Source organism: Clostridioides sp. LIBA-6622, assembly GCF_056716095.1.
This window is the reverse complement of record NZ_CP196998.1, coordinates 17,501-75,171: the sequence shown is the minus strand read 5'-3', so window position 1 is coordinate 75,171 and position 57,671 is coordinate 17,501. Positions and strand designations below refer to the sequence as shown.

The 57,671-nt window shown below is 33.6% G+C and carries 36 protein-coding genes, 46 tRNA genes, 6 rRNA genes, 1 other RNA gene and 1 other annotated feature (2 of these 90 running past the window's edge); of the genes, 3 read left to right on the top strand and 86 right to left on the bottom strand.

Annotated features, from left to right (window positions below; genetic code table 11):
- From ACTG47_RS00525 to ACTG47_RS00460, 14 genes are all read right to left on the bottom strand, one after another.
- Window positions 1-147, bottom strand: the start of a protein-coding gene (locus ACTG47_RS00525) for a lipoate--protein ligase family protein (RefSeq protein ID WP_479925777.1). It extends 786 nt beyond the left edge of the window; 147 of the gene's 933 nt are visible here — the first part of the coding sequence; the start codon lies at window positions 145-147; the stop codon falls past the left edge of the window.
- 178 nt (window positions 148-325) lie between these two features.
- Window positions 326-976 carry a class II aldolase/adducin family protein gene (locus tag ACTG47_RS00520; RefSeq protein WP_479925776.1) on the bottom strand — a complete coding sequence of 217 codons (651 nt, stop codon included), beginning with the start codon at window positions 974-976 and terminating at the stop codon, window positions 326-328.
- A gap of 329 nt (window positions 977-1,305) precedes the next feature.
- On the bottom strand, window positions 1,306-2,658 hold the full coding sequence (locus tag ACTG47_RS00515; protein WP_479925775.1) for a PTS galactitol transporter subunit IIC: 1,353 nt from the start codon (window positions 2,656-2,658) through the stop codon (window positions 1,306-1,308).
- Between the two features lie 77 nt (window positions 2,659-2,735).
- On the bottom strand, window positions 2,736-3,038 hold the full coding sequence (locus tag ACTG47_RS00510; RefSeq protein WP_169469784.1) for a PTS sugar transporter subunit IIB: 303 nt from the start codon (window positions 3,036-3,038) through the stop codon (window positions 2,736-2,738).
- Window positions 3,039-3,117: 79 nt separating this feature from the next.
- Window positions 3,118-3,582, bottom strand: coding sequence for a PTS sugar transporter subunit IIA (locus tag ACTG47_RS00505; protein WP_169469785.1), 465 nt, complete (start codon window positions 3,580-3,582; stop codon window positions 3,118-3,120).
- Window positions 3,560-6,508 (bottom strand): sigma 54-interacting transcriptional regulator, encoded by a 2,949-nt coding sequence (locus ACTG47_RS00500; protein ID WP_479925774.1) that lies wholly within the window; start codon window positions 6,506-6,508, stop codon window positions 3,560-3,562. Before ACTG47_RS00500 ends, ACTG47_RS00505 begins: the two co-directional genes overlap by 23 nt.
- A gap of 418 nt (window positions 6,509-6,926) precedes the next feature.
- Complete coding sequence (gene lpdA / locus ACTG47_RS00495) at window positions 6,927-8,657, bottom strand: dihydrolipoyl dehydrogenase (RefSeq protein ID WP_479925773.1); 1,731 nt, start codon at window positions 8,655-8,657, stop codon at window positions 6,927-6,929.
- A gap of 163 nt (window positions 8,658-8,820) precedes the next feature.
- Entirely contained in the window at window positions 8,821-9,867 is a 1,047-nt protein-coding gene (locus ACTG47_RS00490; protein WP_479925772.1) for a 2-oxo acid dehydrogenase subunit E2, read from the bottom strand.
- Window positions 9,868-9,880: 13 nt separating this feature from the next.
- Window positions 9,881-10,867, bottom strand: a complete 987-nt coding sequence (locus ACTG47_RS00485; protein WP_479925771.1) for an alpha-ketoacid dehydrogenase subunit beta — start codon at window positions 10,865-10,867, stop codon at window positions 9,881-9,883.
- Between the two features lie 24 nt (window positions 10,868-10,891).
- Window positions 10,892-11,854 carry a thiamine pyrophosphate-dependent dehydrogenase E1 component subunit alpha gene (locus tag ACTG47_RS00480; RefSeq protein ID WP_479925770.1) on the bottom strand — a complete coding sequence of 321 codons (963 nt, stop codon included), beginning with the start codon at window positions 11,852-11,854 and terminating at the stop codon, window positions 10,892-10,894.
- Between the two features lie 37 nt (window positions 11,855-11,891).
- Window positions 11,892-12,845 (bottom strand): sugar-binding transcriptional regulator, encoded by a 954-nt coding sequence (locus ACTG47_RS00475; RefSeq protein ID WP_479925769.1) that lies wholly within the window; start codon window positions 12,843-12,845, stop codon window positions 11,892-11,894.
- Window positions 12,846-13,436: 591 nt separating this feature from the next.
- On the bottom strand, window positions 13,437-14,900 hold the full coding sequence (locus tag ACTG47_RS00470; protein ID WP_479925768.1) for an aspartyl protease family protein: 1,464 nt from the start codon (window positions 14,898-14,900) through the stop codon (window positions 13,437-13,439).
- Window positions 14,901-15,005: 105 nt separating this feature from the next.
- Window positions 15,006-15,959: a retropepsin-like aspartic protease gene (locus tag ACTG47_RS00465; protein WP_479925767.1), complete on the bottom strand. Its 954-nt coding sequence runs from the start codon at window positions 15,957-15,959 to the stop codon at window positions 15,006-15,008.
- Window positions 15,960-16,001: 42 nt separating this feature from the next.
- Window positions 16,002-16,487 (bottom strand): tetratricopeptide repeat protein, encoded by a 486-nt coding sequence (locus ACTG47_RS00460; RefSeq protein WP_479925766.1) that lies wholly within the window; start codon window positions 16,485-16,487, stop codon window positions 16,002-16,004.
- A gap of 168 nt (window positions 16,488-16,655) precedes the next feature.
- Here ACTG47_RS00460 and ACTG47_RS00455 point away from each other — a divergent pair, with 168 nt between their 5' ends.
- Window positions 16,656-17,390, top strand: coding sequence for a response regulator transcription factor (locus ACTG47_RS00455; protein ID WP_479925765.1), 735 nt, complete (start codon window positions 16,656-16,658; stop codon window positions 17,388-17,390).
- 4 nt (window positions 17,391-17,394) lie between these two features.
- Entirely contained in the window at window positions 17,395-18,492 is a 1,098-nt protein-coding gene (locus tag ACTG47_RS00450) for a sensor histidine kinase (RefSeq protein WP_479925764.1), read from the top strand.
- A 146-nt stretch (window positions 18,493-18,638) separates the two neighbouring features.
- Here the strand turns inward: ACTG47_RS00450 and ACTG47_RS00445 are convergent, their stop codons facing one another.
- From ACTG47_RS00445 to ACTG47_RS00160, 58 genes are all read right to left on the bottom strand, one after another.
- Window positions 18,639-20,816, bottom strand: a complete 2,178-nt coding sequence (locus tag ACTG47_RS00445) for a hypothetical protein (RefSeq protein WP_479925763.1) — start codon at window positions 20,814-20,816, stop codon at window positions 18,639-18,641.
- Window positions 20,817-20,944: 128 nt separating this feature from the next.
- Complete coding sequence (locus ACTG47_RS00440; protein WP_169469797.1) at window positions 20,945-22,039, bottom strand: PIN/TRAM domain-containing protein; 1,095 nt, start codon at window positions 22,037-22,039, stop codon at window positions 20,945-20,947.
- A gap of 88 nt (window positions 22,040-22,127) precedes the next feature.
- Complete coding sequence (gene disA / locus ACTG47_RS00435) at window positions 22,128-23,198, bottom strand: DNA integrity scanning diadenylate cyclase DisA (protein ID WP_054268646.1); 1,071 nt, start codon at window positions 23,196-23,198, stop codon at window positions 22,128-22,130.
- A gap of 2 nt (window positions 23,199-23,200) precedes the next feature.
- Window positions 23,201-24,574, bottom strand: a complete 1,374-nt coding sequence (radA, locus tag ACTG47_RS00430; RefSeq protein WP_169469798.1) for a DNA repair protein RadA — start codon at window positions 24,572-24,574, stop codon at window positions 23,201-23,203.
- Between the two features lie 179 nt (window positions 24,575-24,753).
- Window positions 24,754-27,201, bottom strand: coding sequence for an ATP-dependent Clp protease ATP-binding subunit (locus ACTG47_RS00425; RefSeq protein WP_479925762.1), 2,448 nt, complete (start codon window positions 27,199-27,201; stop codon window positions 24,754-24,756).
- Window positions 27,188-28,213 (bottom strand): protein arginine kinase, encoded by a 1,026-nt coding sequence (locus tag ACTG47_RS00420; RefSeq protein ID WP_479925761.1) that lies wholly within the window; start codon window positions 28,211-28,213, stop codon window positions 27,188-27,190. Before ACTG47_RS00420 ends, ACTG47_RS00425 begins: the two co-directional genes overlap by 14 nt.
- A gap of 15 nt (window positions 28,214-28,228) precedes the next feature.
- Window positions 28,229-28,723, bottom strand: a complete 495-nt coding sequence (locus ACTG47_RS00415; protein ID WP_479925760.1) for a UvrB/UvrC motif-containing protein — start codon at window positions 28,721-28,723, stop codon at window positions 28,229-28,231.
- A 6-nt stretch (window positions 28,724-28,729) separates the two neighbouring features.
- Window positions 28,730-29,194: a CtsR family transcriptional regulator gene (locus ACTG47_RS00410; protein WP_054268642.1), complete on the bottom strand. Its 465-nt coding sequence runs from the start codon at window positions 29,192-29,194 to the stop codon at window positions 28,730-28,732.
- Between the two features lie 396 nt (window positions 29,195-29,590).
- Window positions 29,591-31,519 (bottom strand): elongation factor G, encoded by a 1,929-nt coding sequence (locus ACTG47_RS00405; RefSeq protein ID WP_169469802.1) that lies wholly within the window; start codon window positions 31,517-31,519, stop codon window positions 29,591-29,593.
- A gap of 241 nt (window positions 31,520-31,760) precedes the next feature.
- Complete coding sequence (locus ACTG47_RS00400; protein WP_479925759.1) at window positions 31,761-35,192, bottom strand: pyruvate carboxylase; 3,432 nt, start codon at window positions 35,190-35,192, stop codon at window positions 31,761-31,763.
- Between the two features lie 302 nt (window positions 35,193-35,494).
- Complete coding sequence (locus ACTG47_RS00395) at window positions 35,495-35,908, bottom strand: hypothetical protein (RefSeq protein ID WP_169469804.1); 414 nt, start codon at window positions 35,906-35,908, stop codon at window positions 35,495-35,497.
- Window positions 35,909-35,983: 75 nt separating this feature from the next.
- A tRNA-Val gene (locus ACTG47_RS00390) sits at window positions 35,984-36,059 on the bottom strand.
- Window positions 36,060-36,071: 12 nt separating this feature from the next.
- Window positions 36,072-36,148 (bottom strand) — tRNA-Arg (locus ACTG47_RS00385).
- A gap of 9 nt (window positions 36,149-36,157) precedes the next feature.
- Window positions 36,158-36,231 (bottom strand) — tRNA-Cys (locus tag ACTG47_RS00380).
- Between the two features lie 7 nt (window positions 36,232-36,238).
- Window positions 36,239-36,314 (bottom strand) — tRNA-Lys (locus ACTG47_RS00375).
- 8 nt (window positions 36,315-36,322) lie between these two features.
- A tRNA-His gene (locus ACTG47_RS00370) sits at window positions 36,323-36,399 on the bottom strand.
- A gap of 20 nt (window positions 36,400-36,419) precedes the next feature.
- Window positions 36,420-36,496: transfer RNA gene (locus tag ACTG47_RS00365), tRNA-Ile, on the bottom strand.
- Between the two features lie 14 nt (window positions 36,497-36,510).
- Window positions 36,511-36,584, bottom strand: a tRNA-Met gene (locus ACTG47_RS00360).
- Between the two features lie 6 nt (window positions 36,585-36,590).
- A tRNA-Phe gene (locus ACTG47_RS00355) sits at window positions 36,591-36,666 on the bottom strand.
- Window positions 36,667-36,669: 3 nt separating this feature from the next.
- A tRNA-Ser gene (locus ACTG47_RS00350) sits at window positions 36,670-36,758 on the bottom strand.
- Window positions 36,759-36,760: 2 nt separating this feature from the next.
- Window positions 36,761-36,836: transfer RNA gene (locus ACTG47_RS00345), tRNA-Lys, on the bottom strand.
- A gap of 8 nt (window positions 36,837-36,844) precedes the next feature.
- Window positions 36,845-36,920 (bottom strand) — tRNA-Gln (locus tag ACTG47_RS00340).
- Window positions 36,921-36,929: 9 nt separating this feature from the next.
- A tRNA-Arg gene (locus ACTG47_RS00335) sits at window positions 36,930-37,006 on the bottom strand.
- A gap of 24 nt (window positions 37,007-37,030) precedes the next feature.
- Window positions 37,031-37,105, bottom strand: a tRNA-Gly gene (locus ACTG47_RS00330).
- 24 nt (window positions 37,106-37,129) lie between these two features.
- Window positions 37,130-37,213, bottom strand: a tRNA-Leu gene (locus ACTG47_RS00325).
- Window positions 37,214-37,222: 9 nt separating this feature from the next.
- Window positions 37,223-37,307 (bottom strand) — tRNA-Tyr (locus tag ACTG47_RS00320).
- 14 nt (window positions 37,308-37,321) lie between these two features.
- A tRNA-Thr gene (locus ACTG47_RS00315) sits at window positions 37,322-37,396 on the bottom strand.
- A gap of 11 nt (window positions 37,397-37,407) precedes the next feature.
- Window positions 37,408-37,484, bottom strand: a tRNA-Asp gene (locus tag ACTG47_RS00310).
- 5 nt (window positions 37,485-37,489) lie between these two features.
- Window positions 37,490-37,565, bottom strand: a tRNA-Val gene (locus tag ACTG47_RS00305).
- 5 nt (window positions 37,566-37,570) lie between these two features.
- Window positions 37,571-37,644: transfer RNA gene (locus ACTG47_RS00300), tRNA-Gly, on the bottom strand.
- A 9-nt stretch (window positions 37,645-37,653) separates the two neighbouring features.
- A tRNA-Glu gene (locus tag ACTG47_RS00295) sits at window positions 37,654-37,728 on the bottom strand.
- A gap of 7 nt (window positions 37,729-37,735) precedes the next feature.
- Window positions 37,736-37,811, bottom strand: a tRNA-Met gene (locus tag ACTG47_RS00290).
- 15 nt (window positions 37,812-37,826) lie between these two features.
- Window positions 37,827-37,912: transfer RNA gene (locus tag ACTG47_RS00285), tRNA-Leu, on the bottom strand.
- Between the two features lie 4 nt (window positions 37,913-37,916).
- Window positions 37,917-37,991: transfer RNA gene (locus tag ACTG47_RS00280), tRNA-Asn, on the bottom strand.
- Window positions 37,992-37,997: 6 nt separating this feature from the next.
- A tRNA-Cys gene (locus ACTG47_RS00275) sits at window positions 37,998-38,071 on the bottom strand.
- 6 nt (window positions 38,072-38,077) lie between these two features.
- A tRNA-Lys gene (locus tag ACTG47_RS00270) sits at window positions 38,078-38,153 on the bottom strand.
- Between the two features lie 8 nt (window positions 38,154-38,161).
- Window positions 38,162-38,238 (bottom strand) — tRNA-His (locus ACTG47_RS00265).
- A 6-nt stretch (window positions 38,239-38,244) separates the two neighbouring features.
- Window positions 38,245-38,321, bottom strand: a tRNA-Pro gene (locus ACTG47_RS00260).
- Between the two features lie 22 nt (window positions 38,322-38,343).
- Window positions 38,344-38,420: transfer RNA gene (locus tag ACTG47_RS00255), tRNA-Ile, on the bottom strand.
- Between the two features lie 14 nt (window positions 38,421-38,434).
- A tRNA-Met gene (locus ACTG47_RS00250) sits at window positions 38,435-38,508 on the bottom strand.
- 6 nt (window positions 38,509-38,514) lie between these two features.
- Window positions 38,515-38,590: transfer RNA gene (locus ACTG47_RS00245), tRNA-Phe, on the bottom strand.
- 3 nt (window positions 38,591-38,593) lie between these two features.
- A tRNA-Ser gene (locus ACTG47_RS00240) sits at window positions 38,594-38,682 on the bottom strand.
- Between the two features lie 16 nt (window positions 38,683-38,698).
- Window positions 38,699-38,771, bottom strand: a tRNA-Lys gene (locus ACTG47_RS00235).
- A gap of 9 nt (window positions 38,772-38,780) precedes the next feature.
- Window positions 38,781-38,856, bottom strand: a tRNA-Gln gene (locus ACTG47_RS00230).
- A 7-nt stretch (window positions 38,857-38,863) separates the two neighbouring features.
- Window positions 38,864-38,940: transfer RNA gene (locus ACTG47_RS00225), tRNA-Arg, on the bottom strand.
- 31 nt (window positions 38,941-38,971) lie between these two features.
- Window positions 38,972-39,055, bottom strand: a tRNA-Leu gene (locus ACTG47_RS00220).
- A gap of 9 nt (window positions 39,056-39,064) precedes the next feature.
- A tRNA-Tyr gene (locus ACTG47_RS00215) sits at window positions 39,065-39,149 on the bottom strand.
- A gap of 14 nt (window positions 39,150-39,163) precedes the next feature.
- Window positions 39,164-39,238, bottom strand: a tRNA-Thr gene (locus tag ACTG47_RS00210).
- 11 nt (window positions 39,239-39,249) lie between these two features.
- Window positions 39,250-39,326 (bottom strand) — tRNA-Asp (locus ACTG47_RS00205).
- A gap of 5 nt (window positions 39,327-39,331) precedes the next feature.
- Window positions 39,332-39,407: transfer RNA gene (locus ACTG47_RS00200), tRNA-Val, on the bottom strand.
- A gap of 5 nt (window positions 39,408-39,412) precedes the next feature.
- Window positions 39,413-39,486 (bottom strand) — tRNA-Gly (locus ACTG47_RS00195).
- A 9-nt stretch (window positions 39,487-39,495) separates the two neighbouring features.
- Window positions 39,496-39,570 (bottom strand) — tRNA-Glu (locus tag ACTG47_RS00190).
- A 7-nt stretch (window positions 39,571-39,577) separates the two neighbouring features.
- A tRNA-Met gene (locus ACTG47_RS00185) sits at window positions 39,578-39,653 on the bottom strand.
- Between the two features lie 15 nt (window positions 39,654-39,668).
- Window positions 39,669-39,754: transfer RNA gene (locus ACTG47_RS00180), tRNA-Leu, on the bottom strand.
- Window positions 39,755-39,759: 5 nt separating this feature from the next.
- Window positions 39,760-39,834 (bottom strand) — tRNA-Asn (locus ACTG47_RS00175).
- Between the two features lie 6 nt (window positions 39,835-39,840).
- Window positions 39,841-39,957: ribosomal RNA gene (gene rrf, locus ACTG47_RS00170) — 5S ribosomal RNA — on the bottom strand.
- A gap of 182 nt (window positions 39,958-40,139) precedes the next feature.
- Window positions 40,140-43,036 (bottom strand): 23S ribosomal RNA (locus ACTG47_RS00165).
- A 240-nt stretch (window positions 43,037-43,276) separates the two neighbouring features.
- Window positions 43,277-44,779, bottom strand: a 16S ribosomal RNA gene (locus tag ACTG47_RS00160).
- Together the 16S, 23S and 5S rRNA genes with 44 tRNA genes alongside form the textbook arrangement of a ribosomal RNA operon.
- 508 nt (window positions 44,780-45,287) lie before the next feature.
- On the opposite strand from ACTG47_RS00160, the gene ugtA reads away from it, so the two are divergent.
- Complete coding sequence (gene ugtA, locus ACTG47_RS00155) at window positions 45,288-46,493, top strand: glycolipid MHDRG biosynthesis glycosyltransferase UgtA (protein WP_479925758.1); 1,206 nt, start codon at window positions 45,288-45,290, stop codon at window positions 46,491-46,493.
- A gap of 68 nt (window positions 46,494-46,561) precedes the next feature.
- Here ugtA and ACTG47_RS00150 read toward each other — a convergent pair whose 3' ends face one another.
- The 14 genes from ACTG47_RS00150 to ACTG47_RS00085 all read right to left on the bottom strand — a co-directional run.
- A complete protein-coding gene (locus ACTG47_RS00150; RefSeq protein WP_479925757.1) occupies window positions 46,562-46,783 on the bottom strand; it encodes a hypothetical protein in 222 nt (73 codons plus the stop codon).
- A gap of 141 nt (window positions 46,784-46,924) precedes the next feature.
- Window positions 46,925-47,524 carry a recombination mediator RecR gene (gene recR, locus ACTG47_RS00145; protein WP_479925756.1) on the bottom strand — a complete coding sequence of 200 codons (600 nt, stop codon included), beginning with the start codon at window positions 47,522-47,524 and terminating at the stop codon, window positions 46,925-46,927.
- 12 nt (window positions 47,525-47,536) lie between these two features.
- Complete coding sequence (locus ACTG47_RS00140; RefSeq protein ID WP_169470524.1) at window positions 47,537-47,887, bottom strand: YbaB/EbfC family nucleoid-associated protein; 351 nt, start codon at window positions 47,885-47,887, stop codon at window positions 47,537-47,539.
- 58 nt (window positions 47,888-47,945) lie between these two features.
- The gene (gene dnaX / locus ACTG47_RS00135) at window positions 47,946-49,583 is read right to left on the bottom strand and encodes a DNA polymerase III subunit gamma/tau (RefSeq protein ID WP_479925755.1); all 1,638 of its coding nucleotides are present in this window, start codon (window positions 49,581-49,583) and stop codon (window positions 47,946-47,948) included.
- Window positions 49,584-49,659: 76 nt separating this feature from the next.
- Window positions 49,660-49,924, bottom strand: an RNA gene (gene ffs, locus ACTG47_RS00130) — signal recognition particle sRNA large type.
- Between the two features lie 37 nt (window positions 49,925-49,961).
- Window positions 49,962-50,053 (bottom strand) — tRNA-Ser (locus ACTG47_RS00125).
- Window positions 50,054-50,509, bottom strand: coding sequence for a nucleoside deaminase (locus ACTG47_RS00120; protein ID WP_054268634.1), 456 nt, complete (start codon window positions 50,507-50,509; stop codon window positions 50,054-50,056).
- Window positions 50,510-50,823: 314 nt separating this feature from the next.
- Window positions 50,824-52,095 (bottom strand): serine--tRNA ligase, encoded by a 1,272-nt coding sequence (gene serS / locus ACTG47_RS00115; RefSeq protein WP_169470526.1) that lies wholly within the window; start codon window positions 52,093-52,095, stop codon window positions 50,824-50,826.
- Window positions 52,096-52,219: 124 nt separating this feature from the next.
- Window positions 52,220-52,425 (bottom strand) — a binding site (T-box leader).
- A gap of 127 nt (window positions 52,426-52,552) precedes the next feature.
- Window positions 52,553-53,434, bottom strand: a complete 882-nt coding sequence (locus ACTG47_RS00110; protein WP_479925754.1) for a mechanosensitive ion channel family protein — start codon at window positions 53,432-53,434, stop codon at window positions 52,553-52,555.
- An 11-nt stretch (window positions 53,435-53,445) separates the two neighbouring features.
- Window positions 53,446-53,955, bottom strand: a complete 510-nt coding sequence (locus ACTG47_RS00105) for a 3H domain-containing protein (protein WP_479925753.1) — start codon at window positions 53,953-53,955, stop codon at window positions 53,446-53,448.
- Window positions 53,956-54,081: 126 nt separating this feature from the next.
- Window positions 54,082-54,198: ribosomal RNA gene (gene rrf / locus ACTG47_RS00100) — 5S ribosomal RNA — on the bottom strand.
- 114 nt (window positions 54,199-54,312) lie between these two features.
- Window positions 54,313-57,209 (bottom strand): 23S ribosomal RNA (locus tag ACTG47_RS00095).
- 269 nt (window positions 57,210-57,478) lie between these two features.
- Window positions 57,479-57,554, bottom strand: a tRNA-Ala gene (locus tag ACTG47_RS00090).
- Between the two features lie 55 nt (window positions 57,555-57,609).
- A 16S ribosomal RNA gene (locus ACTG47_RS00085) occupies window positions 57,610-57,671 on the bottom strand; it runs 1,441 nt beyond the window's last position.

Sequence of the window (57,671 nt, the reverse complement as noted above, 5' to 3'; positions counted from 1 at the left end):
TGGATTTTGATTTTTACCTATAAAAATAGATTCTTCATTCCTCCATATGATTATAATATCATCATTATATTTCTCATTTAAAAATAGATATTCTTCTAATGCTAAATTAAAGTAAGGATTTGTGCTTTTGTTTAATAAGTAATACATAGAAATATAGACTCCTTTTTTATTTTATCTTATTGCTTATTTTAGACTCAGATAATTTTATATACTATTAGACTTTCTATTTTCATTTCTTAACTATTAAACTTATTATATCACTATAAAACTCCCTAATATTATAGAATATCTATATTTATACATTAATTTAAAAGTTTTGTTTACTTTATTTATCCTGACCATATACATTAAAAAATACATCTCTAGCTCTTTTAATTTCTTCGTCTGGCAATAATACTGGTGTGCCAATTGATTTCGCCAAATAATATACTTTTGCTGAATCCTCTAACATTACAGCAGCTGTAAGAGCATGCTCTACAGAAGGACCAACTGTTATTGCACCATGATTTGCTAAAAGACATGCTCTTTTGTCACCAATTGCTTCAATAACACATTTACCCATCTTCTTAGATGTTGGTGGTGAAAATTTTGCGACAGGTACTTCACCTCCTACTTCATTTGCAAGAGTTGTACTTGCACATGCTATAGGTTCATTTAAAATAGCAAAACAACTTGAGTATGTAGAGTGTGTATGTATTATGCTATTTATATCTTCTCTATGTTTATATATATATAAATGATCTGGCAAATCCACGGATGCTTTCCATTTGCCCTCTATAACATTTCCATCTATATCTACTATAACAATATCACTTGTTATAATATTTCTATAATCCATTCCACTTGGAGTAATTGCTATATATCCAGTTTCCTCATCTCTTCCACTTACATTTCCACCCGTTAATGTCACTAAATTATAGTTTAAAAGGTTTAAAGATGCCTGTAATACTTCTTTTCTCAATTTTTCCAATAACATTAGTTAAATCCTCCATCTATTATAGATACAACCTCATATATCTTAGTTGTAGCTTATATTTTAGATACTACTTTTAGTTCTATTTGAAAATTCAAAAAATTTAATATAAAATATAAATTTTCGTTTTCTTAATAGATATTTTTCTACTTTTCTTTTAAATTTTTACCTTTATATCCATTTATTTTCGAATCTTTTATTTCTAAACTCTAATGATTCTGGATATAAAGATTCCTCTAACTCAATAAGATAATTATATAATTCTACATCATTATTAAACATATTTGTTCTTATCCAATATCTACCTTTAAGAAGGCTTTCATCATTAATTTTTAGATTTCTTCAAGAGATAATTTTTTGTTTTCCTTTATTATTCTATTTCTATTGTAAATAGCCATTCCTAAAGCTATAACTCCAAAAACTACACCTCCAATAACCTTATAATTCATAATCTTTACAAATATCCAACTTAGTGGATTTGCACCATCACAAATACTTGAAATCATAGTTGCACCCTCTGGCATTTTAAAGCTAGCGTTTAAAGCCATTTGAGTAAATAGAGGTGCTAAATTAGTTGCAATTAATAACCCAAAAGTAATTATAAATATTCCTATTATTAATGTCCTAAACACATTTCCTTTTGTAATTGGAACAATTAAAACAAGTGCAAATGGAATTACTGCTAAATCTGCAAATGGTAGAACTTTATTTCCTGGCAATATAGCTGCTATAACTATAGTTAAGGGCACCAATACTAATGCAACTGATAATGTTGCAGGATGACCTATTCCTACAGCTGAATCCAAACCTATATAAATCTTCCCTCTATTTTTAAATCTCTTCTCAATAAATTCCTGTGCCGCTTCTGACACGGGTAATAAACCTTCCATTAATAGCGCTGCCATCTTTGGAATTAATATTAATACAGCTCCCATAGTTATACCCAACTGTAATACACCTTTTATGTCATATTTCGCTGCAATACCAATTATTATACCTATTATAGACCCCATTATTAAAGGTTCTCCAAACAATCCAAACTTTTTCTGTAATGTGTCAGCATTTATCTCAATCTTATTTATACCTGGTATTAAATCTAATAATTTATTTACAACTATAGCAATTGGTACAAATGCCTGTGTAAACCCATGAGGAAGAGATATACCTGGCATACCTAAATATTTTTCTATACCTGGAGCAGTTAAATCTGCCATTACCAATACAATTACCATATTTACTACTGCTGCAAATACTCCCCAACCTACACTTTGAGTAGCTCCTGCTACTAAAGCACCTGTAAAAGCAAAATGCCAATAATCCCATATGTCTACATCAACAGTCTGAGTAGTATTAGTAATTAACATAACTATATTTACTACAAGACCTATTGGAATAATTAAAGCTCCTACTGTTGATGCAAAAGCTATAGCTGATGCTGCTGGCCACCCTACATCTATTATAGATAAGTTTAATCCTAAGTTCTTAACCATCTGTTGTGTTGCTGGACCTAAGTTATCTGTCAGTAAAGCTATAATAGTATTAAGACCTATAAATCCAACTCCTACTGTTAAACCAGCTCTTAACGATTTGCCAAGTTTTGTGCCTAATATCAAACCAAAAATACATATTATTATTGGCATCATTACTTGTGCGCCTAAACTAACAATGAAATTTAATATCTCCATCTAAAGACCCTCCATTATTTAATTTTCAGTCTCTAAAACTTATAATTTTAGAGACTCTATTTTTTTTAAAGTTCAAATTATAATTCTAATTTTTCCAATACATCTTCAATTAACTTGTCCATTCCAACACCAGTTAAAAAAGGTAATCCATTTATTACAGGTGTTTTTATGCTACTAGACACTTGTGTAGTACAAATTATTAAATCATAATCAGGTGCTTTTGATGCAACTTCTACTACTTTACATTGAGTAATGTTGACCATATCCAATTTCCCAAGGTTTTGAAGTGCTTTCTTTAATTTGTTTATAGCAATTGTTGAAGTACATACTCCTGTTCCACATGCAACTAATATTTTTTTAGCCACATTATTCACCCCCATCAAAATTATTTTATTTTAAAGATATCCATAGTTAGAAATCTTCAATAACATTTTTATATTTTTAATTTCCTTTACAGTTTTAATCTTTCAGTTTAGAGTTTAATAAGTTACTCATACTTTCTTCATTCAAGTCGACAATATTATTTAGCATACTCTTATCTTGAAATATAGTCATAAGCTTTTCTAATAATTGCAATTGCTCCTTTGGCTCTTTTACTGCTAACATAAATACAACTTTTACATCAATTTCAGTATCTTCTGTACCCATCATTATAAATTTTACAGGCTTATTCAGTATACCAATCGCTATACCAGGCTCATTTACATGTACTATATCTGTATGTGGTATAGCTACTCCATATATTTCTGTTGGTAATCCTGTAGCATACTTTTTTTCTCTTGCTATAATAGCTTCTATGTAGCTTTCTTTTACATACTGTTTATCAAATAAATGTTGTCCTAAAAATTTTAATGCATCTTCATTGTTTGATACTTCAATACCTTTAAAAATTAAACTACTACTAATTATTTGCATTGACTCCATCTAATATCATCTCCCTAATAAAATCTCTATCTTTAATATTTTTTATATCTTGAAATTCATTTGTTTCTATAAATGTAAGTAGAGTATTTAATGGATTAAAACATTTTTGGTCTACAGCTAATAAGAGTATTATTTTCACTCTATTTTTACTCCATATAATAGGATTTTTTAAAATAGCTATGCTTATAGCTGGTCTAATTACATCAATTCCATCTGTATGAGGTATTGCTATTCCATCTGATAGTTCAGTTGGAAACAGGTTATCTCTTTCTACTACTTTTTTATAAAAATTTTTCGTCACATAACCTTTCTCTCTAAGTTTTTTACTCATGTACTTTAAAGCTTCTTCTTTTGATTTAACTTGCAAATCTACGAATATATCTTCTTTATGTATTAAATCGGATAGTTCATATTTTTTATTTATTTCAATAATTTGGTTCGTATCAATTAAATTATTTATTTGTTTTAATTTTGTTTTATCATTCATGTCTACTAGGCTAAAAAAAGGGGTATTTGCTATCTGTGGGTCAATTGTTCCAACTATAGCAATTACATTCTTATCATTACTTATTTGCTTTATCTCTAAATCAAGACTTGGATATTCAATCATACCTATAGGCTTTATATCTATCTTTTCGTTTATACCTTTAATATTTTCCTCTAAAATTTCTTTTATCTTACAAGCTCCCCCTAATCCAGTGATACATAATGTTAAAATAATAGATTTTCTAGAATCTAATTTTGTATTGTTATAGTTACTAGCTCTTTCCTTTACTTGTGGTTCTATACTTTTAACTTCATCTACTACTTCATCTATCGTTAAATCTGGTAAAACTGCTCTTCGTATAACTTCTATTGATAGCAAGGTATCAAACCTACATATTGTCCTTATATTAATCCCCGTATTCCCAGAGATAATATCTCCAAAATATGAAAGTGAGCCCATATCAAATAATATAATCACACCCCTACCTTCATCGATATCTTTTACTATTGTAGTAGCTTCTTCAATCATTTCTTCTGGTCTCTTTTCAAATGGCATATCTAAATGCCTTGCATGGTTAATTCCTAATAGTTTATTTGTAACTTCACATACAGATGAGGCTACTCTTCCATGAGCCATAAGAAGTACACCTATCTTTTTTTGTTCAGATAGGTCTCTTCTACTACTCATTTTAAAATATATCGCTATTATACCTATTTCTTCTTTTGGCAAATTTATATTATATTTTTCCTTTAGATGTTGAGCTACCTTTTCTGCTACAGAATATTCTAATGGATAATTTCCTATTATTTCTTTTAAATGAGCATTTGATATTACTTTACCTTCTTTTAATCTCTCAAAAGCTGCTTTTAAGTGAACTGCTAAACACAAATGTAGATTTGGCTCTAATGAAGCAAGATATTGTGATGCTATTTTGATTACTTCATAAGTAAGTTCTACAATATATTTTCCAACAATTGGACTAATGTCTGGAATATTATTACTAATGGAAACTTTTTTAACTTGTTTTATATATTTTTGAATACAACTTTCTAATTCTCCTCCAACAATTCTATTTATAACATCAAAGTCTAAACCTTGCTCCAATAAATCAATATGTCTTCTTTCAGTAAGCTTATATATTTCATCAGGAAAAGTATAGATATCTTCATTTTTCTTTTCTATCTCCTCCTGAAAACTTGAGTCTATAATTGAATCTCCATCTACATAATTTTCTATTTTATCTCTACAATTTCTAATTTTCATAAGACCTTGTTTTACATACCCAGGTACATCTGATATATTTATGATTACTTCCTCCTGTTTGCTAGTAAGTTGATTTAATAATCCTCTAGCGCAAGCTACTTGAATATCACTTCTAAGCTGACCAACATTTCCTATGCAATCATAAAGCATAAGAGCTTTTAATACATCCGATTTTATATGTATACTTGTTCCCATTCTTTGAGCTTCTATCAAGAAAAAGTTATTTATAATATCAAATCTTTCATTTAGTGGTCTTGCAACTAATTCTGGTATTTCAATTGTTACAGGTATACGCCTTTTAAAAGTATTAAGTAAATGAGAATCTATAGGTTCAGAAGTTGCTGAAATAATCATTACATCTATTTTATTTGTTAATCTCGTTTCCCCTAGTTTTCTGACCATACCTTTATCAATTAATTGAAATAGTATCTCTTGACCTTCATGAGGTAGTCTATGTATTTCGTCTATAAACAAGATTCCTCCATTTGCTTTTGATACTAGTCCTTCTTTGGTCTCATCAGCTCCTGTAAAAGCGCCTTTTACATGCCCAAATAATTGAGATAATAAAAGCTGTGGATTTTCTGAATAGTCTGCTGCATTAAAAACTATAAATGGTGCATTCTTAGGAAATCTAGATGATTCTACTGCAAATTTATACATACATTCTGCTAACTCACTTTTTCCAACACCAGTTGGCCCCATAATAATAGTATGAAGACCATGAGGTGGATAGAGTATTGCTGCTTTAGATAGTTTTATAATTGTACTTAAGCTACCACTACTTCCTATTAATTTATCAAATGCTATATCTGTATTTTCTTTATTATTGCTTATCACTTCTTTTTTATCAGCACCTTCTTTATCATTCTTTAAGTCATCAGAATCTTGAATCTCTTTTAAATACTGTATAACTGTAAATCTTGATACTGTAAATCCAATGCTATTTAATCTTCTTGTTATGTCATTTTTATTTATAGTTTTTTCTTCTTTTAAAATATCTTTTATAGCTTTAATCAAAACGATTTTTCTTCTTTGTCTTGAATCCTCTATTTTTAACTCATTTCTTAAACATGTAACATCTTCTCTTCGAACATTTAACATGTTTGAAATAGCTTCATCTGTTAAAGGATTTTTCTTATCCTCATTTTCAATTAGTGTTTTTATTCTTTGCCTCATTTATAGTTGTTCCCTCCTTATTATTTATATAGCAACTTATATGCCATATATTGTTTTTTTTGTGCTTATTATTATTGCATAAAACCACAACATTTAAATCAAGCTATTCTTTTATTGAAATATTAAGAAAATTTCTTCAGATATTTTACAAATAATACTTTAAAAAAAACAAAAAAATCTTTTTTTCTAATTTCAAGTAAAATCAGTCCAAAATGGCACTGTTATTTTATATTACTATCTTTTTTGTACAACAAAAACTACAAATACTCCATTTCTGTATTTTTCCATAAAAAATACTCCTTCTTGTACAAATATATACATTTATACAAGAAAGAGTATGGCTAAATAAGTATTTTAATATTTTATAAAACAAATTTATATTAATAATAAACTTCCATTAATAATTTATTTTTCTAATTTATTTTTTAGGTAAATGTAAACATTCTCCATTTACATCTGCCAAAGCTTCCATCAAAGCTTCTGAAGTACATGGATGACCAAATATCAACTCACTAGCTTCATCAGCAGGTATTTCTAATGCCTTAAATGATGCTGCATGATTTATAAGTTCTGCTACACCACACCCAAACATGTGCACACCTAAAATTTCTCCATATTTAGTATCTGCTATCACTTTTACATATCCTTGCTCTTGTCCAGAAGCTAAAGCTCTTCCATTTCCAGCAAAGTTAAATTTACCTACCTTTACATTATATTTTTTTCTGGCATCCTCCTCTGTAAGTCCAACTGATGCTACTTCTGGAATTGTATAAACACAACTAGGTAATGCACTTAAATCTACTTCTTCATTCATACCTAAAGCGTTTGAAGCTGCTACCTCTCCCATTTTAAAGGCTGCATGAGCTAACATTACACCTCCTGTAACATCACCTACTGCATATATACCTGGTATACTTGTTTCCATCTTACTATTTACAGATATAGAACCTTTATCTATTTTAATGTCTAAGTCCTCTATTCCAGAAAGATTAGCCTGTCTTCCTATAGCATATAGGCATAAATCTGCTTTTATTGTCTCCTCACCCTCAATGCAAACTAATATTTTATTGCCTTCTTCTTTAAACTCAGAGACTTTCTTTTTAGTTAATATATTTATACCTTTTTTACCAAGAGAATAGTTCAAAGATTCGCTCAATTCTTTGTCCATTCTTGGGATTACTCTATCTTCCATTTCTACAATAGTTACTTTAGAACCCCTTGAATTAAATATTTCTGCAAATTCGCAACCTATCACTCCACCACCGATTATTACTAATTCTTCTGGTACTGTTTCTAAATCTAGGGCTTCTGTGCTAGTTATTATCAAATTTGATTCTATTCCTTTTATAGGCAATACCCTTACTTTAGAACCTGTTGCAATTATTATATTTTCTGTATATAAAACTTTTCCATCAGATAATATTACTTTATGTTCTTCTTTAACACTAGCTTTAAGATTAAATACCTCTATATCTCTACTTTTTAATAGACCACCAACACCAGCAGTAAGTTTTTTGACTACTCTATTTTTATATTTTATTGCTTTCTTGATGTCCTGTTCTTTATCTACAGTCACTTTTACGCCTCTTTTAGATAGCTGGTCAATCTCCTCTAATATTTCTGCTGTTTTTATATAGGTTTTTGTAGGAATACAACCTCTATTTAAACAAGTTCCTCCTAATACATTTTCTTCAACTAATGCAACTTTTCCGCCTAATAGAGCTGCTTTTAATGCTGATAAATAACCTCCAGGACCTCCTCCAATTACCACTACATCATAATCATGATTGCATTCTTTTTTATTTACTTTTACTTCTTTATCCTCTTTGCCTTGGCTTTCTTCAATAACATCTTCTTTTGGTACATCTCCAGATAAATATTGGGCTTTTATTTCTTCTTGATTTTCACCTTTTTCTGCTATTACACCTATTACTGTAAATACTGGTAATACTTCACCTTCTTCTTTATGTATGATTACAGCCAGCGTACCTTCTCCCTCGGACTCTATCTCCATATTTACTTTATCTGTTGTTATTTCTAATATAGGCTCTCCAATTTTTACTTCTTCGCCTTCTTGTTTTAGCCAAGATACTATGGTACCTTCTTCCATAGCTACTCCGGCTTTTGGCATTATAACTTCTACTGACATAGGCTCTCCTCCTATTTATTTTCATATATTTTCATTAATCAATTCATGTTCATATAATTTACTTTATAAGTAATGCTCAATATATAAAGGCTTTAAATTTACCTAAATAATTATAACTATGTAATCTATTCAAACTATTATATCAGTAACGAAATATCAAAACCTATACAAGCATTGATAAAGGATTTTCTAACAATTCTTTTAAATCTTTTAAGAATTTTGCTGCTACTGTTCCATCTATTACTCTATGGTCTGATGTCAATGATAAGTTCATTATAGGTTTTATTTTAGCTTCCCCATTTACTGGAACAAACTTATCTTGTGTAGCACCTACCCCTAATATTGCACTTGAAGGCATATTTATTATAGGTGTGAACGTAGTTATCCCATACATTCCGACATTACTTATAGTAAATGTATTACCTTCTTGGTCCGCTGGTAGAAGTTTGCCTGTTTTTACTTTTTCAGCAAGTTCTTTACTTTCTTTTGCTATTTCTTTTAAAGATTTCTTATTTACATGTTTTACTACTGGGACATATAGACCTTCATCTAGCCCGACTGCAATGGCTATATTTATATCTTTGTATCTAAATATTCCGTCATCTGTCCATGCGGAATTTAAAGCTTGATGCTTTGGAAGTATTCTAGACACAGCCATTACTATTAAATCTGTCATAGTCAATTTTACTCCAACTGATTCTTTTACTGTATCTATTAACTTTGCTCTGAGTGATTTCAATTCTGTAGCATCTACCTCTATATTAAATGTAAATACAGGAGCACTGAAGTAACTTTCTGACATTCGTTTTGCTACAGTAGCTCTCATTGGATTTGGTTTTTCAAACTCCCCTTCTACTGTATTAAACATACTTGAATTTTCACTTTTCGTATTTACCTCTTTTGTATCATTAGCTTTAGATATATTAGTTGATACAATAGTCTCTTGCGTATTTACGCTTTCCACATCATACTTTCTTATTTTTCCATTATATCCAGTACCTACAATAGTTTCTAAATCTATATTTAAATCTTCTGCTATTCTTTTAGCTAAAGGAGTAGTATTTGCCTTGTTATCTTTTAAGTAATTTAACACATCAACTAAATGAATTCTTCCATTTTCTCCACTTCCAATCAGCTTATCTAGTTTTATATTGTCTTTTCTAGCTTGGTTTCTAGCTGCTGGTGTGGCCTTTACTTTATTTGCCACCATATCGATACCTCCCTTATCTAACAATTAAAGATTTTATTGCTTCTTCTATTTCATCAATTCTTGGGACAACTGCTTTTTCTAACTCTGGATTATATGGTATTGGCACATCTTTTCCGCATATTCTTCTTACTGGTGCATCTAAATAATCAAATGATTCACTTTCTGTTATTAAGGCTGATATTTCTCCACCTAGTCCACCAGTCTTAGCCGCTTCATGGCAAATTAAAGCTCTTCCAGTTTTACATACACTTTTTACTATAGTCTCCTTATCTAATGGATATAATGTTCTTAAATCTATAATTTCCACATTTATATCTTCTTTTGATAATGCCTCAGCAGCTTCCTCAACACTTTGTAACATCCTTCCGTAGGTGATTACTGTAACATCTGTGCCCTCTCTTTTAATATCTGCCTTTCCAATTTCAATTACATAATCACCTTCTGGTACAATACCTTTCTTTCTATATAACAATTTATTCTCAACAAAAATGACTGGGTTATTATCTCTTATAGCAGCTTTTAATAAACCTTTAGCATCTGCTGCTGTAGAAGGTGCAACTACTTTTACTCCTGGAACATGGCAAAACCAAGCTTCTAAACTTTGTGAATGTTGTTCCGCTGAACCAGTTCCAGAGCCACCAGGACATCTAACAACCATTGGAACTTGTGCTTTTCCACCAAACATATATCTCATTTTTGCTGCTTGATTTACAATTGCATCCATAGAGATTGTAACAAAGTCCATAAACATTACTTCCATAATAGGTCTTAGGCCAGTTGCTGCTGCACCTGCTGCTGCACCTGCTATGGCTGCTTCTGATATAGGAGTATCCCTTACTCTTTCTGGGCCAAATTCATCTATCATTCCAACTGATACACCAAATGCTCCTCCATATATCCCTATATCTTCCCCCATAAATATTACATTTTCATCTCTTCTCATTTCTTCTGACATTGCTTCCTTTATCGCTTGTGCATATGTTAGTTCTCTTGTACTCATTTTTATTTTCCTCCTTTACCATTTTTAGTCTGCATATACATCCTCTAATAAAGACTCTATCTTTGGATTTGGACTATTTTGAGCAAATTCCACTGCCTCTTCTATTGATTGTTTTGCAAGCTCTTGAATTTTATCTAATTCATTTTCATTAGAGATATTATTTTCGATAAGATAATTTCTTAAAAATTCAATAGGGTCCTTTGCTTTCCATGATTCTATTTCTTCTTTCGTTCTGTATACATTTGCATCTGATTTTGAGTGACCTAACCATCTATAAGTTCTACTTTCAATCAATACAGGACCTTCTCCTCTTCTACATTTCTCAGCAGCTTTTTGTACTGTCTCATATACTTCTATTGGATTATATCCATCTATTGATATTCCCTCTATTCCATAAGAAGCGGCTCTAGTGGCAATACTTTCTATATTCATATGGCGTTTTATACTTGTTGACATCCCGTATAAGTTGTTCTCACAGTAGAATATTATTGGCAACTTCCATATTGAAGATAAGTTTATCCCTTCATGAAAAGTACCTTCATTTGATGCTCCATCACCAAAACTACATAAGACTATTTTGCCTGTTTTTTTATATTGTTGTGTAAGTGCAGCTCCTGGAGCTATTGTAAGACCTCCACCTACAACTCCATTTGCTCCTAAATTACCTGACTCAATATCTGCTATATGCATTGAGCCCCCTTTTCCCTTACAAAATCCAGTTTCTTTACCCATAAGCTCAGCCATCATTTTGTTTAGGTCTATTCCCATACCTATAAATTGGCTATGTCCTCTATGAGTTAATGATACTAAATCTCCTTTTTCTAATGCCATTACAGCTGCTACACTTGAAGCTTCCTGACCTACAGATAAATGAGTTGTTCCATGTACCATACCTCTTGCAAAAAACCAACTAACCTTTTCTTCAAATTTTCTAGCCTGATTCATTCTTTTATACATTTCAAGCAATGTTTCCTTTGATATTGACATATACATTCCCTCCTATTAACTTTTATCTATTATTATATTAGTCACAATCTTCTAATAATTTAAGTGCTAAGCTGTGATTAATTGCCAAACTATTTATAAACTTTGCCTTTAATGATGCCTTTATTGATTCTATTTTTTCATCTCCTGAAGCTACACCTATAGTCCTTTTTATCTTTTTTAAATCTTCTAGCTTTACTCCTAGTACTCTTTGATTAAATTCAAGTATAGAAGTTTTTCCTTCTTTATCAAAAGCTTGCAAACAAATTGCACCTATTGAATTGTATTTTTTCAAATCTTCTATATCTTCTTCATGCATATATCCAGAAGCCATTATTGTTGAGTTTAAGCTCATAGGATTTCCTATACCTACAATTGCTATTGTCGTTTTATCTATTAAATCTAGTACTTCTTTAATTTTTTCATCTTTACAAAGTTTTTCTTTTGTAGACAAATCAGACATAACAGCTGGGGCATGTAATAATTTAAAATCCCCTCCAAAAGCTCTTGCTAAACTTACTGCTATTTGATTTGCATGAATATCTATTTCGTTATCTCCAATTCCACCTAATAGAGGTATAAATGTAACATTTTTGCAGTTATTTTTTTCTACATATCTTGGTATTTCTTTTAGTGTAGTTCCTATTGAAACCCCTATTATATCATTTTCCTTTACTACTCTAGTTAGATATTCAGATACAGCTCTTGCTAATTCTTGTTTTTGAGTTAGCGAATCCTGTTTATCATCTACTACTATTACTTCTTTCAATTTGTATTTTCTTTCTAAACTTCTCTCTATTTTTTGGTAGTCATTTTTCAAAACATCAACTATCTGTATTTTTACTATTCCTTGTTCAAAAGCTTCTTTTAATATTCTTGATATTGTTGGTCTTGATATTCCCAATTGATTTGCTATTTCTTGTTGATTTAAATTATCTTCATAATAAAGTGAACAACACTTCATCATTAACCTCAGGTCTCCAATTTTTTTCATTTGCTTTCCTCCAAAATCAAGCTTTTTCAATTATCTTTACATTTGTTCAATCATTTTACTTAATTTCAGTAACATTATAGAAGGGGTTCATATAAAAAGTCAACTGTTTTTTTGCATAACAAAAAAAACAGTGATACTTTTCTTGTACCACCATGTCCATAAACAGTTGAAACATCACCACTTAGTTCGTATTATATAGTCTTTCAGTCCGTATATAATTTCCATTCATATATTCTAATCGTGCAGAAAGGTAAATAATACTTGAGCATAATCTAATCCAAGAGCTTCATCACTTATTTTTTATCATATTTTTCTTTAAGTTCATGAGCCTGTCTTTCATAATTTTTTCCTCCTGTATTCTATCGTTATTTTGTTCTTACTAACAAGATATATCATGAAAGTAAAATTAAAGTAAAACAACACAGCTATACATCCTTTGTATAACTGTGTTGTTAAAAAAAATAAGGCTTTATTATATCCCTTATTATCTTATTTTTCAAAGCTATAAGGAATATTTAAATATATGTGTATTCAAATAGTAATTCTCATAATAGAAAATAGTATCATCAAACTTTATTTTATATGCTATTTCTACTTACTAAATGTCATCTTCATAGAATCGAAATCAATTGACCATTTATAATTCTTAAAATAATTATGGCTTATCAATCCATCATGAACAAATCCAAGTTCCTCATCATAATCCCACAGTCCACCTGTAAAATAATATCCAAGACCATTTTTTAGTTTTAAATTACCCAGTCCATATGATGAAACATCAAAATGTGCTTCCTTAAAATCACTTCCTCCCATTCCACCTTGTCCTTCATGAGCTTTCTTTAGCTCTGGCATAGGAATCTTCAAAGAATCTATAGTTTCTTTAGGTAATATAATTCCAGCACCTTTTTCGTCAGCAAGTCCTGAATCAAGGAAGTAGTTAAGTCCACTTTTCTGATTGACTGAGCCTTTTCCATACAAAAAGTGAGTGGCTGCAAGTGTAAATGGAATTTCTTCCAATGTTTTGTCATCTGCAAGCATTTTATTAAGATTCTCTCTACCTACTTCATTTCGAGGTCTTAATATTAATTGACCACTATGGTAATCCATCGTAGGTACAAATTCCTTCAATACACCTGTACCAATAATACCATGAATATTTTCATAATCCTTAAATACCTCTTCAAACCCATCAAATGGCCCTAACATTACAGGTACATTTTTAATATTTACATCTCCTATAGTAAGTGAATCAGCTTGACCAAAACCAGTTTCAACAGAATTACCTCCAGCAAATTCATTTTCGTTTTTTGAGGCTATTTTTATACCAAGTTCTTTTACAAGTTTCTGATCAATAGTAAACATTGGACCACCAGTATCAATAATAGCATTTATTCTTTTTCCATTTATCTCTACTGGCACAACTGGCAGAGGGTCGGTTGTGATAAAAGGAATCACTGTTTCACTTTTTCCCTTCCAGTCAATTTGATTTGGTTGTTTATCCTTAAAAGCTTTCATCATTTCCAATACACTATTTATACTATTGTTTTTATCTTCTGATGCTTCGGATAATCTTTCAGCTTTTTGATATTGATTTGTTTGATAATATGTTAGTGTCAATTCTTTTTCAGCCTTTGCTTTGAATTTATCAGGATATTGCTCTATAAGAGTATTATATAGTTTTTCAGCCTGTTCATAATTACCATTTAGATATTCTATTCGTGCAGAAAGGTAAATAACATCTGGAGAAGGCTTTTTCGAATTCATCAAGGGACTCAGCATCTCTTGTGCTTCTGTAATGTCACCTAATTTAAATAGTATCTGGGCATATTCTAGTCTTAGAGCTTCATTATTTGGATTTTTCTCATACTTGTCTTTGACTTCTGTTAGTCGTTTTTCACAACTTGCACGAGTAACTTTTTCTGTTGTTTTAGTTGTTGACTTAGGTATTGAGCTTTTTGATGAAGTAGCCTGAGATGTACATCCTGTCATTACACCAACAATCAAAGCTCCACATAATAGAACACTTATTCCTCTTGATTTCAGTGGTTTTATCATTTTTTACCTCCTATTTTTGTTCTTATCTATAAAATACAATATGAAAGTAAAATAAAAGTAAAGCAAAAGTAAAATAAAAAAAATATTTCTTCTTCTCAATTTAGATTATATATTCTTCTCCTCATTAAATGTCATGTTCATTGAATCAAAGTCAATTGTCCATTTGTAATTCTTCAGATAATTATGGCTTATTAAAGCATCTTGGAAAAATCCATGTGCTTGATACATTCCTTCTTGTCCTGTCGCAAAATGTCCAATGCCTTTTTTCTGTTGCACATTACCTAGCCCATATGATGAAATATCAAATTGTGCTACTTCAAAATCATTTCCTGTCATTCCGCCTTCCTCTGTAGTAGCTGGTCTTAGTTTCGGCATAGTAATACCTAATAAATCTATTGTTTGTTTAGGCAACATAATTCCAGCACCTTTTCCACCATTAAACCCTGAATCCATAAAAAAGTTAAGATTATTTTTATTATTGATTGAGCCTTTACCAAACATATAATGAGTAGAAGAAAGTGTAAATGGAATTTGTTGTATTATTTCACCTTTACCTTCTTTGGCATCTTCATCTGTTACAACTATTTCATTACTTACTATTTCGCTTCGTGGTTTCAGTACTAGCTCACCATTTGGATAATCCATTGTTGGTACAAATTGTTTTAATACATTTGTGCCAAGAACAGCACGAACATCTAATCCTGTATTTTTAAATAGTTCCGCAAGTCCACCAAGCTCTCCTATCATTACAGGGATATTTTTCATATTTATATCTCCTACTTTAAATGAGTCCGCTCTACTAAAGCCAATCTCAGAAGTACCACCTCCAGCAAAATTCCCATCTGCATTTGAAACTGGCTTAATTCCAAGTTCTTTTGCAAATTTTTTGTCAAGAACAAATGTAGGCGCACCAGTATCAATAAAAGCGTTCATTCTTTTTCCATTTATCTCTACAGGCACAACAGGTAGAGGGTCAGTTGTAAGAAATGGGATAATACTTTCATTTTTTCCATTCCATTCAATTTGGTTAGGTTGCCTATCACCAAAATCTTTCATCATGTTATTCAAAAAGCTACTTGCATTTTCTTTTCCAATAGATAACTATTTTGCTTTATGATATTGATTTGTTTGATAATAGGTCATTGATAAGCCCGCTTCTGCCTTTTCTTTAAATTTGTCTGGATATTTCTCCACAAGAGTACTATATAGCTTTTCCGCTTGTGTATAATTACCATTCATATATTCTATTTGTGCTGAAAGGTAAATAGCATCTGGTAAAGGTTTCTCTCCATTTAAAAAAGGCTTTAATACTTCTTGTAGTTCTGTAAAGTCCCCCAACTCAAATAAGTTTTGAGCATATTTTAATGCTAAGGCCTTATCATTTGGATTGTTCTCATACTTTTCTTTGACTTTCTTCAACTGCTTTTCAGAACTTACACGAGTAACCTTTTCCATTGTTTTGGGTGTTGACTTAGATGTTGAACTTTTCGTTGATGTAGTCTGAGATGTACATCCTGCCATTACGCCAACAATCAAAGCTCCGCATAAAAGAACACTTATTCCTCTTGATTTTAGTGACTTTATCATTTTTTACCTCCTATTTTTATTTTTATCTTTATTATTATCTATAAGATACAGTATGAAAATAAAATAAAAGTAAACTGAAGATAAAAACAAAATAATAATTTATTGCTTACACTTTGTATGTATGGTATTATGATGATACTATTTTTGTATACTGGGAGATGAAATATTATGGATGACAAATTAGAAAACCCTGAGAGGATACTTATTGTTGATGATGAAGAAGGGCTTTTAACACTAGTGAAAATAACCTTAAATAAAGAACACTATAATAATATTACTTGTGTATCAACAGGAAGCAAAGCTCTTGAGTGTATTGAAGACAGTCAATATGACCTCATCATTCTTGATGTAATGCTACCAGATTATTGTGGATTTGACCTATGTACGAAAATACGCAGGAAAACTATAACCCCTATCATATTTCTGACAGCCAAAACTGGTGATTACGATAAGTTATCAGGACTTGCTATTGGTGGTGATGATTATATAACAAAACCTTTTAATACAATGGAACTTGTTGCCAGAATCAAGGCTATTTTTAGACGTCAGCAACTTGAACGTTCAGTATTACACACTCCTTCAGAGAATTCTATGATTTACAACTATGGCTATATTGTTCTTGATATGACTTGTGCAGTACTTACTGTAAATAGTCACAACGTAGAATGTACAGCCAAAGAACTCGAGCTAATGGAATTTTTTTGCCAAAATCCTAACAAGGTCTTTACTACATCACATCTGTACGATACGATTTGGGGATTAGCAGGATATGGAGATGAAAAGACTGTTACAATACATATATCAAAACTTAGGAAAAAGATATTAGATGATAATAAGCCATACAAGATTATTATAAATCTCCGTGGAATTGGATATAAATTCATACCACCAGATGGGAGCTGATATATTGAAAAAATTATACTTTCGCTTCATTGCTTACTTTACAACAGGTCTCTTTATATTTCTAGTATATTTCGTTACATTATTCATATTGCTTAATCAATTAATATCTCCTGAAAAATCACATAAATTTTTATATGTAGCTGACTCGTCTATTGGATATTTTCCAAGCATACTTATAATTTCTTTTTGCTTTATTACAGGAGGTATGCTTTTTTGCTTATTTCTTGTTCGACCACTTTACTTGATAATTAGTTCAATAAGTAATTTGTCTAAAGGAAATTATATAATAGCAAAAAAAGCTTTTACCAAAGATGGTAAACTAAAATGGTACTATTTTATGTATAAAGAAGTTATTGTAAATATAAAAGCTTTAGGCAATAAACTTCAAGAAACTGAGATTGAACGAGAAAAACTTGAAGTTGCAAAAACTGATTGGCTTGCTGGTGTGTCACATGACTTAAAAACGCCATTATCATACATCACAGGATATTCATCTCTAATGCTTAATACCAACCACAGTTTTAGTGAAGAAGAGAGTATGGTATTTTTAGATAATATATATAAAAAGGGAGTATATATTGAGAAATTAATAGACAATTTAAGTCTCACATTTTTTGTAGATTCTTCTGGAAAAATACAGCTTAAATATACACAGGTTGAAATAGTTTCCTTTCTTCAAAATCTTATTGCTGATGTAGCCAATAATCCTAAATCTGAAAAGTATATCTTTGGATTTCATACAGATTTAGAACATTTACATTTAGTCATAGACAAAGCACTAATGTATAGAGCCCTTTACAACCTTTTAATGAATTGTGTTGAACATAATCCTGCTGGAACAGCAATAGATATTTGTTTAAATCAAAACTTTAAAGAAATTTGCATTAATACTACTGATAATGGTGTTGGGATAAACACAAAGAAAGCAAATGATATTTTTGACAAATATTATAGTAGCAAAAATCATGATGAACAAAATAGGGGACTAGGATTGTTTATTGTCAAGCAGATTATTGATGCACATGGAGGAAATATTTCCGTTTCAAGTACACTGGGAGAAGGTACATCATTTCAAATTATACTGAAACAAGATAAAATTTAAATTATTATATAACAATCCCAAGTCAAAATAGACTTGGGATTGTTTTGTAATAATTAATTTTTATAAAAATTCTTCTTTAAAGTTATTTAGTCAAAATAAATTCAAATTAACATATTATCAATATTCAAATAGAGCCTATATGTAGCTTATTCTTTTAATACTATCAAATTTATACTCAATATAATCATAGCCACAATTACATAAATAAAAGCTGTAGCTGATGACACAATTCCAGAATCATTTACTAAAAGAGTTACAAAACATCCTGCTATTGATGCTATAAAACCTTTAAATACAATTGGATATTCATCAATTAATTGTTTAAAATATCTAATCTGATTAATCATAAGAACTAAGATAACTCCTATCCCAGTTAGTAGTATATTTACCCATGCACTGGTTTGAGCTAGCTTCAAGTTCATCTCTATCTTTCTGCCAAATGTTTGTATTATTTCTCCTGGTCCATTAAAGTAAACTTCTTTTACAAACATACCTAAATGTGAGTTACTTCCTGAAATCATATCTATAGCTACAAAGGCACCTAAAACAAGCAATACTGCTACACCTAATAATACAATTTTTTTAAAATCTATTTTTACATTATATATCAATAGTATAAATAGTAAAAATGTAACACATTCAGAAATAGCAGTTCCAACATTTGCACCCATAGTTGGAGATGCACTCGTAATTAAGATAACTAAAGAAAATACTATTACAGACCACTTTGGTATCTTTTTATATGTAAGCAAAATCGCAAATGTAAATATTGCACTACCTATTGCCACTCCTTGATATTCATTTCCTACTCCGTAGTATCTAGCCCCAATTATACAATCATAACTCATTACATTACTTTTCATTAAATATGAACCAAATGCAGAATCAATAACCATAATCAATATAGTTAAACCTGTAAAGAATAACATATTTTTTAAATCATTCTTTATCAGAACTTTGCTTATTAAGTATATAGTAAGTGTTATTATAATTATTCCTAAAGATATTGCTACTGGTGTTTTAAAATTCATTATTGGAGTTATCATAAATGATAATGGCATTACTATTCCTATTTTTAGAAATTCTTTTAATATAAAAAATATTGTTTCTTTGTGATTTTTCGATATATGCTTTCTAAATAGAATTAGAATCATAGCAACTATCCATGACAAAAATACTATACTTACAAATCCATTAAGTATTGTAGACCTTATGCTTGAAACAGATACTATCTTTTGGTATTCATCCATCAGATACTCTTTATTATCATCTCTGTTAATAAGTTCATACTTCTTTCCAACCATATTTTGATTTTTTATATCAAAGTTATTTAATATCTCAGCTCCAACATCTAGATTAGTAACAATACCTTCTCTTCTAGTAGTTGAAGATGATAGCATCCCTTTTCCATTACCCTTTAATTTTATTATTGGAGAAAGCCTTCTTTTATTTTTATAATCTAAATCACTTGGAAATGCACTTGATATATAAACAGTGTCATTTTCTCCAACCATAGAAAATATATTTTTTAAGTATACATCTATATTTTTTTCTATGTTATTTTTCATGTTCCCATATGTTTCTTCGGTTAAATTTGGTTTATATAAATCTAATCTATATGTATCTCCAAGCTCTACAAAAACTACATCATTATTTTTGTAAGCTTCTTTAGTCTCTGTAATCAATTTATTATAATCAGTTGATATTCCATAAGGCATAGATAAATCTTTTTTATTTATATTATCCACATTTCCATTAGGAATTCTCCCATACTCATCCATCGCAACTAGGCACAAGTTTCTATTTTTTATAAGCTGACCATTTTCAATTATATCTGCATTTCCCAACACAGATGTTTTTAGCCCATTATCTGATAAACTTTGACCTAACGACCCTAATACAGAGCCATACTCACCAAAGTTTAAATTTTCATTTATAGACTTATTTATAGTTAAATTATTTATACCTTTTGCACTTTTTCCTGTAGACGATTTAAAAATTATGTCCCTATCTTTACTTGAGCTCTCAAAATTAATATCTTCTTCATTAGCTACATTAGCTCTTCCACCAGCACCCATGCTAGCATATGACCGTCTGTCGTCGCTACCTTTATCGCCTCTTATGTTCATTAGACCGATATAGCCTCTACCATCTAGTTCTTCTCTCAATGATTTTATTCTTAACATATTACTCATACTAGTTCTATTCATATCTATAAATATTACTTTTCCATATGTCGGTATATCATCTGCAAAACTATATTGACTCATCGATGTTAATATTATGATAAACGTTGCTAAGAAAGATATAATCTTTTTTCTCATAAATTCTCCCTGCTTTCTGATTTAAATCCTCACCTTTAAGAATACATTAAACATTGTCGTTATAAATAAATAAATTTGGACCATCTATTTAAAATAAACAGCCCAAACTATTGGTTTATTTGAATATATTAATTTTTAGGTTTTGCAAATATCATTCTACCTGCAGGAGTTTGAAGAACAGATGTCACAAGTACTTTTATAGTCTCATTCATATGTTTTCTTCCTCCATCAACAACTATCATAGTTCCATCATCTAGATATGCAACACCTTGTTGAGCCTCTTTTCCTTCTTTAACCACTTGAACAACCATATCTTCACCTGGTATAGCAACTGGTTTTATGGCATTAGCTAACTCATTTATATTTAATACTTCAACACCTTGGAATTGAGCGACTTTATTTAAGTTATAGTCATTTGTAACAACTTTTCCATTTAAAACTTGAGCAAGCTTTAGTAATTTGCTATCAACCTCAGCTATTTCATCAAAGTCTCTCTCACTTATTTCAACTTCTATATTTAATTCTTTCTGAATTATATTTAATATATCCAGACCTCTTCTACCTCTTACTCTTTTTAAATCATCTGAAGAATCTGCAATATGTCTCAGTTCCTCCAAAACAAAAGCAGGAATAATAAGTTTTCCCTCTATAAACCCTGTTTTACAGATATCTGCTATCCTTCCATCAATTATTACACTTGTGTCTAATACTTTTGGAGGAATTGCTTTTATCTCTTTTTTATTTTCTTTATCCTTATCTTTATCTTTAATAGGATTTGCTAATCTTCCTAATTTTCCAATATTAAATAAATCATTTTTACTTTTAAGCGCAACTTTCATTCCAAGATATCCTAGGAATAAGTATAATAGTAAAGATAGTATCCCACCTACTATTGGTATTCTATTTACTAATCCACTTAATAAATACGCAATCACAAATCCTACTATAAGACCCATAGACCCTAACAATATATCAGTCTGAGGATATTTTGATAATTCTTTATCCACTATTTTAGCAATTTCTTTTACTCTATTTACAACCCATGGTTCTATAAGATATCCTAAAATGGCTATTATTATACCTGCTACTACAGCTGCGATATAACCATATGTTTCTTTCCCAAATGTTAATATTTCAAAATCTTTCATTAATGTTAAATAGGTCGTTATACCTATCGTAAATCCAAGTAAAATAAACAATATCCTTGTTACTTTCCTTATCAATGCTTCACCCCCTAGTTATACTTATCTATTATAGACCAAAGTGTATATTATATTCAAGAAAAAAGTAGTAAAATTCATTTAAAATTCATCATATGTGTCTATCTAATAATACTAATTGTTTCATTTTTATGAGTCCATTTTTTATATATGTTGCTCTTATTTCGCCTATTCCTTCAACTTCATCTAATTCTTCAATAGACGCATCTAATATTTGTTGGAAGTTTTCAAAATAATTTACTAAGTTTTCTATTATTGCTGTTGGTAGTCTATGTATTTTACTAAGAATTCTATAGCCTCTTGTTTTTATAGGCATATCCATGCTTTCTGAAAAACCACTATACCCTAATAGTTTTGCCATATTAACCAATTCTATTAGTTCTTCTGAATTTAAATTTTTAACTTTTTTCATAAGTTCTTTTATTTCTGTATTTTCTTTGTTATAATCTTTGAATATTAATTTCTGATCTATCCTAGTTGTACCCATTAATTCTTCTAATTGCATACTTACTAAAGTTCCTTCATCACCCAATTCTATTACATATTTTTCAATTATACTTGTAACTCTCATTACCATTTCCATTTTCTGCATGACTAATGCAACATCATAAATAGTTACCAAATCATTAAACTCTAAAGCATTTAAATTTGTTATAGCTTGGTCTAATACTGTCTTATATTTTTCTAGAGTTTGTATTGCCTGATTTGCCTTAGTAAATATCTTAGATATATCTTCGACCACATACTTCTCATTTCCTCTATAAACTGTTATAACATTTCTTCTTTGTGAAATTCCTATAACTATAGCACCAGTCTGTTTTGCTACTCTTTCTGCTGTTCTATGTCTTGTTCCAGTTTCTGATGTTTCTATAAAATAATCTGGTATAAGCTGTGCATTAGCAAATAGTATTTTCTTTATATCACCACTTAAAACTATAGCCCCATCCATTTTAGCTAGTTCATATAAGTATGATGGTGAATATTCTGCATTTATAGCAAATCCACCATCTACTATTTTCATTACATCTTCATTAGTTGCAATTACAATCAATCCACCCGTCTTAGCTCTTAATACATTGTTTAGACCTAACCTAAGTGGAGTTCCTGGAGATATCATTTTTAATGCATATAGCATATTTTTATTATCTAGAAAATTCTCCATATTTATTGATTCCTCCCAAGTACTATATTTATGGCTTGTCTTAAGTTATCTACTGGCCATATTTCTATGCCTTTGGTGTCTTTTACAACCTCATAATTACTTCTAGGAACTACTATCTTTTTAAATCCAAGCTTTTTACATTCAGATATTCTCTTTTCTATAAAACTTACTGCTCTCACTTCTCCTGTAAGACCCACTTCTCCTGTAACAGCTATATCTTCATCTATAGGTATATTTCTAAAACTAGATGCTACAGAAATAGCTATTCCTAAGTCAATTGAAGGTTCATTTATTTTTATTCCTCCAACTATATTTATATAGACATCTTGATTTTGTATTTGCAACCCAACACGTTTTTCTAAAACTGCTAACAACATACCTACTCTATTGTAATCTACCCCTGTAGATGTCCTCTTAGGTATACCGAAACTTGTAGGCGAAACTAATGCTTGTAACTCAAGTAACATCGGTCTTGTACCTTCTACAGTAGATATTATTACTGAACCTGCTACATCTTTTGGTTTTTCAGATATTAAAATTTTAGATGGATTATCAAGTTCTACTAATCCTAAATCTCTCATTTCAAATACTCCAAGTTCGTTTGTTGAGCCAAATCTATTTTTAACAGCTCTTACTAATCTATAAGTATTATATCTTTCACCTTCAAAATATAGAACAGTATCAACCATATGCTCTAATAATTTTGGTCCTGCTAGTGAACCTTCTTTTGTAACATGACCAACTATGAATGTTGAAATACCCATTTTCTTAGAAATTTTCATAAATTTTGAAGTACCTTCTTTAATTTGGCTGACAGTTCCTGGTGCCGAGGATATTTCTGGACTAAAGACTGTTTGAATTGAGTCTAGAATTATTAATTCTGGATTTACACTTTCTAAATAAGATTCAATTATGCTTAAATTATTTTCAGCAAATATATATAAATTTTCTGAGTTAATTCCTAATCTTTTAGCTCTCATTTTTATTTGAGATTCTGATTCTTCTCCAGTTATATATAAAACAGTTCTTCCCAAATTAGCAACATTACTAGAAACTTGGATTAAAAGTGTTGACTTCCCTATACCAGGGTCTCCACCAACAAGCACTAAAGAGCCTTTAACTATACCACCTCCAAGTACTCTATCCAGTTCATTTATATCAGTTGTAAATCTTTCTTCTTCTTTACTTTCTATTGAGTTTATACTAACCGGTTTAGATGAAGATTTATCTATTATAAAGACCTCTTTTTTGGTGCTTTTTTGGTCTACTTCTTCTACAAATGTATTCCACTTTGTACACTCAGGACATTTTCCAAGCCATTTAGCTGTTTCATATCCACAAGATTGACATACATATTTTGTTTTTATTTTTGCCATACTTTTATCATCCTTAATTTATTATTCTATACTATAATTTTAGCATATGTGAAAGACAATATGTAAAGATTAAATAAAATAATTAAGGACAATGAATTATTATAGATTCATTGCCCTTAAAATTTTGTTTAAATTATAAAACTTGTATCTACAAGATTTTAAAATGCAACTTTATTAAATTAATTAGTTTCAAAAAATATTTTTTCATCCTTTACTTTTGCTACTATACTGCTTCCTTTTTTCACATCACCTTTTAATATTGCTTCAGATAATTCATCTTCTAACTCTTTTTGTAAAGCTCTTTTAAGAGGTCTTGCTCCATATTCTAAATCAAATCCAGATTTAGAAATTAATTTAACAGCTTCATCACTCATTTCTAGTTTTATATCCATTTCTTTTAGTCTGTCTTGTAACTTAGCGACCATTAAAAGTATTATTTTTGATATATGACTTTCATTTAATGAATGGAAAACAATTATATCATCTATTCTGTTCAAAAACTCAGGTCTGAATCTCTGCTTTAATTCACCCATTATATTTTCTTTCATTTTTTCATATTGAGACTTTTCTTCTTCGTCTCCTTTAGCTATACTAAAACCTAAAGTTTTTTGTTTGCCAATTGTAGATGCACCAACATTTGATGTCATTATTATAATAGTATTTTTAAAATCTACAGTTCTTCCTTTTGAATCAGTCAGTCTACCATCATCTAATATTTGTAATAGAATATTAAATACATCTGGATGAGCTTTTTCTATCTCATCAAATAAAATAACTGAATATGGATTTCTTCTTACTTTTTCAGTTAATTGTCCTCCTTCATCATGGCCAACATAACCTGGAGGTGAACCTATCATTCTTGATACAGCATGTTTTTCCATATATTCAGACATGTCTATTCTTATTGTTTGGTTTTCATCTCCAAACTGTACTTCTGCTAATGCCTTAGATAATTCTGTTTTACCTACTCCTGTAGGACCTAAAAATAAAAATGAACCAATTGGTCTATTAGGGTCTTTAAGACCTGCTCTTGACCTTCTGATTGCCTTAGAGATAGATTTTACTGCTTGTTCTTGACCTATTACTCTATTGTGTAAAATTTCTTCAAGTCTTAGAAGTCTATCAGCTTCTTCTTCAAGAATTTTATTAACAGGTATTCCTGTCCATAAACCAACTACTTCAGCAATAACTTCTCCGTCAACTAAATCAGAGTGTTTAGATGATTTATTCCATCTTTCTCTTACATCTTCTAATTGTTTTTTAAGTAGGCCTTGTTCATCTCTTATTTTTGCTGCTTTCTCAAAGTCTTGGCATCTTACAGCTTCTTCTTTTTCTTTGTCTATATTTTCTATTTCTAGTTCTAATTTTTTTATTTCTGAAGGAGGTGTATTTTCCTTTAGTCTTACTTTTGAAGCAGCTTCATCAATCAAGTCTATAGCTTTATCTGGTAGATATCTATCTGATATATATCTAGTGGATAATTCTACAGCTGACTTTATAGCATTGTCAGTTATTTTAACTTTATGATGAGCTTCATATTTATCTCTTAATCCTTCTAATATTTTTATTGAGTCTTCTTTACTTGGTTCATCTACCATAACTGGTTGAAATCTTCTTTCTAGTGCGGAATCTTTTTCAACATGCTTTCTATATTCGTCAATTGTAGTTGCACCTATAACTTGTATTTCTCCTCTTGCTAAAGCTGGCTTTAATATATTTGATGCATCTATAGAACCTTCTCCTGTAGACCCAGCTCCTATTATTGTATGCATCTCATCTATAAATAAAATTATATTTCCATTTTTAACAACTTCATCTACAACTTCTTTGATTCTCTCTTCAAATTCTCCTCTATACTTAGCTCCTGCTAATAATGAGCCCATTTCTAAAGAATATAATGTTTTATTTTTTAATGTTTCTGGAACATTTCCTAGAGCTATATTTGTTGCTAAACCTTCAGCTATAGCTGTCTTACCTACTCCTGGGTCTCCTATTAATACTGGATTGTTTTTTGTTCTTCTACTTAATATTTGTATTACCCTTTGTATTTCTTTTTCTCTACCTATTACTGGGTCTATTTTGTTCTGCTTTGCATATAGTGTAAGATTTCTTCCATACTTATCAAGCACTTTAGATTCTACTTGATTTTGGTTGCCCGTGTAACTATTTTCTGATTTATATTGATTTTTATCACTAATACCCATCATATCAATTGTTAATTGAGCAAGAGTCCTATCATTTACTCCTGCATAATTTAAAATCTTATTAGCTATTCCTTCACCTTCTTGAATAATAGATAATAATATATGTTCAGTGCCAATATAATTTGTTTTTAATTTATTTGCAAACATACCTGATAGTTCAAGTATTTGTTTACTTCTTGGGCTTAATACTATATCCTCTGGAATGCCGTCTCCTTTGCCTTCCATATCAATTATTTTGCCCTCTAAATAAGCCTCTGTAAATCCAACTTTACTTAGAACTTTCGCGGCTATACCTTCTTCTTCTCTTAAAAGACCTAAAAGTATATGCTCACTTCCAACAATATTATGTCCTAGAGTTTTAGCAGATTCAAATGCTAAATCAATTGCCTTTTTAGCTCTTTGTGTAAATCTATTGAAGTTCATAATTTATCCCTCCTCTTAATTTCTCCAAAGTTTCTCTAATGTATGTTGCTCTATTTATATCTCTATTCTCAACATCATCACTCTTATACATTATTGACTGATGTGCTGGTTGTATACCTATCATAAGTTGTTCTATAGCTTTTAAATCTAGTTTATCTATATAGTTCATTTCTATGCCCATTTTTATATTTGATAGGTGACTCATAGCCTCCGAACTACTCATTACTCTTGAATTTTCAAGAGTACCTATTGACCTAAATATTTTATCTTCTAATTTTATACCTAATTTTTTTTTCAATATTTCTCTAGCTTTTATTTCTTTTGAAATTGCATCTTTTGTAAGACCACTTACATTTTCTATAATATTAGACTCTGTTCTCCCAAGTGTAAGTTGATTGGATATTTGATATATGTTTCCTAATGCTTCTGTTCGTTCTCCATATATACCTCTTATTGCTATGCCTATTTGTGAAGATATTTTATAAAGTTCATCCATATAGCCTAGTTGACTTAATGCTGGTAAATGCATCATTACAGAAGCTCTCATTCCTGTGCCTGTATTAGTTGGGCAAGATGTTAAATAACCTAACTTTGCGCTAAATGCGTATTCTAAACTTGATTCTAACAAATCATCTATCTCATTTGCTATGTTATATGCATATTCTAAATTTAAATCATCACATATAGTTTGTATTCTTATATGGTCTTCTTCATTTATCATTATGCTTATAGTTTTATCTTTCTTTACTATAACTGCACTTTTATCATTTTCTGCTAAATCTGGACTTATTATATGTTCTTCAACCATAAGCATTTTTTTAGATTCATCTAAATCTTCAATTTTATAGAAATCAAACTCTTCTTTTTGTTCTAAACTAGAATCCATAAATACATTTTTTACTTTTTCTATTATTTCCATAGCACTTTCTTTATCTAATCTGTTTGGAAAAGGATAATTATTTAAGTTTCTAGCTAGCCTAACTCTTGATTTCATGACTATGTTATCTCTCATAATATCACTCCAATCTTAGTCAATAGAACCTTTTAAGTATTTAATTTTATCTCTAAACTGAGCAGCCAATTCATACTCCTCATTTTTTATAGCTCTATCTAAATCTTCTTTTAATTCCTTAATCTCATTTTCTACACTTATCTTATAAAAAGATTTTTTAGGTGCCTTACCTGTGTGCTCTATATGTCCATGTATATTTTGAAGCATAGGATTTACTTGGCTACTAAATGCATCATAACATTCACTGCATCCAAATCTTCCATTATTCTTAAATTCACTATACGTCATGTTACAGTTTGGACAAACTAACTTCTCTTCAAGTTCTTTTTTAGGTTGAAATCCCAATTTAGAAAATATATCCATCATTGAAAAAGGCATATCTAAATTAAAATTCATTTCTGTATTCTCTTTTGCACATTCACTGCATAGGTACATTTCTGTCTTTTCTCCATTGACTATTTTATTATAATATACAGATGCTTTATTTTTATTACATTTTTGACATAGCATAAACTATCACTCCTCTATACTAAATAACCCTATTATTATATTCTTTAGAATGTTAGACCTTACCTTCTCTTTTAATTCATATATTGGCATACATAATGATTTATCATCTATTGCATATAATATTAATTTTAGTTCTCTTTCACTAATTAAACCTGACTCTTTTAAACTTTCCAATAATTCTTTTGCTTTTTTATATGATATTTGATTCCCTATTTTCTCATTTAAAAGTTCTCTAATATGTCCATCTTTACTTTTTCGGATTTTTTCTATTTGAACATATCCTCCGCCACCTTTTTTACTTTCAATATAATATCCTTTATCTATTGTAAATCTCGTTGTTAAGACATAATTTATTTGTGATGGTGCACAACTAAACAAGTTTGCTAGTTCATTTCTTTGAATTTGTATGCTATTATCCTCTTCCATCAAATCTTTAATAAATTTTTCAATTATATCTGTCATAGTTGCCATTAATATCACCACACGCCTTTTTATTTTTGACTTTCTTTGACTACTATTTTACACCTATTATTTAAATTTTTAAAGCCCTAAATTGCATAATTTTATATTTTTTATAGCAATTTAAATATAAAATTATGGACTTCATTAGTTCTAAGGTTTTATTTGTTATACTTAGGATAACTAGACATTAAAACTTGCATCTTATTATTTAGGCTCAATACTTTTATATATATTCTATATTTTAAATATACCTTCTCGCTTTTATTATTAAACATTTCTAAAAAATAATAATAAAAAAATATAAAACTAGGCATATGCTTACTTGAAACAAGCTTATACCTAGTTTAAATATAAAAAATATTTTTAATAGTATCCTATTAATTATTTATTATTCTATTTTGTTTATTATTTTGAAGTAGCTAATCCAATTATTTTTTCTGCAAATTGTGATGGTACTTCTCCATATTTTGCTAATTCCATTTCAAAGTATCCTCTACCTTGCGTCATTGCTCTTAAATCTATTGCATATTTAAATGTCTCTGCCTGTGGTGCTTCTGCAAATATTATTTGTTTACCTTTATCATCTGGCTCCATTCCAAATATTTTTCCTCTTCTCTTATTTATATCCCCCATAACATCTCCCATATATTCTTCTGGTACAGTTATCTTCAATTTCATTATAGGTTCTAGTAGTATTGGATGTGCCTCTTCCATCCCCTTTTTAAAAGCTGCACTTGCTGCCATTTTAAAGGCCATTTCAGAAGAGTCTACATCATGATATGAACCATCATAAAGTGTAGCTTTTATATTTGTAACAGGATAACCAGCTAATACACCTTTTTGCATAGAGTCTTTTAGACCTTTTTCAACTGCAGGTATATATTGTTTTGGTACAGAACCTCCAAATATTTCTTCTGTAAATTCAAAATCAGATTCACATCTTTCAAATCTTATTTTTACATCTCCATATTGACCATGGCCACCTGATTGTTTTTTATGTTTTCCTTGTACATCTGCTGTTCCTTTTATAGTTTCTCTATAAGGAACTTTAAGGTCATTTAATTCAACATCAACACCAAATTTATCTTTCATTTTATTTTTAATTGTTTTTATGTGAAGTTCTCCTTGTCCTCCTAAAAGGGCTTGTTTTGTCTCTGTATTTCTATAAGAATGTAATGTAGGGTCTTCTTCTACTAGTTTATTTAATACAGCTGCTACTTTTTCTTCATCACCTTTATTCTTAGGAGTTACTGCATAGTATATCTGTGGTTTAGGGAAATCTATATTATCTAAAGCTTCTGCATCTTTATCTATAGCTATAGTATTTCCCGTTTTTAAAGAATTAATTTTAGTTACAACTACTATATCTCCAGCTTTAGCCTTTTCTACTTCAACTAATTCACTATTTTTCAATGTATATATATTAGCTATCTTTTCCTTTACATTTTTATTTATATTAAAGACATCTTTATCTTTAGAAAGTACACCTTCAGTAATTTTTATATATGACATTTTACCAACAAATGGGTCAACCATAGTCTTAAATACTAACCCTCTAAATGGTTTACTTTCTTCAGTAAAAATAGGTTCTAGATAATTTGATATGGTATCTAATATTTCTTTTGTTCCTATGTTATTTATAGTTGAACCACATATTACAGGTATAATATCACCTCTTTGTATCCCTATAACAATACCTTTTTGTATTTCTTCTGTAGTTAATTCTTCACCATTAAAATATTTATCTAATATTTGGTCATCTGTTTCTGCTATAAGTTCCATTAATGCTTCTTTAACACTCATAGCTTGTTCCTTGAATTCACCTTCTAAATCATCTATGTTTTCAAATACATTATGTAACTTTACAAAGTTTTTATCTTTATATATAGGACTTATCATAGGAACTATTTTATTGTTGTACTTTTCTCTTAACATTGCTATTGCATCTTTATATCTTGCTTTTTCATTATCTATTTTATTTATAAACATTATCTTAGGAATACTCTCAGTTAGTTCCAATGATTTCTCTGTACCAACTTGAATAGGTGCTGTTGCATCTATTACTATTATTGCTGCATCACTTGCTCTAAGAGATGATACAACGTCTCCGCTAAAGTCAAAATATCCTGGGGTATCCAATAAGTTAAACTTATAATCATTATACTCTATAGGTATTAATCCCATACTATAAGTCATATTTACCTTGTCTGTTAATTTAGGTATCTTATTAGTGTTTGCTGTGTAAGCTATAGTTTCGATTAGATTTGTTTTTCCACATCCGCTATGTCCTAATACCGCTACATTTCTCAACATTTTACTATCATAAACCTTCATATAAGCACCCACCTTTTAAATTTATGTATTTTCTCTTAGCTGTTATTTCCTAAGAAATAGTCTAGAAAATGTTTGTTATTTTTAGAATTTTTAGATAACATTTTCCTTACTAGCTTTATTTCTACATATGGATGTAATTTTCCTCTTTTTTTTAACAAAAATTTAATTTAGATAAATAAAAACACTCTAAAACATTTTTTATTAAACGTTTTAGAGTGTTTTTTTAATTATCTTAATTTAATTATTTCATTATCATTAATAATTGTTTATCTTCAACCATATCGTCTTCTTTTACTTTAATTGACTTAATTACTCCATCAGTCTTAGCAACTATTATAGTCTCCATTTTCATAGCCTCTATAACTATTAGTGGTTGATTTGCTTTTACTTCATCTTCTTCTTTAACCATTATTTTTATAACTTTTCCTGGTATACTTGCTCCAATTTGAAGAGGGTCATTCATATCAGCTTTTTCAACATTATTAATTTTTCCAGAGAAGTTTCTATCTTTTATTTCTACTTCTCTAACCATTCCATTCAATTCAAATCCTATAGTTCTAAGTCCATTTTCCTTAACTTCACCTATTTCAACTAATCTTATTGTTAATACTTTACCTTCTTCTATCTCTACTTCACATTCTTCATTTTTATTTAAGCCATAGAAAAATACATCACTTTCAAGTTTAGATATATCATTATAGTGTTGTAAATGTTTAATATAATCTTCATAAACTTTTGGATATAAAGCATAACTTATAACATTTCTTATATTAGCATTTATGTCATATTTTTCATCTAGATATTTAGCTATTTCATCAAAATCTTCTGCTGGTAATAATGAACCAGGTCTTACTGTAATAGCTTCTTCACCTTTTAAAACCACTTCTTGTAAATCTTTTGGTATTCCACCTTCTGGCTGACCTATCATACCTTTACAGTAGTCCACAACAGAATCTGGGAATGATAAGTTTTTACCTTCTTCAATTATATTGTCTTTATCTAATTTATTTTTAGTCATAAAGATAGCTAGGTCTCCTACAACCTTTGAAGATGGAGTTACTTTTATTATATCCCCTACAACTTCATTAGCTTCTTTATATTTTTCTTTAACTTCATCAAATCTATTAACTAATCCTAAACTGTCAGCTTGAGGTTTTAAGTTTGTATATTGACCACCTGGTATTTCAAAATTATATATTTCTGCACAAGAGTTAGTTAAATCACTTTCAAATTTGCTATAAACTTTTCTTAAGTCCTTATAATATTTTCCTAACTCATCATATCCAAATAAATCTATACCTGTATCTCTTTCTGTATTTTTAAGAGCTTCTACTATAGCATTAAGTGATGGTTGACTTGTAAGTCCCGCCATAGATTCTAATGCAGCATCAATTATATCTACACCAGCTTCTGATGCCATTAAACAAGTTGCCACACCATTTCCACTTGTATCATGAGTGTGTAAATGTATTGGTGCTTTTATATTTTTCTTTAACTCTTTAACTAGAGTGTAAGCTGAATATGGTTTAAGAAGCCCTGACATATCTTTTATTGCTATTATATCTGCCCCTAAACTTTCTAATTCTTGTGCCATCTTAATATAATATTCTAGATTATATTTAGTTTTAGTCTTATCTAATATGTCTCCTGTATAACACATAGTTGCTTCAACAATTTTTCCAGTTTCCAAAGCTGTATTTATAGATGGTTTCATATTTTCAACCCAGTTTAATGAGTCAAATATTCTAAATACATCTATACCTTGTTTAGCAGATTCTTTAGTAAATTCTTCTATTACATTATCTGGATAGTTTTTATATCCAACTCCATTTGATGCTCTAAGCAACATTTGGAACATTATGCTTGGTATTTCTTCTCTCAGCTTTTGCAATCTACGCCAAGGTGATTCTTTTAAAAATCTATATGCAACATCGTAAGTAGCTCCGCCCCACATTTCAAGTGAGAATAAATCTTTTTGATATTTTTCTGTTGGCTGAGCAGCTTTTAATAAGTCATATGTTCTTATTCTTGTTGCTAATAATGATTGATGTGCATCTCTCATTGTTGTATCTGTTAGCAATAATTTCTTATCATTTTTTATCTTTTCTATATATGCAGATTTACCTAACTTATCAAAAAGTATTTTGCTACCTTCTGCCTTTGAACCATCTTTATCCATTCTTGGGTCATGTAATGCATCAAATAATGGTTTTTCTTTACAAGCATTATCATTTACAATTACATCCCCTATGAATTGAAGTAATTTTGTTCCTCTGTCTTTACTTTCTGTTATTTCAAATAAATCTGGATTTTCATCTATAAACTTAGTACTACATTTACCATTTGAGAATATAGGATTATTTAAAACATTAACTAAGAACCCTACATTAGTTTTGACTCCTCTGACTCTAAGCTCTTTTACTGATCTTATAGTTTTATTTATTGCTCCTTGGAATGTTCTATCCCAAGAAATTGTTTTAACTAACAAACTATCATAGTGAGGACTTATATTTGCACCTGTAAATCCATTTCCACCATCTAGTCTTATACCAAATCCTGAGCCAGTTCTATAAACTTGAATTTTTCCTGTATCAGGCATAAATTTATTCTTAGGGTCTTCTGTAGTTATTCTACATTGAATAGAATACCCTCTTATTTCTACATCATCTTGTGATTTTATATTAATTTCTTCACTATCTAAACTATAACCTTGAGCTATTAGTATTTGACTTTGAACTATATCTATCCCTGTAACCATCTCTGTTACAGTATGTTCAACCTGTACTCTTGTGTTCATTTCTATAAAATAATGCCCACCATTTGCATCTACCAAGAATTCTAATGTCCCAGCATTAGAATAGCCAACATGTTTTGATAACTTAACTGCATCTTCACATATTTCTTGTCTTACTTTATCATCTAGTGAAAAAGCTGGTGCATATTCTATTATTTTTTGATGTCTTCTTTGAACAGAACAGTCTCTCTCATATAAATGAACTATATTTCCATAGTTATCTCCTAATATTTGAACTTCTATATGTTTTGGATCAGCTATATACTTTTCTATAAATATGATATCTTCCCCGAAAGCTTTTCTTGATTCACTACAAGCAGTTTCATATTCAATCTCTAAGTCTTCTTCACGGTGTACGATTCTCATACCTCTACCGCCACCACCATTAGATGCTTTTATCATAACAGGATAGCCTATTTTATTTGCAACTTCTTTTGCTTCTTCAGTACTTTTTATTGCTTTTTCTACCCCTGGTATTGTTTGAACATTAACTTCTTTTGCTATTTTTTTAGAGTTTATTTTATCTCCCATCATATTCATTACTTTAGATGATGGTCCTATAAAAGTAATTCCACTCTCTTCACATTTACGAGCAAATTCTGCATTCTCTGCTAAAAAACCATATCCCGGATGTATCGCATCAACTTTTTTTCTCTTAGCCAAATCAATTATTCCATCCATGTCTAGATACGCATCTATTGGTCCTTTGCCTTCCCCTATCAGATATGACTCATCTGCTTTTGTTCTAAATAATCCATATTTATCTTCTTTACTATATATACCAACGCTTTTTATCCCCAATTCTGAACAGGCTCTAAATATTCTTATAGCTATTTCGCCTCTATTAGCTACTAGTATTTTATTAAATTTTTTAAGCATACTCTATTCTTCTCCTTTATTGTTTGTGTAATATTAAAGATTATAGACTAAAATACTTTATTTTTGAAGATGTTTAAGCAAGTTCCTTAATTAATAAGATAAATTTATAAATATAAGTAATTTTTAGACTGTGTAAACTCAATTTACCTCACTAAAATTAAGGCATTTTTTATAGAATTTCAGGTAAATTTATGTGAAAATTTCTACAATTGACTTGATTTTATACTGTTTTTTCTTATGTTTACATAATTATTTTCATCTTTACGTAAGATTTTATATATTTTTTTAATATCGTTCATATCCTAATCTATTTGTCTAGATACCCTCTTCACTACATCTGAAAGTTTTAAATGACCTAAATCTGCATAAGCTATTGCTAGTATTATTTTTACGACTCCATCTACCTCATCTAATTTATATGCTCTAGCATTTATTATTGTGTATTTTGGCATAAATTCTTCTAAATCTAGTGCAAGTTCATCAGATAAAGTCATATATTCATCAAATTTTTCTTCATCAGATAATTTAACAGAATCATATTGTTCACTTATGATATTGTCTAAATAATTCAAATCTATACTTAACTGATATGCAATTACGTCTTCCCTTTTTGTACTTTTACTTAAATCTTTTTCAACTTTAAATTTGCTATTTTTATCTATAGTTACTTTTAGTTCCTCGCTATCAACTATTTCATTTCCTATTATTATATACAAGTTTATTACCTCCTAAATATAAAAACTTTTTTAATCAAAAATAAAACCTCTAGTAATTTTACTAGAGGTTTGCACTGGTGGGATTAACAGGGCTCGAACCTGTGACCCCCTGCTTGTAAGGCAGGTGCTCTCCCAGCTGAGCTATAATCCCTCGATGTTTATATGGTGCGCCCAAAGGGACTCGAACCCCTAACCTTCTGATTCGTAGTCAGACACTCTATCCAGTTGAGCTATGAGCGCATTTTTTATTGGAGGCGACACCCAGATTCGAACTGGGGATCAAGGAGTTGCAGTCCACTGCCTTACCACTTGGCTATGTCGCCGCCTTTTTGGTGATCTATCCGCGACTCGAACGCGGGACACCCTGATTAAAAGTCAGGTGCTCTACCGACTGAGCTAATAGACCATATTAGTTGGGGTGGATAATGAGAGTCGAACTCACGACCTCCAGAGCCACAATCTGGCGCTCTAACCAACTGAGCTATACCCACCATGTATTCATAATTTAATGTGGTGGGCCATCAGGGACTCGAACCCCAGACCTACCGGTTATGAGCCGGGCGCTCTAACCAACTGAGCTAATGGCCCACATTAAATTTTAGTAGCGGTAATAGGAGTCGAACCTATGACCTTTCGGGTATGAACCGAACGCTCTAGCCAACTAAGCTATACCGCCATATTTTGGTGCCCAGAGGCGGAATCGAACCACCGACACGGGGATTTTCAGTCCCCTGCTCTACCGACTGAGCTATCTGGGCATCTGGCGGAGAGGGTGGGATTCGAACCCACGGCCCCTTTCGAAGTCACTGGTTTTCAAGACCAGCTCCTTAAACCACTCGGACACCTCTCCATTGGTGATCTATCCGCGACTCGAACGCGGGACACCCTGATTAAAAGTCAGGTGCTCTACCGACTGAGCTAATAGACCATGTTATTTGGCTGGGGATGCAGGACTTGAACCTACGCATACATGAGTCAAAGTCATGTGCCTTACCGACTTGGCTAATCCCCAATATATATGTGGTGAGCGCACAGGGATTCGAACCCCGGACACACGCCTTAGAAGGGCGTTGCTCTATCCAGCTGAGCTATGCACCCACATTACAATATAAACATAAAATTTGGAGCGGGAAACGAGATTCGAACTCGCGACTTCAACCTTGGCAAGGTTGCGCTCTACCACTGAACTATTCCCGCTCGTTTATTAAATTGAATAAAAAATGGTGCGGATGAAGGGAGTCGAACCCCCACGCCAATGGCGCTAGATCCTAAGTCTAGTGCGTCTGCCAATTCCGCCACATCCGCGCATTTTTCTGGTGGAGGATGGTGGATTCGAACCACCGAAGTCGATGACAACAGATTTACAGTCTGCCCCCTTTGGCCGCTCGGGAAATCCTCCGTATTAATTTTACATGGAGCTGGTGATAGGAATCGAACCTACAACCTGCTGATTACAAGTCAGCTGCTCTACCGTTGAGCCACACCAGCATTTTTTATTTTGGCGACCTGGAAGGGGTTCGAACCCTCGACCTCCAGCGTGACAGGCTGGCATTCTAACCAACTGAACTACCAGGCCGCAAATGGTGGGACCAACAGGGCTCGAACCTGTGACCCCCTGCTTGTAAGGCAGGTGCTCTCCCAGCTGAGCTATGGTCCCATTTTTGGAGCGGGTGAAGGGGATCGAACCCTCACAGCTGGCTTGGAAGGCCAGAACTCTACCATTGAGCTACACCCGCATATTTAATTGGTGACTCGTAGGGGAATTGAACCCCTGTTACCGCCGTGAAAGGGCGGTGTCTTAACCTCTTGACCAACGAGCCATTTTAATGGTTGCGGAGGCAGGACTCGAACCTACGACCTTCGGGTTATGAGCCCGACGAGCTGCCAACTGCTCCACTCCGCGATATTGTTTTATAAGTGCCGAAGACCGGAATCGAACCGGTACGAGAGGTAAGTCCCGCAGGATTTTAAGTCCTGTGCGTCTGCCAGTTCCGCCACTTCGGCTTTTTGGCTCCAAGGGTGGGGCTCGAACCCACAGCCTACCGGTTAACAGCCGGTTGCTCCACCGTTGAGCTACCTTGGAATATATTGGAGGCGACACCCAGATTTGAACTGGGGATCAAGGAGTTGCAGTCCACTGCCTTACCACTTGGCTATGTCGCCGCCTTTTGGTGATCTATCCGCGACTCGAACGCGGGACACCCTGATTAAAAGTCAGGTGCTCTACCGACTGAGCTAATAGACCATATTAGTTGGGGTGGATAATGAGAGTCGAACTCACGACCTCCAGAGCCACAATCTGGCGCTCTAACCAACTGAGCTATACCCACCTTAATTGGTCGAGGTGAAGGGACTCGAACCCCCGGCCCCATGGTCCCAAACCATGTGCGCTACCAAACTGCGCTACACCTCGAAGTTATTTACTTAATTTAATGTGGTGGGCCATCAGGGACTCGAACCCCAGACCTACCGGTTATGAGCCGGGCGCTCTAACCAACTGAGCTAATGGCCCACATTAAATTTTAGTAGCGGTAATAGGAGTCGAACCTATGACCTTTCGGGTATGAACCGAACGCTCTAGCCAACTAAGCTATACCGCCATATTTTGGTGCCCAGAGGCGGAATCGAACCACCGACACGGGGATTTTCAGTCCCCTGCTCTACCGACTGAGCTATCTGGGCATCTGGCGGAGAGGGTGGGATTCGAACCCACGGCCCCTTTCGAAGTCACTGGTTTTCAAGACCAGCTCCTTAAACCACTCGGACACCTCTCCATATTCTACTTCACAATGATTCATCCGAGGATCGAACTCGGGACACCCTGATTAAGAGTCAGGTGCTCTGCCAGCTGAGCTAATGAACCTAATTTTAATGGCTGGGGATGCAGGACTCGAACCTACGCATACATGAGTCAAAGTCATGTGCCTTACCGACTTGGCTAATCCCCAATATATGTGGTGAGCGCACAGGGATTCGAACCCCGGACACACGCCTTAGAAGGGCGTTGCTCTATCCAGCTGAGCTATGCACCCACAATTTATATATATACAAATTAAATAAAAATGGTGCGGATGAAGGGAGTCGAACCCCCACGCCAATGGCGCTAGATCCTAAGTCTAGTGCGTCTGCCAATTCCGCCACATCCGCGCATTTTTCTGGTGGAGGATGGTGGATTCGAACCACCGAAGTCGATGACAACAGATTTACAGTCTGCCCCCTTTGGCCGCTCGGGAAATCCTCCGTATTAACTTTACATGGAGCTGGTGATAGGAATCGAACCTACAACCTGCTGATTACAAGTCAGCTGCTCTACCGTTGAGCCACACCAGCATTTTTTGTTTTGGCGACCTGGAAGGGGTTCGAACCCTCGACCTCCAGCGTGACAGGCTGGCATTCTAACCAACTGAACTACCAGGCCGCAAATGGTGGGACCAACAGGGCTCGAACCTGTGACCCCCTGCTTGTAAGGCAGGTGCTCTCCCAGCTGAGCTATGGTCCCATTTTTGGAGCGGGTGAAGGGGATCGAACCCTCACAGCTGGCTTGGAAGGCCAGAACTCTACCATTGAGCTACACCCGCATATTTAATTGGTGACTCGTAGGGGAATTGAACCCCTGTTACCGCCGTGAAAGGGCGGTGTCTTAACCTCTTGACCAACGAGCCATTTTAATGGTTGCGGAGGCAGGACTCGAACCTACGACCTTCGGGTTATGAGCCCGACGAGCTGCCAACTGCTCCACTCCGCGATATTGTTTTATAAGTGCCGAAGACCGGAATCGAACCGGTACGAGAGGTAAGTCCCGCAGGATTTTAAGTCCTGTGCGTCTGCCAGTTCCGCCACTTCGGCTTTTTTGGCTCCAAGGGTGGGGCTCGAACCCACAGCCTACCGGTTAACAGCCGGTTGCTCCACCGTTGAGCTACCTTGGAATATCCACGTGGCTATGTCCTACTCTCCCAGGCAGTTTCCCACCAAGTACCATCAGCGCTAAAGAGCTTAACTTCTGTGTTCGGAATGGGAACAGGTGTATCCTCTTTGCTATTATAACCACATATTGCCTATTTATAAGACAAGTATTATATTAACATCTTTATTTTTAAATGTCAATAGTTTTAAAGTACTAAATAGTAATTGTTCAATATGATATATACCATATTAATTGAAGTTAGTACTTTACATAGAGTTAACACTCTAAAAACTGCACATATATTTTACTGAATGGACATCAAATAATTTGGTCAAGTCCTCGACCTATTAGTATCGATAAGCTAAATACATTGCTGCACTTACACCTTCGACCTATCAACCAGATAGTCTTTCTGGGGTCTTACCCTTACGGTGGGAAATCTTATCTTGAAGTCGGCTTCGCGCTTAGATGCTTTCAGCGCTTATCCATTCCGTACATAGCTACCCAGCCATGCCCTTGGCAGAACAACTGGTACACCAGAGGTACGTCCATCCCGGTCCTCTCGTACTAAGGACAGGTCTTCTCAAATTTCCTACGCCTGCGACGGATAGGGACCGAACTGTCTCACGACGTTCTGAACCCAGCTCGCGTACCACTTTAATGGGCGAACAGCCCAACCCTTGGGACCTACTACAGCCCCAGGATGTGATGAGCCGACATCGAGGTGCCAAACCTCCCCGTCGATGTGGACTCTTGGGGGAGATAAGCCTGTTATCCCCAGGGTAGCTTTTATCCGTTGAGCGATGGCCCTTCCACGCAGAACCACCGGATCACTAAGTCCGATTTTCATCCTTGCTCGACCTGTATGTCTTGCAATCAAGCTCTCTTTTGCCTTTACACTCTACGTACGATTTCCGACCGTACTGAGAGAACCTTTGAGCGCCTCCGTTACCTTTTGGGAGGCGACCGCCCCAGTCAAACTGCCCACCTGACAGTGTCCCAAGACCAGATTCATGGCCTATGGTTAGAGTCCCAGTACTACAAGGGTGGTATCCCAAGGATGGCTCCGCCAAAACTGGCGTCCTGGTTTCAAAGCCTCCCACCTATCCTGTACATGTAGTACCAAGACCCAATGTCAAGCTACAGTAAAGCTCCATGGGGTCTTTCCGTCCTGTCGCAGGTATCCGGCATCTTCACCGGAATTACAATTTCACCGAGTCTGTTGTTGAGACAGTGCCCAAATCGTTACGCCTTTCGTGCGGGTCGGAACTTACCCGACAAGGAATTTCGCTACCTTAGGACCGTTATAGTTACGGCCGCCGTTTACTGGGGCTTAAGTTCACTGCTTCGATTGCTCTAACAGATCCCCTTAACCTTCCAGCACCGGGCAGGCGTCAGCTCCTATACATCGTCTTGCGACTTAGCAGAAACCTATGTTTTTGGTAAACAGTCGCTTGGGCCTATTCTCTGCGGCCACCAGATGGTGGCACCCCTTATCCCTAAGTTACGGGGTCATTTTGCCGAGTTCCTTAACAACAGTTCTCTCGCGGGCCTTAGGATACTCTCCTCACCCACCTGTGTCGGTTTGCGGTACGGGTACCTTTAACCTCGATAGAGACTTTTCTTGACAGTGTGAAATCAGCTACTTCGCTACTAAATTTCGCTCCCCATCACATCCCAGCATTATCAAAGCGGATTTACCTACTCTGACTGCCTCAATGCTTGGGCACACATAACCAACAGTGTGCTTAGCTTATCCTACTGTGTCATCCCATCTCTCAAACGGTTATCGGTAGTACAGGAATATCAACCTGTTGTCCATCACCTACGCCTTTCGGCCTCAGCTTAGGTCCCGACTAACCCAGGGCGGACGAACCTTCCCCTGGAAACCTTGGGTTTACGGCCTGTGGGATTCTCACCCACATCTCGCTACTCATGCCAACATTCTCACTCCCATACTGTCCACATGTCCTTACGGTCATGCTTCAACCCGTATGGGAAGCTCCCCTACCCATCATAATGATGCCGTAGCTTCGGTAGTAAGTTTTAGCCCCGGAAATCTTCGGCGCAGGATCACTCGACCAGTGAGCTATTACGCACTCTTTGAATGAGTGGCTGCTTCTAAGCCAACATCCTGGTTGTCTGTGCAATCCCACATCCTTTACCACTTAACTTACATTTAGGGACCTTAGCTGACGATCTGGGCTGTTGCCCTTTCGACTATGAATCTTATCACCCACAGTCTGACTCCCAAGTATAAGATGACGGCATTCGGAGTTTGATAGTCTTCGGTAGGTGCAATACCCCCTAGGACATTCAGTGCTCTACCTCCGTATCTCTCACCTTGAGGCTAGCCCTAAAGCTATTTCGGGGAGAACCAGCTATCTCCGGGCTCGATTGGAATTTCACCGCTACCCACAAGTCATCCCCGAGCTTTTCAACGCTCGTGGGTTCGGACCTCCACGAAATTTTACTTTCGCTTCATCCTGCTCATGGGTAGGTCGCCCGGTTTCGGGTCTACGTCAAGTAACTGAACGCTCAGTTAAAACTCGCTTTCGCTACGGCTCCACACCTTAAGTGCTTAACCTTGCTACTTAACGTAACTCGTTGGCCCGTTCTACAAAAAGTACGCGGTCACACAAGAAATGTGCTTCCACAGCTTGTAAGTGCAGGGTTTCAGGTTCTATTTCACTCCCCTCCCGGGGTTCTTTTCACCTTTCCCTCACGGTACTATACGCTATCGGTCACTAGGTAGTATTTAGCCTTGGAGGGTGGTCCCTCCTGCTTCCCACAGGGTTTCACGTGTCCCGTGGTACTCTGGATCATATCTAAAGTCTTCTCGTTTAACATACAGGACTATTACCTTCTGTGGTGGGTCTTTCCAAACCTCTTCAATTACGATACCTCTTCGTTATGATATGTCCGCAACCCCAATAAAGAAAACTTTATTGGTTTGGGCTCTTCCGCGTTCGCTCGCCGCTACTTACGGAATCGAATTTCTTTCTCTTCCTTCAGGTACTTAGATGTTTCAGTTCCCTGAGTTCCCCTCATTAAGCTATGAATTCACTTAATGATACTTAGACATTACTCTAAGTGAGTTTCCTCATTCGGAAATCTTCGGATCAAAGTTTACGTGCAACTCCCCGAAGCTTATCGCAGCTTATCGCGTCCTTCATCGGCTCCTAGTGCCAAGGCATCCGCCCTGCACCCTTAATAACTTGACCAGTTAAAAAGGTTTGATAGATTAAAGTCTATCAACTTGATAATTTTAAAAAGTTATCAACTTTATATATTACAAATTAGATGTCATATCACTAAATATATATGCAGTTTTTAAGGTGCTAACGCACATCTTCAACAAACAAACTTCACATTGGTTTAGTTTATCTAGTTGATTCAAGTGCTAATTTTGAGTATTCGTAAAAACGAACCCTCAAAATTAAACAGTAGGCAATTCTCCTTAGAAAGGAGGTGATCCAGCCGCACCTTCCGATACGGCTACCTTGTTACGACTTCACCCCAGTTATTGATTCCACCTTCGACGACTTCTTCCAAAAGGTTAGATAATCGGCTTCGGGCGTCTCCAACTCCCGTGGTGTGACGGGCGGTGTGTACAAGACCCGGGAACGCATTCACCGCAGCATTCTGATCTGCGATTACTAGTAACTCCAGCTTCATGTAGGCGAGTTTCAGCCTACAATCCGAACTGAGAGTAGCTTTAAGGGATTAGCTCCACCTTACGGCTTGGCAACCCTCTGTACTACCCATTGTAGCACGTGTGTAGCCCTAAGCATAAGGGGCATGATGATTTGACGTCATCCCCACCTTCCTCCAGGTTATCCCTGGCAGTCTCTCTAGAGTGCCCAACTTAATGATGGCAACTAAAGACAAGGGTTGCGCTCGTTGCGGGACTTAACCCAACATCTCACGACACGAGCTGACGACAACCATGCACCACCTGTCACCAATGTCCCCGAAGGGAACTCTCCGATTAAGGAGATGTCATTGGGATGTCAAGCTTAGGTAAGGTTCTTCGCGTTGCTTCGAATTAAACCACATGCTCCGCTACTTGTGCGGGTCCCCGTCAATTCCTTTGAGTTTCACTCTTGCGAGCGTACTTCCCAGGCGGAGTACTTAATGCGTTAGCTGCGGCACCGAGGGGGGTAACCCCCGACACCTAGTACTCATCGTTTACAGCGTGGACTACCAGGGTATCTAATCCTGTTTGCTCCCCACGCTTTCGTGCCTCAGCGTCAGTTACAGTCCAGAGAGCCGCCTTCGCAACTGGTGTTCCTCCTAATATCTACGCATTTCACCGCTACACTAGGAATTCCACTCTCCTCTCCTGCACTCAAGTCTCCCAGTTTCAAGAGCTTACTACGGTTGAGCCGTAGCCTTTCACTCCTGACTTGAAAGACCGCCTACGCACCCTTTACGCCCAGTAAATCCGGATAACGCTAGCCCCCTACGTATTACCGCGGCTGCTGGCACGTAGTTAGCCGGGGCTTCCTCCTCAAGTACCGTCATTATCTTCCTTGAGGACAGAGTTTTACGACCCGAAGGCCTTCATCACTCACGCGGCGTTGCTGCATCAGGCTTTCGCCCATTGTGCAATATTCCCCACTGCTGCCTCCCGTAGGAGTTTGGACCGTGTCTCAGTTCCAATGTGGCCGATCACCCTCTCAGGTCGGCTACTGATCGTCGCCTTGGTAAGCCGTTACCTTACCAACTAGCTAATCAGACGCGGGTCCATCCTGTACTGGCTCACCTTTGATATTTAAGAGATGCCTCTCAAATATGTTATCCCGTATTAGCATACCTTTCGGTATGTTATCCGTGTGTACAGGGTAGGTTACCCACGCGTTACTCACCCGTCCGCCGCTCTTTACCGAAGTAAATCGCTCAACTTGCATGTGTTAGGCACGCCGCCAGCGTTCATCCTGAGCCAGGATCAAACTCTCAAATAAAAGTTTATCAGGCTCAGATACTATTGTTATCAAAATATCTGGCTTTATGGTTTGTTTCTTAATATAAATTAACCTACTGTTTAATTTTCAATGTTCGTGTTTATTTCTTTTTCCTTTTTTCAAGGACAAGTAATACTATATCACCTTTATTTATTCAAGTCAATATAATTTTTCAATTTTTTTGATTTTTTATTCCTTATATATTTTTATATTCAATTTTTTTGATTTAATACTGTTCTATAAGTGTTTATTTCATAAAACTAATATATATTCTATGCTCAATATTCCTTTTTATTCTATAATTAATTTTTTTATTTATAATAGATATTTATAATAGTGCATACTTTCTAAAATTAATTTACATTTCTTTCACTTGTAATTTTTGTAATCTTGTATTAGATTAATATTAAAAAATAATTTATTAATAGTTTGATTTACAATGACAATTTATATACATCAAAATATAATATCATACAAATACTATGCTACATTTTAGGAGGATTTTATTATGAGCAAAAAAGTATTAATAATGTCTGCTTCCACTGGTGGTGGGCATAATAGAGCTGCTCTAGCTATTAAAGAAGAGCTTACTTCCAAAACAATTGATGGAGAAGCAATTGAATGTGAGATAATAGATAGTTTAAAATTAGTTAATAACACAATGGATAAGATAATTTCAAGAGGATATGAAAAATCTGCTATATATACACCCAAAGCATATGGAAGTGTATATAGATTATCTGAAACTAATCTTTTATCAAAAAATGAATTTAAAGACAATTTAATAATAACATTTATGGCAAAAAAATTTAAAAAACTTATTAGAAGTACAAAACCAGATTTAATCATCGGAACACATCCTTTTCCAATGATTGCTCTTAGTACATTGAAAAAAAACTTTGACTTACATAATAATGAGTCAAATACTTATACAGAGTATTTTTATAAACATCACACAAACACGATTAATGTTCCTCCACTTATTTCTGTATTAACTGATTATACTACGCATTCTACATGGATACAAAATGAAATTGATTATTATATAGTTGGTCATGAATATGTAAAAGAATTATTAGTATTTGATGGAGTTGAAGCTAGCAAAATTAGAACCTTTGGAATTCCTGTCGAGAAATCATTTCTTTCTCATAGAGATAAAGAAATTGTTCTTTCTGAGTTAAATTTATCTCCTGATAAATTGACGGTTTTACTTATGGGTGGTAGTTTTGGAGCTGGAAATATAAAAGAAACGCTAGACGAGTTATTAGATACTGATAGAGACTTTCAAATACTTGTAATAACTGGTAGAAACGAAAGCTTAAAAGAAAAAATCGAAAAAAAACTTATGTCTCGCTCTCATAATAAAAATGTATGTGTTCTTGGATATACTAATAAAATGAATGATATTTTGGCTTCTATAGATGTATTAGTAAGCAAACCTGGTGGACTTACTACAACTGAAGCACTTTTAAAAGATGTTCCTATGATAGTTCCATATTACATACCTGGACAAGAAGAAGAGAATCTAGACTTTTTATCCAATTGCGGGGCTGCACTTAGAACTACAAAGAAATATAATTTATCAATATTATTAAAGGTTCTAATAGATGACCCAAGTAGATTAGAGATGTTAAAAAGAAATATTAAATCAATAAGAAAATCGAATTCAGCTCAAAATATAGCTAATTTGATTTTAAGTGTAATTTCTAATTGATAAAATAAATAAAATCCCTATAGTATACATTATCTATTAGGGATTTTTTATTTTCTAATTATTTAATATTAAATTGGCTCATAAAAGTCTTCTTCATAGTCATACTGATAGTTCTTATAATTATTTCTGAATTCAGTGTTTTTGTTACGTTCGGTTTTCTTAGTTTTTTTCTTACCAGAAAAACTTATATCATCAAAATCATCATGTTTAGGTTTATCTTTCGATTTCATTTTTTTAACTCTTTTTTCTTTCATTGCATTATGTTCTTCTAAGTTCATAATTGGTTTCATGTTGCACCCCTATCAAAATTTTTAAATGATTTATACAACAAATTATACAATACAGAAGAAATTTATTCAATAAATCTAAATCAAAATTAATTTGAATTTAACACCAAAAAATTACAAAAATCGAGGAATTAACCTCGATTTTTATATTTCTCTCCTACCTTCTAATGCTTTTGATATTGTAACTTCATCTGCATACTCTAAATCGCCTCCAACGGGAAGACCATGAGCTATCCTAGTAACTTTAATTCCCATTGGCTTTATTAATCTAGCAATATACATAGCTGTAGCTTCTCCCTCAATTGTAGGATTTGTTGCCATTATTATTTCTTTGACATCTTGATTGCCAAGCCTCTGTATAAGCTCCTTTATTTTTAACATATCTGGTCCAATTCCATCCATTGGAGAAATTACTCCATTTAATACATGATACTGACCTTTAAACTCTCTCGTTCTCTCCATAGCTGCTACATCTCTTGGGTCTTCTACAACACATATGACACTTGAATCCCTACTTTTATTTGAACACATACTACATGGGTCTGTATCTGTTATATTACAACAAATTGAGCAATATCTTATCTCTCTTTTTGCATCTATAATCGCTTTAGATAAAGCTTCCACATCATTAGTATTCATACTAATGATATGAAATGCCAACCTTTGAGCGGTCTTTCTTCCTACTCCAGGAAGCTTTGAAAATTCTTCTATAAGTCTCGTTATTGGACCTGTATAAACTTGCATAAATATCACCTACTAGAATAACCCTGGTATATTCATACCTCCAGTTACCTTATTCATTTGACTTGCTTGTATATCATCAATATTTCTCAATGCTTGATTTATTGCACTTAAAACTAAATCTTGTAGCATTTCTATATCATCTGGATCAACTACTTCTGGCTTAATAGTTATATCCACAACTTCTTTTTTACCATTAACCTTTACAGTAACTGCTCCTCCACCAACTGAAGCTTCTACTTCTTTATTTTCTAACTCTTGTTGAGCTTTTTGCATATTTTCTTGCATCTTCTGAGCCTGTTTTAATAAGTTGTTCATATTTCCACCACCAGGCATCATTCCGCCTCCAAAACCTTTTTTAGCCATAAATACTATTCCTCCTAAACTTATTTTCATTTTATTATTATATCATAATAATATTTTATTATTTACTTTCATTTTCATCAATACTATCTTTTATTTCTAATATCTCTTCATCTACTATGTTCTTTAATATCTCTTCACCAATATCTTTTTTCTCTCTAACTTCAAGATTTATATCTTTGACTTCTGATGTCAATACTATTTTCACACTAAAACTTCTATTTAAAACTTCTCTTATTGTTTTCTCTAAATAATTTATTGTATCTTGGGAGCTTAGTCTAGTTTTTGCAAAATCAAATTTATCATCAAATATAACATACAACATATTAGAATATACATTAAAACTTTTTACCTCACTTAAAAGTGCATATATTGGCATTTTTTTATCTTTTTTAATTTGTTTAAGTATATTTTTCCAAGATGACTCTATAAGTATAACATCCTCATTTTTTACATCTTCATAAACTACACTTTCTTTTTTTACATTTATTTCTCTATTTACATCATATTCTTTTTCTTTGTTATTGTCCTGTTTTGAAACTTTAAAGCTACCCAATTCAATCATCTTTTCTAAGTTTTCAACTCTTTTAATAAGAGCTTCTTTACTTTCATCAAACATTGGCTGAGCAATCTTCATCATAGTTATTTCCACTAAAACTCTTGGATTTGAAGATGACTTTATATCATCTTGAGTTACTGATAATACATTTAAAATTCTTATCAAATCATTTATATCTATATTTTCAGATTGAAACTTAAGTTGCTCTATAGTTTCTTCTGGCAATGAAATTATTTCATCCAATTCTGATGACACCTTACATACCATTAAATTTCTAAAGTGGTCAATCAAATCATTTATAAGGTTTCTTATATCTTTTCCCCATAAAACAAATTCATTTAATATCTCAAGAGATTTTTTAGTATCTTGTTCTACAATACATTGAGACAATTCAAATAATTGTTCTATATTGACGCTTCCCATCAGCTCAACAACATCTTTATAATCTATTTTATTCTCTCCAAATGATATACATTGGTCTAATATGCTAAGAGCATCTCTAAGTGCTCCTTGAGAATTCCTAGCTATTAAATTAAGAGCTTTATCATCTATATCAATTCCTTCATCTTCACAAATCCTCTTCATTCTAATAGTCATGTCCTTAACTGTAACTCTTTTAAAATCATATCTTTGGCATCTTGACAAAATAGTTGCAGGTATCTTGTGAGGTTCAGTAGTAGCCAATATAAAGATTACATATGAGGGAGGCTCTTCTAATGTTTTTAATAGTGCATTAAAAGCTCCTTGAGACAACATATGAACCTCATCTATTATATATACTTTATATTTAGCATTAGCTGGAGAATATTTCACACTTTCTCTAAGTTCTCTTATATCATCCACACTATTATTTGATGCTGCATCTATTTCTACAACATCCATTGTATTGTCTTTTAATATAGATTCACATATCTCACAGTCATTACAAGGTTCTTCATTTATTTGATGTAAACAATTAACTGCTCTTGAAAAAATCTTTGCAGTAGATGTCTTACCAGTACCTCTTGTACCACAAAACAAATAAGCATGTCCTATATTATCATTGTATATTTGATTTTTTAAAGTCTTAATAATATGATCTTGACCAATAACGTCCTCAAACTTTTGTGGTCTATATGCTCTATATAATGCTTTATGCATCTTTTTACCTCTCTTTAGTAAAATTAATAAAAAAATCCCTCATTATCTAAGGGATTAGTCTTTTATATATTAAATGCTGTACACCATCTATCGACTTAATTCCATAGGCGTTACCAAAACAGTTAGCTCAACTTAGGCACCCCCGCGGCACACAAAAGTGATCACTTACCGCTGCTTCCTTCCGGATCTGACGGGGTTCATGAGCTTTCATTGCGCAGGACCTAAGCATCAACACCACTTATTTAGGGCGGCCCTACAGAAAATAAGCCTTTAGATGGAATTCAATCCTGCTATAGCGGATTGCAGGTTACAGGGCACCGCTACCTCCCCATCTAGTACAGCAAAATTACAACCATATTTAATTACTTTTATTGTTTCTGGCGGAGAGAGTGGGATTTGAACCCACGATACAGTTTTACCCATATACTCGCTTTCCAGGCGAGCGCCTTCGACCACTCGACCATCTCTCCTTAATCTCTTTTTCTTAATGCCTTAAAAAATTCTTGCAATATGATCGAGCATTCTTCTTGCAAAACATCAAAAGCCACTTTTACATTATTATTATTAAAATAATCTAATTTAAACTCATGTTGTTTTTCTATATATGAATTTTTTATATGTCTTGTCCCTATTATAAGCTTTTTTATTCTAGAATTAACTATTGCACCACTACACATTATGCAAGGTTCCATTGTAACATATAAATCACAATCAGTCAATCTCCAACCACCTATTTTTTCTGATGCTTGTTTTATCGCTAAAATTTCTGCATGAGCTGTAGAATCTTTTAACGTTTCTGTAAGGTTATGAGCTCTAGCTATTATTTGATTATCTTTAACTATAATAGCACCTATTGGTGTTTCTCTTTTATTATATGCTTTATATGCTTCTTTTAATGCTTCTTTCATATAAAATGAACTTTCCATAATTCCTCCCAAAACTTATAACAAACTTATCTTATCATAATTCATTTTATAATTCAACTTAATTTTATTTTGTTTATTTAATTATTAATAGATATATCTATATTTTATTTAAATTAGTTCTGAAATAACCTTTAACCATTTACATAAGTGTTGATTTATAAAGATATTTAGTATTTTATAATAAATATTCTGCTATATAGATTGACCTAAAAAAGCTATGAAATTTAATAATTTCATAGCTTTTTTTGATTTATTTTTCATTCATAATATATCTTTTACATTAAAATATATTTCTATCTAATATCAATATAGTATTATCTTATAACATCAACACCCATATAAGCTCTTAATTCTTCAGGAACTACTACAGAACCATCTGCTTGTTGATAATTTTCTAATATAGCTGCTAGACATCTTCCTATAGCTAATCCAGAACCATTCAAAGTATGAACATATTCTGCTTTTGATTTTTTATCTCTTTTGAATCTTATTCCTGCTCTTCTAGCTTGGAAATCTTCAAAATTTGAACAAGAAGATATTTCTACATATCTATTGTAACTTGGCATCCAAACTTCTAAGTCATATTTAAATGCAGCTGTAAATCCTAAATCTCCTGTACATATTTTTACAACTCTATATGGAAGACCTAACATTTGTAGCATAGTTTCAGCATCATGAGTTAATGATTCTAATTCATCATAAGAATCTTCTGGTTTAACAAATTTAACTAACTCAACTTTATTAAATTGATGTTGTCTAACTAGACCTCTTGTATCTCTTCCTGCTGAACCTGCTTCAGATCTGAAACAAGGCGTATATGCACAATATTTAATTGGAAGTTCTGCAACATCTAATATCTCATTAGCATGTATATTAGTAACAGGCACTTCAGCTGTTGGTATTAAGAAATACTCTAATCCTTCTATCTTGAACATATCTTCTTCAAATTTAGGAAGTTGACCTGTACCTATAAAACTATTTCTATTAGCCATAAATGGAGGTAAAACTTCTGTATATCCATGTTTAGCTGTATGAGTATTTAAAAAGAAATTCATTAAAGATCTTTCTAGTCTAGCACCTAAACCTCTGTATAAAGTAAATCTTGAACCAGTTATTTTTCCAGCTCTTTCAAAATCTAATATACCTAGACCAGTACCAATATCCCAATGTGCCTTATGTTCAAAATCAAATTTAGTAGGTTCTCCCCAAGTCCTTATTTGAACATTATCTTCATCTGTTTCACCTTGTGGAACTTCTGGATGAGGAACGTTTGGTATTCTCATCAATGTGTATTCCATTTTGGCTTCTACTTCTTTTACTTTCTCATCAATACCTTTTATCTTATCTGATAACTCTTTTAATCTTGCTTTTTCTTCTGCTACATCTTTTCCTTCTTTTATTAATTGTGGTATGTTTTTAGAATTTACATTTAATTCATTTTTCATAACTTCAACTTCTTGAAGTATCTCTCTTCTTTTATTATCTAATTCAACTACAGCATCAAGGTCAAATTCTTTTTCGCCTCTTCTTTCCATAGCTTTCTTGATATCATCTAAGTTTTCTCTTATTCTTTTAATATCTAACATATTAATTCCTCCTAATAATTTTGATAATATAAATTATAATTCCAATTAATTTACACTTATTAAAGCTGTATACTTTTAATTTAAATAAATTTGACAAATAAAAAAAGACCTCCGTTTTCCCTATAAAAGGGACGAAAATCTTTTATCCGCGTTGCCACCCTAATTGATTATACTAAAATGTATAATCCTCTCAGACCTATAACGTAGGTAAACGTCTAGCTTTAACTAGAAGCTCTAGAGTAGATTCAAAAACCATTGTAATGAGTTCTCACCATCCACTCATTCTCTGAATACAATCTGTTTTTTACTATTTTCCTTCATCGCTTTTTAACTAATTGTTTTATTTGATAATCATTATATTATATATATTAACATCTTTCAATACTATTATTCAAATTTTTTTAGAATTTTCTTTAATTTTCTATATTAAATTCATTTTTTTTATTTAATTAAAATTCTATCTTTTATCCATTGTATTTAAATTACTCATATTATTAAATAATAATGAAGAAGGAACAAATGGAACTTTTATATTATTTTCATCAAATTTATTTTTGACTTTTTCCATTACATCAAAGTATACATCCCAGTAATCATCAGTTTTAACCCATGGTCTAGCAACTATTTGCATAGTATTATTTCCTATAGAGTTTAAACCTATGATAGGTTTTGGGTCATCTAATATCCTTTTTTCATTTCTAAAAATTTCATTTAATATAGACTTAACTACATCTATATCACTATCATATGAAATATTATATGAAAAATCTATCCTTCTTTTATTTTGATGTGTGTAATTAATTATGTTATTGCTTGTCAATTGAAAATTTGGTATAATTATGGTTTTATTATCTGGGGTTTTAAGAACAGTACTAAATATCTGTATATCAGAAACTGTACCATCTACACCTGAGCCTTGAATATAATCACCTATGTTAAATGGCTTAAAGAACAAAATAATCATGCCTGAACCTAGATTCGATAATATTTCCTTAAATGCTAATCCTATACTAAAACCAGCAGCTCCTAATACCGCTACAACTGATGTGGTTTGTATTCCTATAATCCCCAAGCTTATCAATGATATAATGGATAGCATAGATATATATATTCCATATACAATGAAATTATTTACACCTTTACTCATTCCATATTTGATTAGAAACTTTGAAACCATCTTTCTTACTATCTTAGATATATAGATACCTATTACAAATACAATTACTGCATATATAATATTTGGTATATTATCACTAAAGTTATTAAGCATATTTTCTAAAGTTCTCTTAGTTATATTACTATTTGTTGAAGCAGTTTTAGCCAATGATAAAAAATTCATTTAACTCCTCCTTATGATAATATTCCTCTGTCCTCTAATTCTTTTATTATAATTTCTATAGTCTCTTCTTTCAGAGCCTCAATTGTATGAATATGACTACATTCAGTCAGAACTGATAACTGTTTAAATTCATTTGTCTCAACCTTCTTCATAAAATTGTCTATATCCATTTTAGAATAAATATTAAGCTCTGCAGTTATCTGACCATATGTTGGATGATTTACAATGACATCCTTTACAATCCCACCTAAATCTACAATAATTTTTAATTCATCATAAATTTCTTTAGAATTCTTGTGATTCTTACATTTTATTTGTTTTGTAAAATATGGTTGATTATATATTATATATCCTTGAGGTGTAGCTATTATTTCAAATCCTCTAGCTCTTATAAGGGCTATATCCTGTACTATTACTTGTCTACTTACATTTAATATCTCAGCTAGCATTCCACCTTTTACAGGGCACTTAGATTCTTTTAAAATATCTATTAATTTGCTTCTTCTTTCATCAGAATTCATATTACACCTTCTTTCTAAATCAAAAACTTTACCTATACTATATAATTCTATATTTTATCTTATTATAAATCAATATTGATTTTATATTCTATTTAATATTAAACTTTATTGCAAATAAAAAAGATTACGTGGCTACGTCCTACTCTCCCAGGCAGTTTCCCACCAAGTACCATCAGCGCTAGAGAGCTTAACTTCTGTGTTCGGAATGGGAACAGGTGTATCCTCTCTGCTATTGTAACCACATAATCTTTATGCTTAATATCTCTATTAAGTTTTTAGAATCTAGTAATACTAGTTTCTTTAGAGTTAACACTCTAAAAACTGCACATATATTTTACTGAATGGACATCAAATAATTTGGTCAAGTCCTCGACCTATTAGTATCGATAAGCTAAATACATTGCTGCACTTACACCTTCGACCTATCAACCAGATAGTCTTTCTGGGGTCTTACCCTTGCGGTGGGAAATCTTATCTTGAAGTCGGCTTCGCGCTTAGATGCTTTCAGCGCTTATCCATTCCGTACATAGCTACCCAGCCATGCCCTTGGCAGAACAACTGGTACACCAGAGGTACGTCCATCCCGGTCCTCTCGTACTAAGGACAGGTCTTCTCAAATTTCCTACGCCTGCGACGGATAGGGACCGAACTGTCTCACGACGTTCTGAACCCAGCTCGCGTACCACTTTAATGGGCGAACAGCCCAACCCTTGGGACCTACTACAGCCCCAGGATGTGATGAGCCGACATCGAGGTGCCAAACCTCCCCGTCGATGTGGACTCTTGGGGGAGATAAGCCTGTTATCCCCAGGGTAGCTTTTATCCGTTGAGCGATGGCCCTTCCACGCAGAACCACCGGATCACTAAGTCCGATTTTCATCCTTGCTCGACCTGTATGTCTTGCAATCAAGCTCTCTTTTGCCTTTACACTCTACGTACGATTTCCGACCGTACTGAGAGAACCTTTGAGCGCCTCCGTTACCTTTTGGGAGGCGACCGCCCCAGTCAAACTGCCCACCTGACAGTGTCCCAAGACCAGATTCATGGCCTATGGTTAGAGTCCCAGTACTACAAGGGTGGTATCCCAAGGATGGCTCCGCCAAAACTGGCGTCCTGGTTTCAAAGCCTCCCACCTATCCTGTACATGTAGTACCAAGACCCAATGTCAAGCTACAGTAAAGCTCCATGGGGTCTTTCCGTCCTGTCGCAGGTATCCGGCATCTTCACCGGAATTACAATTTCACCGAGTCTGTTGTTGAGACAGTGCCCAAATCGTTACGCCTTTCGTGCGGGTCGGAACTTACCCGACAAGGAATTTCGCTACCTTAGGACCGTTATAGTTACGGCCGCCGTTTACTGGGGCTTAAGTTCACTGCTTCGATTACTCTAACAGATCCCCTTAACCTTCCAGCACCGGGCAGGCGTCAGCTCCTATACATCGTCTTGCGACTTAGCAGAAACCTATGTTTTTGGTAAACAGTCGCTTGGGCCTATTCTCTGCGGCCACCAGATGGTGGCACCCCTTATCCCTAAGTTACGGGGTCATTTTGCCGAGTTCCTTAACAACAGTTCTCTCGCGGGCCTTAGGATACTCTCCTCACCCACCTGTGTCGGTTTGCGGTACGGGTACCTTTAACCTCGATAGAGACTTTTCTTGACAGTGTGAAATCAGCTACTTCGCTACTAAATTTCGCTCCCCATCACATCCCAGCATTATCAAAGCGGATTTACCTACTCTGACTGCCTCAATGCTTGGGCACACATAACCAACAGTGTGCTTAGCTTATCCTACTGTGTCATCCCATCTCTCAAACGGTTATCGGTAGTACAGGAATATCAACCTGTTGTCCATCACCTACGCCTTTCGGCCTCAGCTTAGGTCCCGACTAACCCAGGGCGGACGAACCTTCCCCTGGAAACCTTGGGTTTACGGCCTGTGGGATTCTCACCCACATCTCGCTACTCATGCCAACATTCTCACTCCCATACTGTCCACATGTCCTTACGGTCATGCTTCAACCCGTATGGGAAGCTCCCCTACCCATCATAATGATGCCGTAGCTTCGGTAGTAAGTTTTAGCCCCGGAAATCTTCGGCGCAGGATCACTCGACCAGTGAGCTATTACGCACTCTTTGAATGAGTGGCTGCTTCTAAGCCAACATCCTGGTTGTCTGTGCAATCCCACATCCTTTACCACTTAACTTACATTTAGGGACCTTAGCTGACGATCTGGGCTGTTGCCCTTTCGACTATGAATCTTATCACCCACAGTCTGACTCCCAAGTATAAGATGACGGCATTCGGAGTTTGATAGTCTTCGGTAGGTGCAATACCCCCTAGGACATTCAGTGCTCTACCTCCGTATCTCTCACCTTGAGGCTAGCCCTAAAGCTATTTCGGGGAGAACCAGCTATCTCCGGGCTCGATTGGAATTTCACCGCTACCCACAAGTCATCCCCGAGCTTTTCAACGCTCGTGGGTTCGGACCTCCACGAAATTTTACTTTCGCTTCATCCTGCTCATGGGTAGGTCGCCCGGTTTCGGGTCTACGTCAAGTAACTGAACGCTCAGTTAAAACTCGCTTTCGCTACGGCTCCACACCTTAAGTGCTTAACCTTGCTACTTAACGTAACTCGTTGGCCCGTTCTACAAAAAGTACGCGGTCACACAAGAAATGTGCTTCCACAGCTTGTAAGTGCAGGGTTTCAGGTTCTATTTCACTCCCCTCCCGGGGTTCTTTTCACCTTTCCCTCACGGTACTATACGCTATCGGTCACTAGGTAGTATTTAGCCTTGGAGGGTGGTCCCTCCTGCTTCCCACAGGGTTTCACGTGTCCCGTGGTACTCTGGATCATATCTAAAGTCTTCTCGTTTAACATACAGGACTATTACCTTCTGTGGTGGGTCTTTCCAAACCTCTTCAATTACGATACCTCTTCGTTATGATATGTCCGCAACCCCAATAAAGAAAACTTTATTGGTTTGGGCTCTTCCGCGTTCGCTCGCCGCTACTTACGGAATCGAATTTCTTTCTCTTCCTTCAGGTACTTAGATGTTTCAGTTCCCTGAGTTCCCCTCATTAAGCTATGAATTCACTTAATGATACTTAGACATTACTCTAAGTGAGTTTCCTCATTCGGAAATCTTCGGATCAAAGTTTACGTGCAACTCCCCGAAGCTTATCGCAGCTTATCGCGTCCTTCATCGGCTCCTAGTGCCAAGGCATCCGCCCTGCACCCTTAATAACTTGACCAGTTAAAAAGGTTTGATAGATTAAAGTCTATCAACTTGATAATTTTAAAAAGTTATCAGCTTTATATATTACAAATTAGATGTCATATCACTAAATATATATGCAGTTTTTAAGGTGCTAACGCACATCGCCAACAAACAAACTTCACATTCGTTCAGTTTATTCTGTTGCTTAAGGTGCTAACGCACAAAGCTTGAATAAAAATAAGCTTAAAGTGCAATGTAAGAGTCTACTAGATAAATCAAAGATTTAAGTAATATGCTCTTAAATGGTGGAGATGAGGAGAGTCGAACTCCTGACCCCTTGCTTGCAAGGCAAGTGCTCTCCCAACTGAGCTACACCCCCAAATATGAAGTTCATAAAGAACTTTCAAAATTAAACAGTAGGCAATTCTCCTTAGAAAGGAGGTGATCCAGCCGCACCTTCCGATACGGCTACCTTGTTACGACTTCACCCCAGTTA

Bases quoted from the DNA above. Each gene is read 5' to 3' on its own strand.
- ACTG47_RS00520 (WP_479925776.1), bottom strand. From the start codon at position 976: ATGTTATTGGAAAAATTGAGAAAAGAAGTATTACAGGCATCTTTAAAC.
- ACTG47_RS00515 (WP_479925775.1), bottom strand. From the start codon at position 2,658: ATGGAGATATTAAATTTCATTGTTAGTTTAGGCGCACAAGTAATGATG.
- ACTG47_RS00510 (WP_169469784.1), bottom strand. From the start codon at position 3,038: ATGGGGGTGAATAATGTGGCTAAAAAAATATTAGTTGCATGTGGAACA.
- ACTG47_RS00505 (WP_169469785.1), bottom strand. From the start codon at position 3,582: ATGGAGTCAATGCAAATAATTAGTAGTAGTTTAATTTTTAAAGGTATT.
- ACTG47_RS00500 (WP_479925774.1), bottom strand. From the start codon at position 6,508: ATGAGGCAAAGAATAAAAACACTAATTGAAAATGAGGATAAGAAAAAT.
- lpdA (WP_479925773.1), bottom strand. From the start codon at position 8,657: ATGTCAGTAGAAGTTATAATGCCAAAAGCCGGAGTAGCTATGGAAGAA.
- ACTG47_RS00490 (WP_479925772.1), bottom strand. From the start codon at position 9,867: ATGGTGGCAAATAAAGTAAAGGCCACACCAGCAGCTAGAAACCAAGCT.
- ACTG47_RS00485 (WP_479925771.1), bottom strand. From the start codon at position 10,867: ATGAGTACAAGAGAACTAACATATGCACAAGCGATAAAGGAAGCAATG.
- ACTG47_RS00480 (WP_479925770.1), bottom strand. From the start codon at position 11,854: ATGTCAATATCAAAGGAAACATTGCTTGAAATGTATAAAAGAATGAAT.
- ACTG47_RS00475 (WP_479925769.1), bottom strand. From the start codon at position 12,845: ATGAAAAAAATTGGAGACCTGAGGTTAATGATGAAGTGTTGTTCACTT.
- ACTG47_RS00470 (WP_479925768.1), bottom strand. From the start codon at position 14,900: ATGATAAAACCACTGAAATCAAGAGGAATAAGTGTTCTATTATGTGGA.
- ACTG47_RS00465 (WP_479925767.1), bottom strand. From the start codon at position 15,959: ATGATGAAAGATTTTGGTGATAGGCAACCTAACCAAATTGAATGGAAT.
- ACTG47_RS00460 (WP_479925766.1), bottom strand. From the start codon at position 16,487: ATGATAAAGTCACTAAAATCAAGAGGAATAAGTGTTCTTTTATGCGGA.
- ACTG47_RS00455 (WP_479925765.1), top strand. From the start codon at position 16,656: ATGGATGACAAATTAGAAAACCCTGAGAGGATACTTATTGTTGATGAT.
- ACTG47_RS00445 (WP_479925763.1), bottom strand. From the start codon at position 20,816: ATGAGAAAAAAGATTATATCTTTCTTAGCAACGTTTATCATAATATTA.
- disA (WP_054268646.1), bottom strand. From the start codon at position 23,198: ATGGAGAATTTTCTAGATAATAAAAATATGCTATATGCATTAAAAATG.
- radA (WP_169469798.1), bottom strand. From the start codon at position 24,574: ATGGCAAAAATAAAAACAAAATATGTATGTCAATCTTGTGGATATGAA.
- ACTG47_RS00425 (WP_479925762.1), bottom strand. From the start codon at position 27,201: ATGAACTTCAATAGATTTACACAAAGAGCTAAAAAGGCAATTGATTTA.
- ACTG47_RS00420 (WP_479925761.1), bottom strand. From the start codon at position 28,213: ATGAGAGATAACATAGTCATGAAATCAAGAGTTAGGCTAGCTAGAAAC.
- ACTG47_RS00415 (WP_479925760.1), bottom strand. From the start codon at position 28,723: ATGCTATGTCAAAAATGTAATAAAAATAAAGCATCTGTATATTATAAT.
- ACTG47_RS00410 (WP_054268642.1), bottom strand. From the start codon at position 29,194: ATGGCAACTATGACAGATATAATTGAAAAATTTATTAAAGATTTGATG.
- ACTG47_RS00405 (WP_169469802.1), bottom strand. From the start codon at position 31,519: ATGAAGGTTTATGATAGTAAAATGTTGAGAAATGTAGCGGTATTAGGA.
- ACTG47_RS00400 (WP_479925759.1), bottom strand. From the start codon at position 35,192: ATGCTTAAAAAATTTAATAAAATACTAGTAGCTAATAGAGGCGAAATA.
- ugtA (WP_479925758.1), top strand. From the start codon at position 45,288: ATGAGCAAAAAAGTATTAATAATGTCTGCTTCCACTGGTGGTGGGCAT.
- ACTG47_RS00150 (WP_479925757.1), bottom strand. From the start codon at position 46,783: ATGAAACCAATTATGAACTTAGAAGAACATAATGCAATGAAAGAAAAA.
- recR (WP_479925756.1), bottom strand. From the start codon at position 47,524: ATGCAAGTTTATACAGGTCCAATAACGAGACTTATAGAAGAATTTTCA.
- ACTG47_RS00140 (WP_169470524.1), bottom strand. From the start codon at position 47,887: ATGGCTAAAAAAGGTTTTGGAGGCGGAATGATGCCTGGTGGTGGAAAT.
- dnaX (WP_479925755.1), bottom strand. From the start codon at position 49,583: ATGCATAAAGCATTATATAGAGCATATAGACCACAAAAGTTTGAGGAC.
- ACTG47_RS00120 (WP_054268634.1), bottom strand. From the start codon at position 50,509: ATGGAAAGTTCATTTTATATGAAAGAAGCATTAAAAGAAGCATATAAA.
- serS (WP_169470526.1), bottom strand. From the start codon at position 52,095: ATGTTAGATATTAAAAGAATAAGAGAAAACTTAGATGATATCAAGAAA.
- ACTG47_RS00110 (WP_479925754.1), bottom strand. From the start codon at position 53,434: ATGAATTTTTTATCATTGGCTAAAACTGCTTCAACAAATAGTAATATA.
- ACTG47_RS00105 (WP_479925753.1), bottom strand. From the start codon at position 53,955: ATGAATTCTGATGAAAGAAGAAGCAAATTAATAGATATTTTAAAAGAA.